A 53238-nucleotide genomic window follows, 5' to 3' on the forward strand; every position below is an offset into this window, starting at 1 on the left:
GACGCCCACCTCGCCGGCACACCCCGAGCCCGCACCCGCACCAGCCACTTCGCAGCGCTGTGCCCCGCCGAGCTAACGCTCGACGGGGCACAAGCAGGGGCCGAATAAACCAACAGCATCCAACAGGGCCGGCCCCCGCGGTGCGTTGTCAGGCGCCTGCCTCGGCCTCGGCCGCCGTCTCCTCCTCGTACGCCAACTCTTCCGGCAGGAAGCCCGGCAGCCACTCCTCAAGCTCCTCGCGGAGCCGCACCGTGGCGTTCAGCTGGCACAGCACCCCGATCGTGCTCAGCGTGACGCGATGTATCAGCAGATACGCGGGCGGCAGATTCAACTGCTTCCCCAACTGGTGTGCCGGAGACCGCGGATCGGCTATGCGGGCCGCCTGGGTACGCATCCAGCCCCGGCTGAAGGTGAACTCCTCCGCCTCCGCCGGCTCGATGATCGGCAGCAGATACTCCAGCACCGCCACCGGGTCGAGATCGATCGACTCCTTGACGAACCCCTCCGTGCACAGGAGTTCGTACACCGTCTCGGCGTCCCCCTCCAGCGTCAGCCGCAGCGACTCACCGATCGTCTCGGGCAGCCCGCCCGGCAGCCGGTCCACGGTGCCGAAGTCCAGTACACCGAGCCGCAGTTCACCCTCGGCCTCCATGCCGTCCTCGCCGGCGCCGACGGGTGGCAGCAGCCGGAAGTTGCCCGGATGCGGGTCCGCGTGCAGCAGCCCCGTACGGGCCGGGCCCGAGAAGAGGAATCGCGCCAGCAACTGGCCCGCACGGTCGCGCTGCTCCTCGGTGCCGTCGGCGATCACGTCGGCCATCGGTATGCCGTCGATCCACTCCGTGACCAGCACCTGGTCGCACTGGTGCACCACATCGGGCACGACCACGTCGGGATCGTCCGCGAACTCCGCCGCGTGTTCCCGCTGGGCCGCCGCCTCCAACTCGTAGTCCAGCTCCTCCGACACCCGGTCGCGCAACTCGTTGATCAGGGGCTTGACGTCCATGCCCGGAAGCAGCGGACCCAGCAGCCGGGCGAACCGGCTCAGCTGCGCCAGGTCCGAAAGCAGCGCCTCCCCGGCGCCCGGATACTGGACCTTGACGGCCACGTTCCGTCCGTCGTGCCACACCGCCCGGTGCACCTGGCCGATCGACGCGGCGGCGGACGGCTTCTCCTCGAACTCCAGGAACAGCTCACGCCACTCTTCGCCCAGCCGCTCCGTCAGCACCTTGTGCACCGTGCTGGTCGGCATCGGAGGAGCCGCCTCCTGGAGCTTGGTGAGCGCCGCCCGGTACGGCCCCGCCACCTCCTCGGGCAGCGCCGACTCGAAGACGGACAGCGCCTGCCCGAACTTCATGGCGCCGCCCTTGAGCTCACCCAGTACCTTGAACAGCTGATCCGCGGTGCGCTGCTGGAGCTCCCGGCCCACGATCTCGGCGGACTTCCCGCCGATCCGCTTGCCCAGACCCCACGTGGCACGACCGGCGAAGCCCAGCGGCAGCGCGGCCAACTTGGCAGTTCGGGTGACCGCCTTCCGGGGAAGATCAGACATGCGCCCCTCCAAATCCCAGACAGCCGCGCCGCGTACGGCGATTACCCCACCATTGTGTCGTGCGGTCCACCCGTCCCGGCCATGCCCTCTCCCTCCAGTTCTCCGGCGGCCCCGCAGGGGCAGACGGGATGCGGCGCGATCCGCTCCGAACGCCAGTCGAGCAGCGGCAGCGTGACCTCCCAGCGCGCACCGGTGCTCGCCGGCAACTCCCCGTCCAGGAACGACAGCGCGTGGGCGGCGGCGAGACCGGCCACGGTGGTGGCGAGACCCAGGTCACAGGCCGGTGTGACCGACGCCCTGCGTCCCGACCGCCACTGCGCCAGCATCAGCGGCCACCCGGCGTCCCGGCCGGTGCGCTCCTCGGCCAGGCAGCCCGCGCACCCCGTGCCGCCCGGCAGCACCAGCGGGCCCACCACACCCGTGGCCTCCACAACTCCCGCGTAGAGATGAGGAGTCCCGGTGGCGATCCAGCGCTCGGCGGACGCCGGATCCGGGGCATACGCCGCGAGCCCGTCCCGTGGGGCGACGATCACCAGCGACAGCCCCGCTCCGCCACCGCTCGCCAGGGCCGCCCGCGCGTCGGCCCGCTCGGCCCGCTCGGCCCGCTCGGCCCGCTCGGGCCTCTCGGCCGCTCTCCCGCCCGACATGTCGTCGGGGGCTCCCGCCTCCGCCCCAGCCGGATCAGCCGCCACCGCGTCGGCCGCCCGCACCCCCGGCGCCCCCGCTCTGACCGATCTGCCGGGAGCCGAGCGTCGCACCAGCAGCCGGGCCGCCACATCCCGGCGCTCACCCACCGACTCCGCCGGCAGCCCGCCCGGCCCCACGTCCCACGCCTCCGTGAGCCCGCCGTCCAGCACATCCACCCGGCCCACCCCGGAGGCCGAGAGCGTGGAGGCGATGGCCGCGCCCACACGCCCCGCCCCGCGCACCTGGACGCGCATGGTGCGCCGCGCCGCCAGCCGCTCCAGCGCCGCACCCGGTTTCCGGTGAGTGATGGACAGCGACGCCAGATCCGCCCGCAACCGGTCCAGCTCGACCTTTCGATTCCGTAACGCTTCGGCCCGTCCGCCCGCCTCGGTGTCGTCCAGCAGCCCGGCCGCCGCGAGCCGGTCCACGAGCGCGTCCGCCTTGCCGTCCGGCAGCCCCATGCTCCGCGCCTCGTCCCGCAGCAGCGGCAGCCCCCGCGTCCCGTCGAGCAGGTCGAGAAAGCTGCCCGTGGCCGTATCCACCGGGCCCACCACCACCGCGTGCGCGGGCGTGATTCCGAACTGCACGGTCTGCCGCTCCCGCCAGGCCCGGCGCAGCGCGGGTTTCACCATTGGATGCATATTCGTCTCCCCCCGTGATGCCTGTCGTGCGATCCGAATCCAGAATGCAGGGAACCGGTGAGAGCTGCGGAGAGTTATCCACAGGCGTGGGGAATTAGCGGTTCAAATGACGGGTGTATGGAGTGGATCAAGATCAAAAGGCCTTGGCGCCGGGACGTCCTTCACTGACAGCGGGTAACGTCGAAGCGTGTCCGCCGACCCTTCCCCTCGCGTTGCGGGGGAATCCCCACCGCACAGCGCCGGAAGCGAAGAGCGCAGCGTGACCGGCCGCCCGCAGCGCGGCCCGGCCACGAGCGCCGTCGAAGTCCGCAGGAGCGCTCGGCGCAACAGGACGGTCTCGGCCTACCGCGAGGGCGACCGCACCATCGTGCTCATCCCGGCCCGGATGACGGAGGCCGAGGAGCGCCGCTGGGTGACCGTGATGCTCGACAAGCTCGCGGCCCAGGAGAGCAAGCGCATACTCGGCGACGGTGATCTCACGCAGCGCGCCAAGCGGCTGTCCGAGCAGTATTTCGAAGGGCGGGCCCGTCCCGCGTCCGTCCGATGGGTCACGAACCAGAACACCCGCTGGGGCTCCTGCACCCCGGCCGAGGGCAGCATCCGCCTCTCGCACCGGCTGCAGGGCATGCCCGAGTACGTCGTCGACTACGTGCTCGTCCACGAACTCGCCCATCTGCTCGTGCCGGGACACGGGCCGCGCTTCTGGGAGTTGCTGGAGGCGTACCCCCGTACCGAACGGGCCCGCGGCTACCTCGAAGGCGTCGTCGCCGCCGAGCAGTTGCCGCATCTGCCCGCCGCCGCCGGAGAGTGACGCCCCCTGACGGCGCCCGTGTTGGGGCCCTTCGGTGATCGTGTACCGAATGTGTACCGGCTTGGCTCGTTGTCGGACTTAACCGTTAGCCTGACGCGACGTGTTCAGCTCGGGATGGGGGACGGTCGTTACGCATGGCCAGGGAATTCCAACGCGGCCACAAGGCCAAGATCAGTGACCTCACGCAGGGGACGGATCTGTACGTAGGTGTGCAGATCGCCGCACCCGGCTTGACGTTCGACATCAGCTGTTTCGGCCTCGATGCCAATGAACAGCTTTCGGACGACCGGTATTTCATCTTCTTCAATCAGCCGAAGTCTCCCGAGGAATCCGTTCAGTTGCTGGGCGCGCAGTCGGGGGACACCGAATCCTTCCGCGTGACGCTCGACCGTATTCCGGCGAACATCCAGCGGCTCTCCTTCACCGCCACCATCGACGGCGCCGGACAGATGTCCCAGGTGGGTCCCGGATACATCCGGATAGTCGCGGGCGGCGAAGAAGTCGTCCGATACGCCTTCAACGGCTCCGAGTTCAGCACCGAACGCGCGGTGATGCTCGGAGACTTCTACCTCAAGGACGTCTGGCGGTTCGCCGCCGTGGGCCAGGGCTTCGACGGCGGACTCGACGCACTGCTCAAGAACTTCGGCGGCGAAGTCGCCGAGGAGGAGCCGGCCGCGACCCAGCCGCCCGCCGGCGGAGCCGTCCCGTCCTTCGCCCCGCCGCCCGGCGGCGCCGCGCCCGCTCCGTCCTTCGGAGCCCCGCCCGCCCCGCAGCCCCCGCCGTTGTTCGGAGCCCCGTCAGCGCCGCAGGCACCGGCTCCCGCGCCGCACCCGATGCACGGCGCGCCCACCGTCACGGCGCCGATGGCACCGGCGCCCGCACCGTCGCCCTACGCGCAGCCGCCCGGTCAGCCGCAGGCGCCCCAGCCGCCGCAGCAGCCGCAGTTCGGCCAGGTCCCCGGCCAGCCGCCCGGCCAGTTCCCCGGTCAGGCACAGCCACCCGGCGCGCCCTCGCCGTACGGGCAGCCGGCACCGTCTCCGTACGGAGGCCAGCCTCAGGGCGAACCGCCTCCGGGCATGCCGCAGGCGGGCCAGCAGGCAGGCGCCGGTCTCCAGGCCGCGCTCCAGCCGTACCGCGAGGCGGCCACCGGCCAGCGCTGGACCCCGCAGAACCAGCAGCTCATGCGGGTCGACCTCGCCATGGGCGGCGCACCCGTCCTGGCCCGCCAGGGCAGCATGGTCATGTACCAGGGCAAGGTCGAATTCGGCTACAAGGGCGCCGGCTTCGCGGGCCGCATCGTCGGCAACGCCACCGGGCAGGAAATGCAGCTGATGCGCTGCACCGGCCGCGGCCAGGTGTTCCTCGCCGAGGAAGGCTCGCACCTGCACCCGATCGAGCTCCAGGGCGACGCCGTCTGCGTCTCCGCGGAGAACGTGCTCGCCTTCGACGAGTCCCTTCAGTACGAGGTCCGCCGCATCGAGGGCCACGGCATCCCCGGCGGAGCCCTGTTCACGATGCAGTTCCAGGGCACCGGCACCGTCGTCGTGAAGACCCACGGTGTCCCGGTCGTCCTGCCGGTCACGCCCACGACCTTCGCCGACTGCAACGCCGTCGTCGCCTGGTCGGCAGCCTCCCAGGTGATCCTCTCCAGCCAGGTCCGGCTGCGCCGCAACGCGTATCCGGGGCACAGCGGAGAGACCGTGAATCTGCAGTTCCGGGGAGCCCCCGGCAACTTCATCGTCGTCCAGCCGTACGAGGTCTGAGGGAGTCCGGCACATGAACCAGCAACTCGCGGGCTTCGCCCCGACCCCCGTCACGGCCCGGATGGAGAATCACGGCCGCACCATGCTCAAGGTCGCCATGGCGAGCGGGCAGGACCTCTACGCGCGCACCGGCTCGATGGTCGCGTACGAGGGCTTCGTGCAGTACGAGCCCAATCCGCCCGCCGTGCGTCAGATCGCCGGCCAGTGGGTGACCGGCGAAGGCACCCCGATCATGAAGTGCTCCGGTGACGGTCTGCTCTACCTGGCCGATTACGGCGCCGACGTCGTCGTCATCAACCTCAACAACGACTCGCTCTCGGTCAACGGCACCAATCTGCTGGCCTTCGACGCGCACCTCCAGTGGGGCGTCGAGAAGGTCAAGGGACTGGCGAAGTTCGCCGGACAGGGGCTGTGGAACGTCACGGTCGCCGGGACCGGCTGGGTCGCGCTGACCTCGCGCGGCACGCCGATCGTCGTCGACTGCGGCCGTGGCGAGGACGAGACCTACGTCGACCCCGATGCCCTCGTGGCGTGGTCACCCGCGCTCAAGGTGAAGGGCAAGCGGAGCTTCAAGGCCTCGTCGCTGATCGGACGGGGCAGCGGGGAGGCCTTCCAGATGGCCTTCTCGGGCCAGGGCCTCGTCGTCGTACAACCGAGCGAGGACAGCACCGACCGCCTGCGGATCCGGGGCTGAGGGGGAGGGGAACATCATGCAGAGCCCGCTTTTCGGACTCGCGGAAACGCAGTCCCAGGACCGCTACGTCGTGCAGAACCCGCAGTTGCTGCGGGTCGCGCTCACCGGCCACGACGACGTCCTCGCCCGAAAGGGCGCGATGGTCGCCTACCAGGGACTCATCGACTTCGACGGTGAGTACCAGTCCCAGGGCCAGCGCCGGGCCAGGGCGAACACCGGCGAAGGCCTCGACCTGATGCGCTGCTCCGGGCAGGGCACCGTCTACTTCGCCAACCTCGCGCAGTACGTGCACGTCGTGGATGTCGACCAGGAGGGCATGACCGTCGACAGCGCCTATGTCCTGGCGCTCGACTCCACGCTCCACACCGAGGTCATCGCGGTGGACAGCCAGTACGGCATCTCCGGCTCCGGCAAGTACCAGCTCAACATCTCGGGCCGGGGCAAGGTCGCCCTGATGACGTCCGGGCAGCCGCTGATGATGCACGTGACGCCCGACAAGTACGTCAACGTCGACGCGGACGCGATCGTGGCGTGGTCCTCCGCGCTCCGGGTGCAGATGCAGGCGCAGACGCACTCCTCGGGCGTACGGCGCCGGCGCGGCAACACGGGCGAGGGCTGGGAGCTCAGCTTCCTCGGCCAGGGCTTCGCGCTCGTCCAGCCCAGTGAGGTCATGCCGCCGCAGAACGCGGAGATCGGGCAGGGGATGCGCGCGCAGTTCGGCATGGGCCAGCAGGGCGCCCACGCGCAGAACCAGAACAACGTCTGGAACAACCAGCGCTGATCCGGAAGGCCGGAAGGGCTGAGCTTTCAGCCCTTCCGGCCCGCTCGCGACGCGTCAGCCCCGCACCGGCCCACCGAGCGCTGTGCGCGCACGGTCCAGGAGCCGTGCCACCGACCCGTCGGCCACCGCCACCGCCTCGTCGTAGGTGAACCAGCGCAGGTCCAGCGACTCCTCGCTGATCTCCTCGACCGCCCCGACCGGCGCCAGAGCCGCGTACTGGACGTCCAGATGCCAGTGGCAGGGTGCCGGAATCGAGTGCCGGTCGAGCTGTACGGGCCCGCCCGGCAGCAGCGTCAGCCCCGCGATCCCGGACTCCTCCGTGGCCTCGCGCAGCGCCGCCGCCGCGAGCGAGACGTCCGCCGTCTCGCAGTGGCCGCCCATCTGCAGCCACATGCCGAGCTTCTTGTGGAGGGTGAGCAGCACCCGGCCCCGCTCGGGGTCGATCACCAGGGCGCTCGCCGTGACATGCCCGGCCTCACAGGATTTCCACATCCCGTCGGGACGGGCCGCCAGGTGCTCCAGATAGATCCGTCGCAGCTCGTCCTGTCCGTCGTACGTCTCCAGTACGCGGACGGCGTCGTCGTGCAGGCTCACTTGGCGCTGTCGTCCTTGCCCTCGTCGCCGTCCTCGTCGCCGCCCCTGCCCTTGTCGTCGGGTCGGCCGTCGTCCTTCTCGGGGGCCGCGCCGGGCCCCTGATCGGGACCCTCCGGGTCCTTCGCGAGCTTCGGCCTGCCGCCCGCCGCCTCGCCGAGCAACTTGTCCAGCTCGGAGAAGTCCGCGTGCTCGTGGTGGACGAAGCCGTCCGGGTCGTCCAGGTCCGAGGCCGTGGGCAGCATGTCCGGGTGCTCCCAGAGCCCGTCGCGGCCGTCCACGCCCCGCGCGTCCGTGAGCGAGGCCCAGAGCCGGGAGGCGTCCCGCAGCCGCCTGGGACGCAGCTGAAGGCCGATGAGAGTGGCGAAGGTCTGCTCGGCCGGGCCACCCGACGCGCGGCGCCTGCGCAGCGTCTCGCGCAGTGCGTCGGCCGACGACAGCCGGGTCTTGGCCGCCTCGTGCACCACCGCGTCCACCCAGCCCTCGACCAGCGCGAGCGCCGTCTCCAGCCGGGCCAGGGCGGCCTTCTGCTCGACCGTGTCCTCCGGCTGGAACATGCCCTGCTGAAGCGCTTCCTGAAGCTGCTCGGGGTTCGAGGGGTCCAGCTGGCTGACCGCGTCCTCCAGCTTGGAGGCGTCGACCTTGATGCCCCGCGCATAACCCTCGACGGCGCCGAACAGATGCGACCGCAGCCACGGCACATGGGCGAAGAGCCGCTGGTGGGCGGCCTCGCGCAGGGCCAGATACAGCCGCACCTCGTCCTGGGGGATGCCGAGGTCCTTACCGAAGGCCGCGATGTTCAGCGGAAGCAGCGCCGCCTTGCCTGCCGGGCCCAGCGGCAGCCCGATGTCGGTCGAACCGACCACCTCGCCCGCCAGCACACCCACGGCCTGCCCGATCTGCTGGCCGAACATGGCGCCGCCCATGGAGCGCATCATGCCGATCAGCGGGCCGGCCATGGCCTGCATCTCCTCGGGCAGCACGTCGCCCATGGCGGCGCCCACCCGCTCGGCCACCGGGTCCACGAGCTGCTGCCACGCGGGGAGGGTCGCCTCGACCCACTCGGCGCGGCTCCACGCCACGGTCGATCCCGCGCCCGAGGGCAGCGACGTCACGGCGTCCAGCCAGACGTCGGCCAGCCGAACGGCCTCCTCGACGGCGATCCGCTCGCCGGGGCTCACGCTGGCGTCCTTCGTACCGTCGGGCGTGCCCTGCGAGACCGTCTGGCGGGCGATCTGCTTGGCCATGTCCCAGTTCACGGGACCGCCCTCGTAGCTGAGCATCTGACCGAGCTGCTGGAAGGCCGCGCCCAGATCGCTGGGGTTCATCGATCCGAACATCGCGGCGAACGGGTTGTCCCCGCCCGCGCCACCGCCCGGACCGCCCGGCAGGCCGAACCCCGAGAAGGGGTTGCCCCCGCCGCTTCCGCCGCCGGCACCCTGACCACCTCCGGCGGGGTCGTTCTTCTTGCCGTCGCCGTCCTCTGGCTCCTCCGGCGGAAGGCCGAATCCGAATGGGGTGTCACTCACGGGTTTCCTCGGCTCGTTGGGCCGCCGGCTTTCCCGCCGACGGCGACTGCCCGACACCACCCAGCGTAGACATCCGAGGCCGCATCCGGGCTCGGTGCTCCGCCAACGCGCGGCCTGCGGCAGGATGGACGCCACCTGGTACGTACGTTTCATACACGTCCGTACTGAAGACAACCGCTGGAGACGCCCGGTGAGTTCCCCAGATCCGCAGGTTCGCGCAGCGCGAAACCGCTCAACCCCGACCCCGCCGCGTGGCCCCGTCGTCGCGGTCACCGGTGCCGCCTCGGGCGTCGGCGACCTGCTCACCAGGCGCCTCGCGGCGTCCGAGGAGATCAAGCAGGTCGTCGCCATCGACGAGCGCCGGGGCGAGGTGACCGAGGCGCAGTGGCACATCCTCGACGTACGGGATCCGGCCATCGCCGAGAAGCTGCGCGGCGCGGACGTGGTGGTGCACCTGGCGCTCGATCTGGACCTGGAACGGGACGCCGCCGCCCGTACGGCGTACAACGTACGTGGCACTCAGACCGTCCTCACGGCCGCTGCCGCCGCAGGCGTGCACCGGGTCGTCCTGTGCACGTCGGCCATGGTCTACGGGGCGCTGCCCGACAACGACATCCCGCTGTCGGAGGACGCCGAGCTGCGCGCCACCGCGGAGGCCACGGGCGTCGGCGACCTGCTGGAGATCGAACGGCTCGGCCGCCGGGCGCCCCGCGCGCACCCCGGCCTGAACGTCACGGTCGTGCGGCCCGCCGTCCTCGTCGGCGGCACTGACACCGCCCTGACCCGCTACTTCGAGTCACCCCGGCTGCTGGTCGTCGCGGGCTCCCGGCCCACCTGGCAGTTCTGCCATGTGGACGACCTGGTCAGCGCCCTGGAGTACGCCGCGCTGGAGAAGGTCGACGGCGAGTTCGCGGTCGGCTGCGACGGCTGGCTCGAACAGGAGGAGATCGAGGAGCTGAGCGGCATCCGCCGCATGGAACTGCCCTCCGCCGTCGCCCTGGGCGCCGCCGCCCGGCTGCACCGGATCGGCCTCACACCGTCCCCGGCCGGCGACCTCGCGTACACGATGCATCCGTGGGTGGTCAGCGTCGGCCGTCTGCACGACGCCGGCTGGCGGCCCCGCTGGACCAACGAGGAAGTCCTCGGCGCGCTTCTCGAAGAGGTCGAGGGCCGCCACACCGTCGCGGGCCGCCGCCTCGGCCGTAAGGACGCCACGGCCGCCGGCGCCGCCGGTGCGACGGTCGCCCTGCTCGGTGCGGCAGCGGTGGTACGCCGCGCCCGCAAGGCGCGCCGACGCCTCTGAGCCTCAGGAGCGCGCCGTGCGTCTGTCGCCCTCCGTAGGAGGCGCGAACTCCGCAGGACGCTCCGGGCGAGCGGGCCGGCCGCCGGTGGAACGCGCCATTACGGGATGCCGGTGCCGTACGGCACGATGGGCCGCATGGCACGCATCGAGGCGCATCCGGGCGAGCAGGCGGCACAGGACCCCATCCGTCTGCTGGCGATTCGCGACAGCCCGCTGTCCGTCGACGAGATCTTCCAGGCCGTCGGCGACGACGCGGCGGGAGGCACCGCGCTCTTCGTCGGGACGGTCCGGAACCACGACGGGGGCGCCGATGTCGACACCCTCGGATACTCCTGTCACCCGTCAGCCGAGGCAGAACTACGCCGGGTGGCCGAGAAGGTCGCCGCCGATTACCCGGTCCGCGCACTGGCGGCCGTCCACCGTGTGGGGGACCTCGCCGTCGGAGATCTGGCCGTCGTCGTCGCCGTCTCCTGCCCGCACCGCGCGGAGGCCTTCGAGGCCTGCCGCAGGCTGATAGACGACCTCAAGCACGAAGTGCCGATATGGAAGCACCAGACATTCTCCGACGGCACGGAGGAATGGGTCGGGGCCTGCTGACGCCCTTCCCGCACCGCCGAGTTGCTTTCTGTCCCCATGTGGCCCGATTTGCGTAACTGCACCCCTGCCCGGAGCGTTGAAGCAGCAGATGACTAATCTGCTGATCAGCAGGTTGCACGGACACGCACACACATGGGTAGGGAGGTTGGGGATGGGTGCGCTTGCCTGGTTGCTGATTCCGCTTTTCGCCGTCGTCTGCGCGGCGATATGGGGAAGCTGGGCCTCAAGGACTCGACACACCGGAGACGTGGCCGAACTCGCCGGCTACGCGCGCTTCCGGGACGCGATGGCGAAGTCCGAACCCGCGACGACGGACGTCACCTGAGGCCCGTGCGGACGGCCCCCGGGGTGTGCTGACAGACCCTTCCCGTACTGTCGTTCCATGCCACGCCGCACCGCGACGATGCTCGCATCCACGCTCGTCCTCATCGCGCTGCTCTGTGCCGGAGTGTTCATCCCCGTTCCGTACGCGGAGATGAGCCCCGGTCCGACGGTGAACACTCTGGGCGACGCGAACGGCGAGCCGGTGCTTCACATCTCCGGGCGCAAGACTTATCAGACCTCGGGTCATCTCAATATGACGACCGTCAGGGTCACCGGCGCGGATTACAAGATGAATGTGGTCGAGGCGGTCTACGGCTGGCTGTCGCACGACAACATCGTGGTGCCGCACAACACTCTCTATCCGGACGGCAAGACGGAAGAGCAGTCCACGCAGGAGAATGCCGAGGAGTTCAGCCAGTCCCAGGAGAGCGCGAAGGTCGCGGCCCTGAAGGAGGAGAACATCCCCGTCACCTCACGGGTGATCGTCTCCGCGGTTGTCAAGGACAGCCCCTCCGACGGCACACTGCATGCCGGTGACGTCATCAGGGCGGTGGACGGCAAGACGGTCGAGGCGCCGCCGGACGTCGCGGAGATCGTCACCAAGCACAAGCCGGGCGAGGACGTCGAGTTCACGATCATCCCGGCCAAGGTCGCGCAGGCGGCCGAGAAGGCCGGCAAGGAGCCCGAGGGCACCGAGAAGGTCACGGTCAGGACGGTGAAGTCCGACGAGGACGACGACCGCGCCATCGTCGGTATCCAGGCAGGGACGGACCACACGTTCCCGTTCGAGATCGACATCAAGCTGGCCGACGTGGGCGGACCGAGCGCCGGTCTGATGTTCGCGCTCGGGATAGTCGACAAGATCACGCCCGGCGATCTGACGGGCGGCGAGTTCGTCGCCGGTACCGGCACGATCGACGACAACGGCAAGGTCGGCCCGATCGGCGGTATCGGGATGAAGCTGGTCGGTGCGCGGGACGCGGGCGCCAAGTACTTCCTGACGCCGGACGAGAACTGCGCCGCGGCGGCCTCCGACATCCCGAAGGGCCTCAACCTGGTGCGGGTGAAGAACATCAAGGACGCGACGGCGTCCCTGGAGAAGATCAAGAGCGGGGACACCGCGGGTCTGCCGAGCTGTTCGACGAACTGACGAAGGCCCGCCCCGACTTTCGGAACTTCCGAACGCCGGACGGGCCGCGGACGCGGCCCGTCCGGCGTTCACTGCACGGCCTACGGCCTACGACTCGAACGTGGCGGCCAGGGCCTCGGCCAGGCCAGGCACCAGCCCCGCGCCGGTCAGCACCTGGGTCGGCGAGTCCTTCTCGCGCAGCCGCAGCGCCGAGTCCCGCGTCCCGTCCCGCAGTACGGCGACCGTCATCCGTACCTCCTGACGGTCCGGGTGGGCGGCGACCCAGTCCACGAGCGCGGACTCGTCCAGGCCCTCGGGCACGGACGCCTCGGCGGACGGCGGCAGCATCAGGCGCTCCACCGTGATCGCACAGCCGGCCACCGCGCCGGGCCAGGCGATCGTGGCGAGGAACTCGTCGAGCGGCGTGCCCGCCGGGATCTCGTCCTGCTCGACGGGCGTGAGCGGGGCGTGTGTCGAGCCGTCGTCGAGCCCGAGCTGGGTGGCCAGCTCCGGTTCGTCGGAGCGCAGCCGGGCCGTGTCGACGAGGGCGAAGAGCCTGGCCGGCTGGTCCCAGCCCAGGCCGGAGGCGTATTCGTCGATCTCCAGCACCGCACGGGTGATGGGGGTCGAGGCGACCGGGCCCGACGCCGAGTGCGGCTCGTCGGACGAGGAGGCGGAGGAAGAGGAGGAGGAAACGTTGGACATGGCCAACATCCTGCCTCCTTCCGACCCCCCTGCGGGAACTAGGTAAAGCCTCAGTAAGTTGCATGAGTGGGCCCTACGATCGCTTGGGCCCACTTACAGACGTTGATTTCAGCTGCTTCACACGACCGCGAACTTCGAGGTGCGCACGTTGGCTTTCCAGATGCCGGACCGCGGCGGAGGCCCGACCGGGCCACGGATCAGAGTGGGCCGGCCGTCCAGACGTGCCCGGACCCTGCTCATGACACTGGGCATTCTGGCCGTCCTGGCCATGATGTTCGTCATGTTCGCGGGGTTCTGGACCGACTGGCTCTGGTATCGCTCGGTGAAATACTCGTCCGTTTTCACCACCACCCTTTGGACCAAGGTCGGCCTGTTCGCGGTCTTCGGTCTGCTGATGGCGGCTGCCGTCGGCGTGAACATCTGGCTGGCGCACCGGCTGCGTCCGCCGCTGAGCGCGATGTCGCTGGAGCAACAGAGCCTCGACCGGTACCGGATGGGCATCGCCCCGTACAAGAAGTGGGTGCTGTTCGGGCTCACCGCGCTGGTCGGGCTGATCGCGGGCGCCTCCGCGGCCGGTCAGTGGCGCACCTGGCTGATGTGGGTCAACGGTGTGGCCTTCGGCCAGAAGGACCCGCAGTTCAACATGGACGTGAAGTTCTACGCGTTCGACCTGCCCTGGTACCGCTTCATGCTCGGCTTCGGATTCGCCGCCGTCGTGCTGGCGTTGATCGCCGCCGCGCTGACGCACTATCTGTACGGAGGGCTGCGCGTCACCAGCCCCGGCGCGCGCGCGACGGGCGCGGCCACCGGCCATCTCTCGGTGCTGCTCGGTGTGTTCGTCTCGCTGAAGGCCGTGGCGTACTGGCTCGACCGGTACGGACTCGCGGTCAAGGCGAGTGACTTCAAGGCCACCGGCAACTGGACGGGCCTGCGGTACGTCGACGCCAACGCCTATCTGCCGGCGAAGACGATCCTGTTCTGCATCGCCGCCATCTGCGCCGTGCTGTTCTTCGCGACGCTCTGGCGCCGCACCTGGCAGCTGCCGGTGATCGGCTTCGGCCTGATGGTCCTGTCCGCCATCCTCATCGGCGGTCTTTACCCGGCGATCGTGCAGAAGTTCCAGGTCCAGCCGAACGAGCAGGCCAAGGAAGCCCCGTACATCGAGAAGAACATCGATGCCACTCGCGCCGCGTACGGCATCGACGACGCCGATGTGACGGACTACTCGGGCAAGGGCGACCCCGACAAGAAGGCGCAGCAGCGCGAGGCGGCCGACTCGGCCGCCAGCTACCGGCTGGTCGACCCCAACGTCGTCTCGCCCGCGTTCCAGCAGCTCCAGCAGGAGCGCAAGTACTACCAGTTCCCGGACACGCTGGACGTCGACCGCTACAAGGGCCAGGACACGGTCATCGGTCTGCGCGAGCTGAACATCACCGGTATCCCCAAGCGCAACTGGATCAACGATCACTTCACCTACACCCATGGGTACGGAGCGATCGCGTCCAAGGGCACCGGGACGGTCACCGACGAGAACGACGGCACGATCGGCGCGCCCGACTTCACCGAGTCCGGCCTGCCGACCACCGGCAACCTCGGCACGTACGAGCAGCGGATCTACTACGGCGAGAAGACCCAGCAGTACTCGATCGTGGGCGGCCCGCAGAAGGAGCTCGACTACGAGAAGAACGGTGAGCAGACCACCAGCTACAAGGGCAACAGCGGCGTCGACCTCTCCAACCCGGTGAACCGCGCGGCGTACGCCGTGGCGTTCAGCGAGCCGCAGATGCTCTACTCCGGCGCCATCGGCGAAGGTTCGCGGATTCTCTACAACCGCACGCCGAAGGAGCGCGTCGAGGCGGTCGCACCCTGGCTGACCATCGACGGCGACGCCTACCCCGCCGTGGTCGAGGGGAAGATCAAGTGGATCGTCGACGCCTACACCACGACGAACGGCTACCCGTACGCCTCGCGTACGACGCTGGGTGACACCACGGCCGACTCGCTGACCAACAACCAGCGCGCGGTCGTCGCGCAGCAGAACCAGGTCAACTACATCCGCAACTCGGTGAAGGCCACCGTCGACGCGTACGACGGCTCGGTCGACCTGTACCAGTGGGACACCGAGGACCCGGTTCTCAAGACCTGGATGAAGGCCTTCCCGGACACGGTCAAGCCGAAGACGGAGATCAAGCCAGATCTGCTGGCCCATCTGCGCTACCCGCAGGACATGTTCAAGGTCCAGCGCGAACTGCTCACCCGCTACCACGTCACGGACGCCGCCCAGTTCTACAGCGGATCCGACGCCTGGCAGGTGCCCGACGACCCGACGAACAAGGACAGCAGTGCGGTCCCGCCGTACTACCTGAGTCTGAAGATGCCGGGGCAGTCGGAGCAGAAATTCTCGCTGACGACGACCTTCACGCCCAACGGGCGTCCCAATCTGGGGGCGTTCATGGCCGTCGACGCGGATGCCAACAGCAAGGACTACGGCACGATCAGAGTCCTGAGAGTCACGTCGACGGTCCAAGGACCCCAACAGGTGCAGAGCGAGTTGAACGGCGTGCCCGAAGTCGCCGAGTTCGTACGGAACCTGAGAGGCACCGACTCGGACATCGAGTACGGAAACCTGCTGACGGTGCCGCTCGGCGGAGGGTTCCTGTACATCGAGCCGGTGTACGCCCGTGGTGGCAGCGCGAACTATCCACTGCTGAAGAAGATCGCCGTCTCCTACGGAGGTAAACCGGTCTTCAAGGACAGCCTGTCCGAGGCGCTGAACGCGGTGTTCGGTGTCGACGGCGCCGAGCCGCCACCGGAGACGACACCACCGGACGGCGACACGACGACGCCGCCCGCCACCGGTGACGCCGCGCTCAAGAAGGCCATCGCCGACGCCCAGAAGGCGTACACGGACGGTGAGGCCGCGCTGGCGAAGCAGGACTGGGAGGCGTACGGGAAGTCCCAGGAGGCCCTCCAGGACGCCCTGGAGCGCGCGGCCGAGGCGGAGAAGTCCGCGGAGGCGCCGGCCAAGCCCCCGGCGGGCGGGAGCGACGACAAGAGTTGATCAGCAACCACCCCGCGTCGTGGTAAGGTTGGGACACAACGACGCGGGGTGGAGCAGCTCGGTAGCTCGCTGGGCTCATAACCCAGAGGTCGCAGGTTCAAATCCTGTCCCCGCTACTAGCAGAAGACGAAGGCCCGGATCCGATCAGGATCCGGGCCTTCGCCGCGCGTTGCGGTGTCTTCGTACCTGTTCGTGGCCGGTCCATGACCGTCCGCCGTGAAGTGGGCGGCGGACGCGGGGAGTTGGCCGGAGAGGCGTTTGAGTTGTCTCTCTGTGGGCATGTCGACAAAACGCTGAAGTGACCTTGGTGGCCGCGATATACCAGGTGTACGCGGGTAACAGGTGGTGCAACGATGGATTTTATGGGGGACAGGGCAACTCTGTTGGAGACAGGGCGGTTTGTGCGGCGACAGGCGGATAGTTCCGCTTGCGCCGAGCACTTCAAGGACGCGACCGGTGCCACGGAGAGCGCCGACGCCGAGACGGAGGCGCGTCACCGGAGTGCCGCCGACGCCGGCGACGTCGCGTCGATGAGCGTGCTCGGCGCGCTGCTGCTGCGCCGCGGCGATCTGGACGCCGCCGAGAAGTACCTGCGCGCGGCGACCGCCGAGGGCGACCGCGCCGCGGCCAACAACCTGGGTGTCCTCCTCCACCAGCGCGGTTACATCGAAGAGGCGTCGGGCTGGTGGCGCGTCGCGGCCGTCGCCGGTTCGGCCGCCGCCGCGCACGCGCTCGGCCGGCACTACCGCGAGCAGGGCGACGAGCCCGCCGCCGAGTACTGGCTGCGCCAGTCCGCCGAGCAGGGCCACGCGCTGGGCGCCTACGCGCTCGCGGACCTGCTGGAGCACCGCAGCGACGTCGGCTCGGAGCGCTGGCTGCGGGCCGCCGCCGAGCAGGGCCACCGGGAGGCCTCGTACCGTCTCGCACGCACGCTGGAGCGGCGGGCGCGCCAGTCCGCGCGTACCGGCGGCACCCTCCGGGCGGTCATCACGGGCCAGGGGAACGGCGCGGGCGACGGCACGGGCTCCGGCGTACGAGAGACCCCCGCCGGTCCCGCCGGGCCCACCGGCACGGACGGCGCCGTAGCCGACGCGGGGCAGTCGCTCCTCGCCGAGGCCGCGCAGTGGTACCGGCAGGCAGCCACACGCGGGCACCGGCGCGCCGCGCTGCACCTCGGCGTGATCCTGGAGAGCCGTGGCGAGCTGAAGGAGGCCGGGCGCTGGTATCTGACGTCCGCCAAGGACGGCGAGGCACGCGCCGCCTGCGCCCTCGGCTTCCTGCTGCGCGACGCCGGTGACGAGGAGAGCGCCGCCGTCTGGTGGCTGCGCGCGGCGCAGGAAGGCGACGGGAACGCCGCCAACGCGCTCGGCGCGCTGCACGCCGCGCGCGGCGAGCAGCAGACCGCCGAGCGCTGGTACCGGGCCGCGATGGACGCGGGCGACGTCAACGGCGCGTACAACCTCGGGCTGCTCTGCGCGGCCCAGGACCGTACGGCACAGGCCGAGCAGTGGTACCGCCATGCCGCGTACGCGGGCCACCGTGAGGCGGCCAACGCCCTTGCCGTGCTGCTCCTCCAGGCCGACGACCCGACCGGGGCGGAGCCGTGGTTCTCCAAGGCGGCCGAGGCGGGCAGCGTGGACGCCGCGTTCAACCTCGGCATCCTGTACGCGGGCCGTGACGACGACCGTACGGCCCTGGTCTGGTACGAGCGGGCGGCAGCGGCCGGGCACACGGAAGCGGCCCTCCAGGTGGGCATCGCGTGCCTCAGGGACGGCGACGAGCGGGCGGCGGAGCGGCATCTGCGGTGCGCGGCCGGTGGCGGCAGCACGGAGGCGGCCTTCCGGCTGGCGAGCGTGCTGGACGCGCGGCAGCCGCCGCCGGGCGCTCCGGCGCTCGGTGAGGCGCAGCCGGAGAAGACCGAGTGCGAGCAGTGGTACGAGCGCGCGGCCGAGCACGGTCACCGGCGCGCCCAGGTGCGCGTCGGGATGCTCGCGGCGGGCCGGGGCGACATGGCGGACGCGGCGCGCTGGTACCGGGCGGCGGCGGAGGCGGGCAGCCGCAACGGCGCCTTCAATCTGGGGCTGCTGCTGGCCCGCGAGGGCAGCGAGCGCGAGGCGGCGCTGTGGTGGTCCCGCGCGGCGAAGGCGGGCCACGGGCGCGCGGCGCTGCGGCTCGCGCTGCTCGCGGCCCGGCGCGGGGAGCTGGCCGAGGGGCAGCGCTGGTGCGCCCGCGCGGTGGAGCTGGGGCCGTCCGAGGTCACGGAGCGGGCGGCGCGGCTTCGGGAGGCGCTGCACCAGGAGCTGACCGCGTGAGCGGCGGTCACCGGACGGTGACCGCCGCTTCGGGGCGCACGGGGTGCTCGACACCATCGATAGACGCCCGGCCGGAAGCTCGATGGCACGCTCGATCGGGCGCCGCAAAAGGGATTTGCGCTGGTCGACGGGGTGACGTAATGTCGAGTTCACCGACGCGGGGTGGAGCAGCTCGGTAGCTCGCTGGGCTCATAACCCAGAGGTCGCAGGTTCAAATCCTGTCCCCGCTACTGGCAGAGGGCGAAGGCCCGGATCCGATCAGGATCCGGGCCTTCGTCGTGCTCAGGACCGGGCGCAGTTGGGGCAGGTGCCCCGGTAGGTCACTTCGACGTCCGAGATCGCGAACCCGAAACGCTCCGTCGCCGGCAGGTCCGCCAGCAGGTCGCCCAGCGGGTGCACGTCGCGGATCGTGCCGCACTGCGCGCACACCAGGTGATGGTGCGGCCGGTGGGCGTTCGGGTCGTACCGCTTGGCACGCCGGTCCGTCGAGACCTCGATGACCTCGCCCAACGTCACCATCTCGCCCAGGGTGTTGTAGACCGTCGCCCTGGAGATCTCGGGCAGCCGGGCCACGGCACGCGCGTGCACCTCGTCCGCCGTGAGGTGTACGTGGTCCCCGTCGAGGACCTCGGCCACCACACGGCGCTGGGCGGTCATCCGCCAGCCGCGTTCGCGAAGTCGTTCCAACAGGTCACTCATGAGGGTCAGCTTAACAGTGAAGGGACCCAGATCCTGAATGAGTGTCGAGTTGGACTCTTACTTGACTTAGACAAAGTCCATCGTAGGATCGTGACAAGCAATCGCCCAGCGACAGGTACGGCACGTATGACGCAGGAGGAGCACGTGACTCAGGGACCGCTCACCACGGAGGCCGGCGCGCCGGTGGCCGACAACCAGAACAGCGAGACGGCGGGCGTCGGCGGTCCGGTTCTGGTCCAGGACCAGGCGCTTCTTGAGAAGCTCGCCCACTTCAACCGCGAGCGCATCCCGGAGCGCATCGTGCACGCCCGCGGTGCCGGCGCGTACGGCACCTTCACGCTGACCCGCGACGTCTCGCGGTGGACGCGTGCGAAGTTCCTCTCGGAGGTCGGCAAGCAGACCGAGACCTTCCTGCGCTTCTCCACCGTCGCCGGCAGCCTGGGCTCGGCCGACGCGGTGCGTGACCCGCGCGGCTTCGCGCTGAAGTTCTATACCGAGGAGGGCAATTACGACCTCGTCGGCAACAACACCCCGGTGTTCTTCATCAAGGACGCCATCAAGTTCCCCGACTTCATCCACACCCAGAAGCGCGACCCGTACACCGGCAGTCAGGAGGCCGACAACGTATGGGACTTCTGGGGTCTGAGCCCCGAATCGACCCACCAGGTCACCTGGTTGTTCGGCGACCGCGGCATCCCCGCCACGCTGCGCCACATGAACGGGTACGGCTCGCACACGTATCAGTGGAACAACGAGGCCGGCGAGGTCTTCTGGGTCAAGTACCACTTCAAGACCGACCAGGGCATCAAGAATCTCACCTCCGAGGAAGCCGCCGTGCTCGCCGGCAGTGACCCCGACAGCCACCAGCGCGATCTGCGCGAGTCCATCGAGCGCGGTGACTTCCCGTCCTGGACGGTGCAGATCCAGGTCATGCCGGCGTCGGAGGCGGCGGGCTACCGATTCAACCCGTTCGACCTGACCAAGGTCTGGCCGCACGAGGACTACCCGCCCATCGAGATCGGCACGTTGGAGCTCAACCGCAACCCGGAGAACATCTTCGCCGAGGTCGAGCAGTCGATCTTCAGCCCGGCGCACTTCGTGCCCGGCATCGGCCCGTCGCCCGACAAGATGCTCCAGGGCCGGCTCTTCGCGTACGGCGACGCCCACCGCTACCGCGTCGGCATCAACGCCGACCACCTGCCGGTGAACCGTCCGCACGCCACCGAGGCGCGTACGAACAGCCGGGACGGCTTCCTGTACGACGGCCGCCACAAGGGCGCCAAGAACTACGAGCCGAACAGCTTCGGCGGCCCGTTCCAGACCGACAGGCCGCTCTGGCAGTCCGTCCCGGTCACGGGCTCCACCGGCAACACCGAGGCTCCCGGCCATGCCGAGGACAGCGACTTCGTGCAGGCGGGCAACCTCTACCGGCTGATGTCGGAGGACGAGAAGGCGCGGCTGGTCGGCAACCTGGCCGGGTTCATCTCCCAGGTCTCGCGCGACGACATCGCCCAGCGGGCGATCGACAACTTCCGGCAGGCCGACGGAGACTTCGGCAAGCGGCTCGACAGCGCGGTCCAGGCATTGCGCGGCTGACGGCCCTCGCCGATGAGGCGGTGGAGGCCGGGTTCCGGGACGGACCCGCCTCCACCGCCGCCCCGGCCTCTCTCAGGTCCCGCGGCGCTCTCGGCCGGTCGGCCGGTCAGCCGGTCAGCGCCGGTGGGCGGCGCCTGACCGGGGCCCAGCACCGGATGATGTCGCGTACGGACACGATGCCGACCGGCTCCCGGTCGTCGCAGACGATCAGATGACGGAAGCCGCCGTGAGTCATCGCCTCGGCCGCCTCCTCCAGGGTCCAGATCGGTGAGGCGTACACGACGTCGGTCGTGGTGTGCGTGCCGGCGAGCTCCACCTCGGGATTCTGCCCGGCGCCGATCGAGATCAGGATGTCACGCTCGGTGATGATCCCGAGCCCGCTGGTATCGGTGTCCAGCACGACGGCGGCGCCGACGCGGCGTGCCGCCATCAGCTCTGCGGACTGGCGGAGTGTGTGGGCAGGTCCGATGGTGAGGACCACCGTGCTCATGGCGTCACGGACGAGCATGGATGGAGCCACCTCCTCGGTGAACCGGTCTCTCTGCTGGAGAACGAATTCACAAGTTCACAAGTGGGGGGACTTTCAGAGTGACACCGACACGGTGAGTCAACAAGGGGGCGGACGGAGCGAGACACCCGGCGCGCGAAGATCAGAAACACACGCCCCGGTCGCCCCAAGGGCTCCTCGTTCCCCCGATTGGCCGATCGCCCGGAGTAAATTTTTTTGCCGGACGGAGTTACTGACAGGTCAGTAGCGCTGGTTCAGATAGCCGAGCAGTTCCTCGTGCAGGATCCCGTTCGACGCCGCCGCATTGCCGCTGTGCGGCCCCGAACGCCCGTCCAGACCCGTGAACCGCCCGCCCGCCTCCTGGACGATGATCGCCGGCGCCGCCATGTCCCACAGCGACAGCTCCGGCTCCGCGCACATGTCCACCGAACCCTCGGCGACCATCATGTACGGCCAGAAATCGCCGTATCCGCGCGTACGCCAGCACGCACGGGTCAGATCCAGGAACCCGTCGAGACGGCCCTGCTCCTCCCAGCCCTTCAGCGACGCGTGCGCGAACGAGGCGTCCCCGATGCGCGAGACCTTCGAGACCCGCAGCCGGGTCGCCGACGCGAGGCTGCGGCCCGAGTACGCGCCGCCGCCCTTGGCCGCCCACCAGCGGCGCGCCAGCGCGGGCGCCGACACCACGCCGACCACCGGCTCGTAGCCACCCTCGCCCGCCACCATCAGGGAGATCAGCGTCGCCCAGACGGGCACACCGCGAACGTAGTTCTTGGTGCCGTCGATCGGGTCGATCACCCAGCGGCGCGGGCCGGTGCCTTCGATGCCGTACTCCTCGCCCAGCACCGCGTCCCGGGGCCGCGCGCGCTGTAGATTGCCGCGGATCAGCTCCTCGGCCGACTTGTCGGCCTCACTCACCGGGGTCATGTCCGGTTTGGTCTCGACCTTCAGGTCGAGAGCCTTGAACCGGTCCATCGTCGCGGCGTCGGCGGCGTCCGCGAGGACATGGGCGAGTCGCAGATCATCGTGGTAATCGGGCATGGTCGTCACAGTATCGACAGCGTCCGAGGTCGGGCTACGGGCCTGTGGGGGAGCCGGCTGCCCGGCTCGGCGAGCCGGACCGGCCTGAGGTCCTCTTGACAGCGTGCGAGGCTGAGTCAACTCTGAGTCTGGAGCCGAACGGCCCGGGAGGCACCGATGCCTACAGCGCGTGAAGCCCTACTCAACGCCGCTCTTTCGGCGCTCACGGACCAGTCCTGGTCCGCCGTCAGGATGGTCGACGTCGCGTCGGCCGCGGGGGTCTCGCGGCAGACCCTCTACAACGAGTTCGGCAGCAAGGACGGTCTCGCCCGCGCGCTCGTACGGCGCGAGGCGGACCTGTATCTGTACGGCGTCGAGCGGCTGCTGGCCGAGCCCGCGGAGCCGGTGGACCGGCTGGTGTCGGTGGCCGAGTGGACCGTGTCCGAGGCGCGCTCCAGACCCCTGCTGCGGGCCCTGCTCACCGACGGCTGGACCGAACGCCACCCGGCGCCCCGCCCGCTGCGCCCCGCGACCCCTCCGGGGGGCGCGCCCGCGCAGCGTCGCGCGGACGCGGGGCCGCCCGCCCCGGCGGATCTGGTGGCGGCGGTACGGAACCGGGCCGTGGCCGCGCTGGATCCGGGGCGGCCGGACCGGCGGGGCCGTACGGAGGGCGGTGCGCCGCCCCGCACGGAGCCGCTGCGCACGGAGCCGCTGCGCGTGCAGGCGGGGCGGGTGCAGCGGGCGCGCGTGGAGCAGGGGCGTACACCGTCGCAGCACCGCAGACCGGAGCGTGCCCGATCCGATCAGCTGAGGCCCGACGCCGGCCGACCGGCCACCCCGCCGCGGACCGCCGAGCCCGGCCTCCGTACGAAGGACGAGTCCGCCGAGCTGGCCTTCCGCTGCGAGCTGGCCGTACGCCTCGCGCTCGCGCACGTCGTCGCGCCCGACGGCGAGCCCGTCGGGCGCCTGGTGCGCGCGGCGGTCAGTGCTGGGACGAGCCCGAGAGCTGGAGGCCGATGACGCCGATGATGACCAGCGAGATCGAGACAATCTTCAGTGTGGAGACCAGGTCGTCCAGGAAGACCATCCCGTAGATCGCCGTACCGGCCGCGCCGATACCCGTCCACACCGCGTACGCCGGTCCGACGTCGAGCTTTTTGAGCGAGAGGGTCAGCAGGCCGAAGCTGGCGAGCGCGAAGGCCCCGAACGCGATCGTCGGCCAGAGCCGGGTGAATCCGTGGGAGAGCTTGAGACAGACGGCGAAGCCCGTCTCCAGCAGCCCTGCGACTACCACCAGCAGCCACGCCATCGTCTGTTCCTCCCGCATCGGTGACTGCGCGTTTTCGAGGTGCCTTGGCCTGCCTTGACAGACCTTGCCAAGACTTGGTGAGTTTATGCACCTACCGGCGCTTGCGGGCGGCAAATTGCGAGGGATCAGTCGCCCTCACGCCGCTCGCGGGTGGCCAGCAGCCGGCGCAGCGAGTCGAGCCTCGACGGATCGGCGTGCCCGTCCGCAACCCATGCGTCCAGCGCGCAGTCCGGCTCGTCGTGGCTGCATCCGCGCGGGCAGTTCTCCGTTCCCGGCACGAGATCCGGGAAGGCCAGGATGACGCGGGACGGGTCGACATGGTGCAGGCCGAAGGAGCGGATGCCGGGGGTGTCGATCACCCAGCCGTCCGCCTTCTCCAGCGGCAGCGCGAGCGCGGAGGTGGTGGTGTGCCTGCCGCGTCCGGTGACCGCGTTTACCTGGCCCGTCGTACGGCGGCGGTCGTCCGGTACGAGCGCGTTGACCAGAGTCGTCTTGCCGACGCCGGAGTGCCCGACGAACGCGGTCATATGGCCTTCCAGATACTCCCGGACCCGGTCGGCCGCCTCGCCGGTGGCCAGTTCGTCCCGCCGTGTGACGACATAGCGGATGCCCAACGGCCGGTAGGTCTCCAGCAGTTCGTCCGCCGACGCGAGGTCGGACTTCGTGAGGATCAGCAGCGGTTCGAGGCCCGCGTCGAACGCCGCGACCAGGCAGCGGTCGATCAGCCGGGGCCGCGGCTCCGGGTCGGCGAGCGCGGTGACGACGGCGAGTTGGTCGGCGTTGGCGACGACCACACGCTCGAACGGGTCGTCGTCGTCCGCCGTGCGCCTCAGTACGGAGCGGCGCTTCTCGATCCGTACGATGCGCGCCAGCGTGTCCTTCTTGCCGCTGAGGTCCCCGACGAGCATCACCTGGTCGCCCACCACGGCCGCCTTGCGCCCCAGTTCGCGCGCCTTCATCGCCAGGACGACGGTGTCGCCGACCAGACAGGTGAGCCGCCCGCGGTCGACGGTCAGCACCATGCCCTCGGCCGCGTCCTCGTGCTTGGGGCGGATGTTGGTGCGCGGCCGGTTGCCCTTGGGGTTGGGGCGGGTGCGGATGTCGTCCTCGTCCGGGTTCTTGCCGTAGCGGCGCATCGCGTCAGGCTCCCGCTCCCGCGAGCATCTCGGTCCACATCTGCGGGAAATCGGGCAGGGTCTTGGACGTTGTCGCGACGTTCTCGATCTCCACGCCGGGCACGACGAGGCCGATGATCGATCCCGCCGTGGCCATGCGGTGGTCGTCGTAGGTGTGGAAGACACCGCCGTGCAGCGTGCGCGGCCGGATGTGGAGGCCGTCGGCGGTCTCGGTGACATCGCCGCCGAGTTCGTTGATCTCCTTGGTGAGGGCGGCCAGCCGGTCCGTCTCGTGGAGCCGCAGATGGGCGACGCCGCGCAGCGTGGAGGGGGCGTCGGCGAGGGCCGCGACGGCCGCGATGCCGGGGGTCAGTTCGCCGACCTCGCTCAGGTCGACGTCGATGCCCCGGACCCGGCCGCCGCCGGTGAACGTCAGTCCCTGCTCGGTCAGTTCACAGGAACCGCCCATTTCGGTGAAGATCCGGCGCAGCGCGTCACCGGGCTGTGTGGTGCGGAAGGGCCAGTCCCGTACGGTCACCCGGCCACCGGTCACCAGTGCGGCGGCGAGGAACGGCTGGGCGTTGGAGAGGTCCGGCTCGACGGTCAGGTCACGGCCGAGCACGGCGCTGGGGGAGACCCGCCAGACGTTCGGCTCGCCGCCGGTCTCCGGCTCGTCGACCTGGGCGCCGACGCCGCGCAGCATGTCGACGGTCATCCGGATGTGCGGCAGGGACGGCAGGGTGGCACCCACGTGCCGTACCTCGACGCCCTGGTTGAAGCGCGGGCCGGAGAGCAGCAGCGCGGAGACGAACTGGGACGAGGAGGAGGCGTCGATCTCGACGGTGCCGCCGTCCAGCGCGCCGCCGCCGTGCACGGTCAGCGGGAGCGAGCCGCGCGCCTCGTCGTCGATGCGGGCGCCGAGGGCGCGCAGGGCGTCGATGACGCCGTGCAGCGGGCGTACGTAGGAGCGGGGGTCGCCGTCGAAGTGGACGGGGCCGTCGGCGAGGGTCGCCACGGGCGGCAGGAAGCGCATGACCGTACCGGCGTTGCCGACGTCGACCGTGGCCGGGCCGTGCAGGCCGTTGGGGAAGATCCGCCAGGCCTCGCCGGTGAACGACGGGCTGCCGGCGCCGCGTGCGGGTGTCATGGAGCCCGCCGCTGCCGAACTGGAGGAGACCGTCTCCTCGATGCCGACGCCCATCGCGCGCAGCGCGTCCGCCATCAGGAGAGTGTCGCGGGAGCGCAGGGGCCGGCGCAGCCAGCCGGGTTCGGCGGCGAGCGCGGCGAGGACGAGGCCGCGGTTCGTGACCGATTTCGAACCGGGCACGGTGACCGTCGCTTCGACGGCCCCGCTCGCGTGGGGGGCGGGCCAGAGGGCAGGGTGCACGGCGCTTTCGGTCATGGTCTTTACTTTAATGGCTGCACAACGGCCCCGATCTCGATCAAATACGTTGAAATCGGTGCGTAATACGAAGGTGGTATGGGGGTGCGCGACCGGCTCGTACGGGCTCGGCGCGCTTACTTCAGCCCCAGCAGCCAGGTGCCTCCGCCGATCAGCGAGCACAGTGAGACGGCGTGGAAGAGGAACAGCCACATCGTCGGCGGCACATGTGTCAGGCGCGCGAGCTGGTCCGCGTCGGAGTCGGGGGCGCCGCCGTGCCGGCGCTTGGACTGGAGCTCGAAGGGCGGTCGTACGCCGCCGAGCAGCAGGAACCATACGGCGGCGTACGCGAACGCGGCCTGCACGGTCGGACCGGTCAGCCAGGAGATCAGCAGGAAGGCCGCACCCGTGACGATGACGGTGAGCGCCCCGTACGCGTTGCGGATCATGACCAGCATCACCAGCAGCAGGGCCGTCGCCAGCCACAGCAGCAGGGTGATGTGGTGCGCGGCGAGCAGCCAGGCGCCGCCGAGGCCGAGCAGGGACGGGGCCGTGTAGCCGGCCGCCGCGGTGAGGATCATGCCGATGCCGGTGGGCTTGCCGCGGCTGACGGTGAGGCCCGAGGTGTCGGAGTGCAGCCGGATGCCGTCGAGCTTGCGGCCGGTGAGGAGGGCGACGAGGCCGTGCCCGCCCTCGTGGGCGATGGTGACGGCGTTGCGGGACAGCCGCCACAGGGGGTGCGGTGCGACTGCGGCGAGCGCGACGGCGGCGGTGACGATCACCAGCCAGTCCTCGGGGACGGGCTGGGTGCCGAAGACGCGATCCCACAGATCGCCTATGGAGGCGGCCGCTATGCCGCTGGACTCGGTGCCGGTCGTCGTGCTGATCATCGCTCGGGCGGCTCCTCGGGAGGGTGTGCGTCGTCGAAGTGTGGCACCTGTGTGCGGGCGGCTGTCCGGGCGGCGGGGTCAGCACGGTGGCTGGGGGCTTTCAAGCCACGTGCGGTCAAGGGCAGTTCGAGTCTTGACGGCACCCAAAGTCGGCTGTCATGGTCTAGACCTAGTAGAACATCGGATGAGTAAGTCCCGCGACAGCGCTCCACCGGACCGCCACCGGACCCCCTCCGCTGTCGATGCAACTGTTCGTGCACCTTCGCGAGTTCCCCACACGCAGTGAGTCCGTGACGGATCGGAGCCGGCGTCTTCGGTGCCGGTCCTCGCCGGGCGTCATCCCGAAGGAGTTGTCATGCACAAGAAAACTCGTCTCGCACTCATCCTGAGTGCGGCGGTCGCACCGATCATCGCCGTCACCCTCCCCGCCCCGGCCGCCTCGGCCCACGGCTGGATCAACTCGCCCGCCAGCCGGCAGGACCAGTGCAAGACCGGCGTCGTCTCCTGCGGCGACATCAAGTGGGAGCCGCAGAGCGTCGAAGGCCCGAAGGGCCAGAACAACTGCCACGGCGGCGTCGCGCGATTCGCCGAGCTGAACGACGACAACAAGGGCTGGCGGCGCTCCGACATCAGCTCCAACCAGACGTTCACCTGGACGCTGACGGCGCGGCACCGCACCAGCACCTGGCAGTACTTCGTCGGCAACACCAAGGTCGCCGAGTTCAACGACGGCGGTGCCCAGCCCGGCGCGACGGTGAGCCACAACGTCAACTTCGGCAGCATCCGCGGCAACCAGAAGGTCCTGGCCGTCTGGAACGTCTACGACACCGCGAACGCGTTCTACGCGTGCGTCGACGTCAACATCCGTTGATCCGAGCGGACTCCAGGAGCTGACATCCGTCTCTGTCGGGGCCGGGGGCGCACCCCCGGCCCCGACAGGGGGTTCGACCGAAGCGACCGAAGCGGCCGACGGGCACGCCGGACAATCTGCGAGGGTTGGAGGCGTGTCGGTAGCGTGACCCGGCGAGGGTGCGTCGGTTGGTCGGAGGGTGGTTGAGCATGTGCGGTCGGTACGCGGCGAGCCGGAGGCCGGAGGATCTCGTCGGGCTGTTCGAGGTCGAGAAGTGGGAGCCTGAAGAGACCCTTGCGCCCGACTGGAACGTGGCACCTACCAAAGAGGTGTACGTGGTCCTGGAGCGCCCCGTGAAGGGCGCCGACGATCCCGCCCCCGTACGGCAGCTGCGCACCCTCAGGTGGGGGCTCGTGCCCTCCTGGTCCAAGACGCCCGAGGGCAGCGCCCGCATGATCAACGCGCGCGCGGAGACCGTGCACGAGAAGCCGTCCTTCCGGCGCCCCTTCGCCTCCCGGCGCTGTCTGATACCGGCCGACGGCTACTACGAGTGGGTCACCGCTCCCGAGGAGCGGCAGCTGGAGGAGCAGGGCAAGAAGAAGCGGCCCCGCAAGCAGCCGTACTTCGTCACCCCGGCCGACGGGTCGGTCATGGCCATGGCCGGTCTGTACGAGTTCTGGCGCGACAAGACCCTGCCGGACGACCACCCGAACGCCTGGTGGGTCACCTGCTCGGTCATCACGACCGAGGCGGAGACCGGCCCGCTCGGTGTCGCCCCGGCCGAGGGACCCGGCTCGCTCGCCGACATCCACCCCCGCATGCCGCTGATGCTGACGCCCGACCGGTGGGACGCGTGGCTGGATCCGGCGCGTACGGACGTGGACCAGTTGCGCGAACTGCTGGCGCCGCCGCCGGAGGGGCTGATGCGGGCGTATCCCGTGGCGACGGCCGTGAGCAACGTACGGAACAACGGTCCGGAGCTGCTGGAGGAGCTGCCCGCGCCCGAGGAGAGCACCCTCTTCTGAGGCGCTTGTGGGGCGGGGGATCCGGGAGTTCCGCCGCCCCGATGTGATCCTGGTGGCATGCGAAGCGAGATCGTCGAGACTCCCGCGGGCGACGCCCGCATCACCTGGCACCCTCCCAAGAAGGCGGCGTCCAAAGAGACGGCGCCGAAGGGGAAGACGGCGGGCCTCGTCCTCGCCGTCAGCCACGGCGCGGGCGGCGGCATCGAGGCCCGCGACCTCCAGGCGCTCGCCGCGGCGCTGCCCGCCCTCGGGGTGACCGTGGCGCTCGTCGAGCAGCCCTGGCGGGTGGCCGGCAAGAAGCTGGCGCCCGCGCCGAAGACCCTCGACACCGGCTGGCGGGCGCTCTGGCCCGCACTGGCGAAGCCCGGACTGCCCGTGGTCGCGGGCGGACGCAGCGCCGGGGCGCGGGTGGCCTGCCGTACGGCCCGCGAGCTGGGCGCCCACGCCGTACTGGCGTTGAGCTTCCCACTGCATCCGCCCGGCCGGCCGGAGAAGTCCCGCGCCGGCGAACTGCTCGGGGCCGGGGTGCCGGCGCTCGTCGTCCAGGGCGGGAACGACCCCTTCGGGAAGCCCGCCGAGTTCCCCGACAGCGGGCTCCCCGACGCGGGTTACGAGCTGCTTGAGGTGCCGTACGGAGACCACTCCTTCGCCGTCCCCAAGCGGGCCACGCTCACCCAGGACGAGGCCCTGACCGTCCTTACGGACGGTGTCGGGAAGTGGATCCGGTCACAGTCGGCCCGCTGACGGAGCGTGGCCGCGCGCCGGGGAATGTGTCGCAGGCGGCGACTGTTGTGCGAGGTGTCGGTACACAGACCTTGGTACACAGATCCTGGAAAGGGAGTACGCCGTATGGGTTCGACCATCTGCCCCGCCCGGTCGCACGCCACCGATGTGGAGTGGACGGTGCTCTCCGCACCCAGGACCGCGCCCGCGCCGTCGCCGGGCGAGGCGGCGGCGAAGCACGCCCCGGCACAAGGTCGACTATTCTCCGGTTCGAGTGGGTCCGCCTTCGGGCCCGCCACAGCGTTGGAGGAGGTGGGTCCGGTCACTGGGACCGACACAGGGACCGACGACGGCCACAGGGAAGAGTCAGCCGCCGAGCGCAACGCCCGTTTCGAGCGGGACGCTCTCGGCTATCTCGACCAGATGTATTCGGCCGCACTGCGCATGACGCGCAACCCCGCCGATGCCGAGGACCTCGTGCAGGAGACCTACGCCAAGGCGTACGGCTCCTTCCATCAATTCCGTGAGGGCACCAACCTCAAGGCGTGGATGTACCGAATCCTCACCAACACCTTCATCAACTCGTACCGCAAGAAGCAGCGTGAGCCCCAGCGCAGCGCCGCCGAGGAGATCGAGGACTGGCAGCTGGCGCGCGCCGAGTCGCACATGTCGACCGGTCTGCGCTCCGCGGAGTCCCAGGCGCTCGACCACCTTCCCGACTCCGATGTGAAGGAAGCGCTCCAGGCGATTCCCGAGGAGTTCCGCATCGCCGTGTATCTCGCCGATGTCGAGGGCTTTGCGTACAAGGAGATCGCGGACATCATGGGGACACCCATCGGCACGGTGATGTCGCGACTGCACCGCGGCCGGCGTCAACTGCGCGGCATGCTTGAGGACTACGCCCGCGAGCGCGGGCTTGCCCCGGCCGGCGCCGGAGAGTCGTCGGATGATCGGAAAGGCTCGGGCTCATGAGTTGCGGAGAGCCGCACGAGACGGATTGCACCGAAGTTCTCGACCATCTTTACGAGTACCTCGACCGGGAGATGCCGGACAAGGACTGCACCAAGTTCGAGGAGCACTTCGACGAGTGCTCGCCGTGCCTGGAGAAGTACGGACTCGAACAGGCCGTGAAGAAGCTGGTCAAGCGGTGCTGCGGACAGGACGACGTACCCACCGACCTGCGGGCCAAGGTCATGGGACGGATCGACCTCATCCGGGCCGGCCACACCGTGCCCGAGGCTGACGTGACGGCTGTCGACACGGACCGGACAGCCACCGCCAACGAGTAGTGGCCGGGACACTTCCCGCAGTATTTCCACGCCCACGGGGCGCGCCGCGCACATCGCGGAGCGCCCCGTAAGCGTTTTCGCACGTGTCACCCGATGGTGCTAATCGCCGCTGTCGACCGGTGGCCCGGTACCCAACTCGCTAGCCTGACCCTCTGTTTCGGGCCGGTGCCAAGGGGATGTGTGCGGGGTGAGGGCGGGGTGAACGCCATTCCGGGAGCGGCACGCGCGTACATCTGCTGCGCCGTGCTGGGTGCGCTCGCCTGCGTGCTCCCCGCGTTCGCCCTGCCCGGCCTCCGCCCCGGCTCCGGGGCCGGGGCGGAGGCGGACAGCCTGTGGCCCGCCGTGCTGCTGCTCGGCGCGCTGTACGCGCTCTGCGAGGCACCCGCCCGCTGCCCCTTCCTCGGGAGATCGGTGCGCGGCTCGTTGCCGGTCACCGCCGGATCGTTCTTTCCCGTGCTGCTCGCCGCCGCGTTCCTGCTGCCACCCTCCGCCGCGGCGCTCGTGGCCGTCCCCGGCGGACTCTGCGGCCATGTCGCGCAGCGACCGGCCGGGGTCCGCCGCGTCTGGCGCGCGGCCCAGCTCGCCATCGCCACCTGGGCCGCCTCCCTCGCCCACCGGCTCCTCGACGGACCGGCCGCGCTGGGCGGGACCGCGCACCCCGGCCACGCCGCGCCCGGTGTCCCCGACTTTCCGTACGCCCTGCTGCCCGCCGGGGCCGGCGCCCTCGCCTTCTGCCTGGTCCTGAGCGCGCTCGACGGCGGCATCCTCGCGACCGCCGAACGGCGGCCCCTCCGCACGGCCTGGCGCGGCCTGCTGCCGCGCTCGCTCGCGCCGTACGGTGCCCACGCACTGGCCGGGCTGATGATGGCCGTGCTCTGGCGCAGCCCGTACGGCCCGCTCTCCGCGCTCTTCGTCCTGCTGCCCATGTACATCTCCTGCTGGGTCTTCGCGCAGTACCACCGGGAGCGAGCCGCCCACCAGGCGACCATCAGGGCCCTCGTACAGGCCGTCGACCTCAAGGACCGGTACACGCGCGGCCACAGCGAACGCGTCGGGCGGGCGTCGGCGATGATCGCCGGCGAATTGGGGATGGCCGGCGAGCGTCTGGAGGTCCTGAGGTTCGCCGGGATCCTGCACGACGTCGGCAAGCTCGGCGTCCCCACGCGCGTACTGCGCAAGGACGGGCCGCTGACCCCGGAGGAGCGGAGCGTCATCGAGCTGCACCCCGAGTACGGCCATGAGATCGTGCGCGGCATCGGTTTCCTCGGAGAGGCCCGGCTGGCGATCCTGCACCATCACGAACGGCTCGACGGCAGCGGCTATCCGTACGGACTGGCGGGGGCCGAGATCCCCGAGTTCGCACGGGTCGTCGCCGTCGCGGACGCCTTCGACGCGATGACCTCCACCCGGTCCTACCGCCGGGCACGCCCCGTGGCGGCGGCTGTGGCGGAGCTGCGGCGGTGCGCGGGCACCCAGTTCGACCCGCGGATGGTGCGGGCGCTCGAACGGGCGCTGGAGCGGTACGGCTGGCAGACGGCGGTCACGTCGGACGAGACGGTCCCCCCGGAGGGGGCGCACGGTGCGCGTCATGCGGCGGGGCTGCCGGACGACCCGTCGTGCAAAGCCCTCGCCGTACCGGCGGGGGCGCTGCGCCAGGCGCTTCCGGGCAGCCCCGCCACCGCCCGGAAAAACGTCCCGCCGTCGCGCCGGCCTGACGGCCCCCGCCCGCCCGGCGGCTCCGGATGAGCGCCCCGCCGGCCCGTCCGCGCCGCCCCGGTCCCACCGTCGTCGCCGTCCACGGCGCCGCTCTCGCGCTCACCGGGCTCGGTCTCGGACGGACTCTCTGGTACGGCATCACCGAGCCCCGCACCGCCCTCGCCTTCGGCGCCCTCATCACCCTCGGCGAACTCGTCCGCCGAAGCTCCCTCCCCGGCGAGCGCGAGCCCGCGCCCCTCGGGGCCGCCGGAGCCCTCGCGTACGCCCTGCTCGGGCAGAGCGCGGGCCGCCCCGCCGAGCACGGTGTCGCGCAGACCGTCGCCGTCGTCGTCGCGGCGGTCCTGGTCGGAGCCGTACCGCAGCTCGCCCGGGGCCGCGGCCCCGCGCTCGACCACGTCGCGCGCCGGGTGCTCACCGTCGGCTTCGCCGCGGTCTGCTGCCAACCGCTCGTCGCCTCGGCCGAGTTGGGGAAGTGGGTCGGCGAAGGCCCGTACTACGCACTCCTGCTCCTCCTCCTACTGATCCTGACCGCCCTGTGCGACGCCGTCCTGGCCGCGCTGCTGGTGCGCGCCCGTACCCGCCACCCGTACGGCCCGCTGCTCCGCGACGAACTGCGCGCCCTGACGGGCATCGGTTCGGCCGTCTGTGCGACCGGCGCGGTGATGGCCCTCGGCGTCGCCGTCGCGGGGCTGTGGGCTCTGCCCGTCTTCTGTGTACCGCTGCTGCTGACGCAGCTGTCGTTCCGGCGGTACGCGGCCGTCCGCGCCACCTACGGCCAGACCATCGCCTCGCTCGCCCGCGCCACCGAGATCGCCGGATACACCCGCCACGGCCATGCCCGCAGGGTCGCCGAGCTGAGCCGCGCGGTCGGCCGCGAACTGGGGCTCTCCGGGGCCGAGCTGACCGTCCTCGAACACGCGGCGCTGATGCACGACATCGGCCAGCTGTCGCTCGTCGATCCCGTCCCCGACGGCGCGACCGCCCTGCTGCCGGTCACCGAGCAGCGGCGGATCGCGCTGCTCGGCGGGGCCGTCGTACGCCGGACCGGGGTCCCGTCGGCCGTGGCCGTCGTCGTGGAGCGGCAGGCCGATCCGTACCGCGAACAGCCCCTCCCGGCCCGGATCGTCCGCGCAGTCAACGCCTACGACGATCTCGCCGGGGCGGGCGCGGGCCGCCCCGGAGGGGCGACCGGACCGCTCAGCGCCCTGGAGCGCCTGCGGCTCGGCACCGGCCACGACTACCAGCCCGAGGTGGTGGAATCCCTGGCGCGCGTCCTCTCACGCGGTGGTCTGACCCCTGGTCGGGCTGGGTAACCCATGGGTAAGGAGCGAGCGTCCGACCGGGCATGGTTGGATGCGAAGAGGAGTCCAAGAGGGTGTCCGGGGGCACTGACCCGAGCGACCGGCAGGCGGGAATCGTGAAGATCTTCGGGAAGGTACGGCATCGGCCCTCCGCCTCATGGCGGCAGGCCACCGACCGCGCGTTCACGCTGATCGGCGACGGACGGTACGAGGACGCGGGTGCGCTGCTCACCCGTGCGGCCGATCTGGAGCCCTGGCTCTCCGAGTCCTGGTTCAACCTGGCACTGCTGCACAAGTTCCGGCACGACTGGGAGCAGGCACGGGCCGCCGGGCTGCGGGCCGTCGCGCTGCTCGACAAGGAGGCCGGGGCACCCGACTGGTGGAACGTCGGAATCGCCGCCACCGCGCTCCAGGACTGGCCGCTGGCCCGGCGGGCCTGGCAGGCGTACGGGCTGAAGGTGCCCGGCAATCAGTACACGGCCGCGGCCACCGGTGAGCCGGTCGGTATGGAGCTGGGGAGCGCGGCCGTCCGGCTCTCGCCCGAGGGCGAGGCCGAGGTCGTGTGGGGCCGCAGGCTCGACCCGGCCCGGATCGAGATCCTGTCCATCCCGCTGCCGTCCTCGGGCCGTCGCTGGGGCGAGGTCGTCCTGCACGACGGCGTGCCGAACGGCGAGCGTACGACCGCCGCGGGGGCGAGCGGCTCCGCGCGGGCCTTCCCGGTCTTCGACGAGATCGAGCTGTGGGCCCCGTCGCCCGTGCCGACCTGGGTGGTGCTGCTGGAAGCGGCGACCGAGTCCGACCGGGACGCGCTGGAGCGGCTCGCCGCCGACGCGGGCTTCGCCGCCGAGGACTGGTCGTCCTCCGTACGGCTGCTCTGCCGGGCCTGCTCGGAGAGCCGGATGCCGAGCGCCGAGGGCGACGGCGAGCACCTGGACCCGCACGACCACAGCGAGCCGGGGCATCCGGGGCCGCTCGGCCACCGTACGGAGGGCGAGCTGTGGGTGCCCGAGCGCGAGTGCGGGATAGCCGCGCCGCCCGGACTGGTCCGCGGTCTGCTCGACGGCTGGGTCGCCGACAGCCCGGACACGCGTGAGTGGCGGGATCTCGAAGAGGTCTGCTGACGGTCCGCCGACACCTCCCCCCGTAGGGGGGTTCTCGGGCATCGCGGCGGACCGCGCCCCTGCGGGCCGTAGGCTGTACGGGCACATCGCGCAGGCAGCGGTGTACAGGCAGCAGCGGGTACCGAGGAAGGCGTACTGCGGACATGGCGCAGCAGGAGACGGACCAGAAGACCGAGGGCGGGGCCTCCCTGGCGGAGCGGGGGGACGGGTTCGTCGCGGGCGGCGAGGGGGGCGTCGACGACGAGGGGTTCGTCGTCGACTGGGAGGACGCGGAGGCGCGTGAGCTGGCGTACCGCGAGCGGGGCACGTCGCGCCCGATCACCGTGGTCGGCAATCCGGTCCTGCACAAGGAGTGCCAGGACGTCACCGAGTTCGACGACAAGCTCGCCTCGCTCGTCGACGACATGTTCGCGAGCCAGCGGACGGCGGAGGGCGTGGGCCTGGCCGCCAACCAGATCGGCGTGGACCTGAAGGTCTTCGTCTACGACTGCCCCGACGACGACGGTGTGCGGCACGTCGGTGTCGTGTGCAACCCGGTGCTGGACGAACTCCCGCCGGAGGCGCGCAATCTGGAGGACGGCAACGAGGGCTGCCTGTCCGTCCCGACGGCGTACGCGGAGCTTGCCCGGCCCGACTACGCGGTGGTCCGGGGCCAGGACGTGCAGGGCAAGCCCATCAAGGTGCGCGGCACCGGCTACTTCGCGCGCTGCCTTCAGCACGAGACGGATCATCTGTACGGGTATCTGTACATCGACCGGCTTTCGAAGCGCGACCGCAAGGACGCGCTGCGGCAGATGGAAGAGGGCACGCCGCGTTACGAGGTCGTGTCGAACGCCTGAGTCTTCGTGATGCTTCGCGACCGTCCGCGGCCCCGTTCCGGATCTCCTGGAGCGGGGCCGCCGAGATGGTGGGGCACGCGCGCGTGAAGCGTTCATTCCGTCGCCATTGGTTCGACAAATATCCCTGGTCGACGCCTGGTTGACGCGCGTCGACCCTTGCGCCACTCTCTGCCGTACATCTCGCGCCTCGAATCTGGAGACCCGATGCTCAGACGAACCGCACGAATTCTGCTCAGCCTTGTCATGACCCTGTCGTTCGCCTGGGCGGGCGCCGTGGCCACCGCCGGCACCGCACAGGCCGACGGCTGCTACACCTGGTCCGGCACCCTCTCCCAGGGCTCCAGCGGCGCCGCTGTGACCCAGCTCCAGATCCGCGTGGCCGGCCACGCGGGCAACGGCGCCGTGCTCGCCATCGACGGCGCCTACGGACCGGCGACCGCCGCCGCGGTCAAGCGCTTCCAGTCCGCCTACGGGCTGGCCGCCGACGGCGTCGCGGGCCCTGCCACCTTCAACAAGATCTACGAGCTCCAGGACGACGACTGCACGCCGATCCACTTCACCTACGCCGAGCTGAACAACTGCAACTCCGACTGGTCGGGCGGCGCGGTGAGCGCGGCCACCGCCAAGTCCAACGCCCTGCGCACCATGTGGAAGCTGGAGGCGATGCGGCACGCGATGGGCGACCAGCCGCTCCGTGTCACCAGCGGATTCCGCTCGTACGCGTGCAACTCGGCGGTCGGCGGAGCCAGCAGCAGCCGTCACCTGTACGGTGACGCCGCCGACATCGGGTCCGGCCCGCACACCCTGTGCGCCCTGGCCCAGAACGCGCGGAACCACGGCTTCAACGGCATCCTCGGTCCGGGGTACCCCGGTCACGACGACCACGCGCATGTCGACCACCGCTCCAGCCGCTTCTGGTCGGCACCGAGCTGCGGCATCTGATCCACCGACCTGCTGTCCCGGGGCCTCACGCGACGCGCGTGGGGCCCCGGAACGTGCGCCGGTACCCGTTCGGGGTCGTCCCGAGCGTCCGCAGGAAGTGGTGCCGCAGCCCCGCCGCGTTCCCGAAGCCGGACCGGCCGGCGATCGCGTCCACCGTCTCGTCCGTCCCCTCCAGCAACTCCTGTGCCAGCAGTACGCGTTGGCGCAGGAGCCAGCGGTACGGGGTGGTGCCCGTCTCCTGCTGGAAGCGGCGCGCGAAGGTGCGCGACGACATATGGGCGCGTTCCGCGAGCTGTTCGACGGTCATCTCGCGGTCCAGATGCCGCTCCATCCAGGCGAGGACCCCGCCGACCGTGTCGCAGGGGGTGGGCAGCGGGCGCTCGATGAACTGCGCCTGCCCGCCGTCGCGGTGCGGCGGCACCACCATGCGGCGGGCGATCGCGTTGGCGACCTCGGGGCCGTGCTCCTGGCGTACGACATGGAGGCAGGCGTCGATGCCCGCGGCCGTACCGGCGGAGGTGACCACGGGGCCGTCGTCGACGTACAGCACGTCGGGCTGCACGTCGGCCAGCGGGTAGGACTCCGCGAGCTCGGCGGAGTGCATCCAGTGGGTGGCGCACCGGCGCCCGTCGAGCAGTCCGGCGGCGCCGAGGGTGAACACGCCCGCGCAGACGCTGAGTACGCGAGCGCCCCGGTCCACGGCCCGGCGCAGCGCGTCCAGCAGCTCGTCCGGGTAGTCCCGGACGACATACGTGTCCCCGGCCGGTACACAGATCAGATCGGCCTCCTCCAGCCGGTCGAGACCCTGGAGCGCGGAGATGGTGAACCCCGCGTGCGTACGCAGGACGGGGCCCTCGGCGGAGACGACGGCGAAGTCGTAGACGGGCAGGCCCTGGGCGCTGCGGTCGAGGCCGAAGACCTCGCAGAGCACGCCGAGTTCGAAGGGGTGCACTCCGTCGAGCAGGACGACCGCCACGTTTTTCAGCATGGAAAGCAGTGTGGCAGTAATTCGATGGTTCATGACAGTCCTGCCACTGCCCTTTGTTCTGCGGAACGACGACAGTAGAGCCATGAACGCAATCGGTGGTTACTTCGTCGTACTGGCTCTTTTCGTCCTTCTCGCCCTTCCCGGACTCATCGGCCACCTCAAGGACCGCGCCATCGACCGCCAACTCCGGCGCGCGGAGCACCCGGACGGGCACCCGGACGAGCAGCGGAATGGACGCCGTTTTGAAGGTTACGCCCTCCAGGAACGCGATTTTGGCGGCCAAGTTTCAACCGTCGGTTCAGCGATAGCGTCGAAGGCATGGCCACTGACATCCAGAACACCGCCCACGCCGTCGACGCCTCCTCCGTCATAAAACTGCTTCCGGGCCGCCCCCGGGTGCTCGGGCTGGGAGAGCCCACCCATGGTGTGGAGGCTCCGCTCGAACTCCGCAACGATCTCTTCCGGCAGCTCGTCGAGCAGCACGGCTACCGGACCGTCACCATCGAGAGCGACTGCCTCATGGGCCTCGTCGTGGACGACTACGTCACCTCCGGCACCGGCAGCCTCGACGAGGTCATGGAGCGCGGGTTCAGCCACGAGTTCGGCGGCGCCGCGGCCAACCGGGAACTCGTGCGCTGGATGCGCGCGTACAACGACGGCCGCCCCGCGCCCGAGCAGGTCCGCTTCGCCGGTTTCGACGGCCCGCTGGAGATCACCGGCGCCGCCAGTCCCCGGCAGGCCCTCACCGCGCTCCACCACTACCTCGCGGCCCGGACGGAACCGGATCTGCTCCCCTGCACCGCGGACACGCTCGACCGCCTGCTCGGCACCGACGACCGGTGGAGCGATCCCGCCGTGATGAGGGACCCGTCCCGGTCAGTGGGGCAGTCGGCCGAGGCCAAGGAACTGCGGCTGCTCGCCGACGACATGGTCGCGCTGCTCGACACGCTCACACCGCAGCTGATCACGGCCCCCTCGCGGGACGACCTCGACCGGGCACGCCTGTACGGGCGTACCGCCGTCGGCCTGCTGCGCTACCACTTCTGGATGGCCGACACCTCCGCGGGCCGTATGACGCGGCTGATCGGTCTGCGGGGCCAGATGATGGCCGACAACCTCCTCGCGCTCGCCGGGCGGAGCCCGGTCCTGGCCCACGCCCACAACGCCCACCTCCAGCGGGAGAAGAGCACGATACGGATGGGCGACCTGCCGCTCGCGTGGTGGAGCGCCGGCGCGCTCGTGAGCGCCCGGCTGGCGGAGGAGTACGCCTTCCTGGCGATGGCCCTCGGCACGATGCGGCACCAGGGAGTGGACGCCCCGCCGCCGGACACCCTCGAAGGGCTCCTGTACGCGCTCCCCGAGGACCGCTACGTCGTCGACGCCCCTCGGCTGGCCGCCGCGCTCGGCGACGCGCTGCCCGCCTCCCGTGTGTCGCCCTGGTTCGGCTACGCCCCGCTCGACCCGGCGCACCTGGCGCAGAGCGACGGGCTCGTGTTCGTCAGGGACGCCCCGCGGTCCTAGTCAGAAGTCGTCGTCGAAGGCGACCGTGCCCTCCACCGCCACCTGGTACGCCGACGGGCGGCGCTCGAAGAAGTTCGTCAGCTCCTGGACGCCTTGCAGCTCCATGAACGCGAACGGGTTCTCGGAGCCGTACACCGGAGCGAAGCCCAGGCGCTGGAGGCGCTGGTCCGCGACGCACTGGAGGTATTCGCGCATCGACTCGGTGTTCATGCCCGGCAGGCCGTCGCCGCACAGGTCGCGGCCGAACTGCAGCTCCGCCTCGACCGCCTCCTTCAGCATGTCCGTGACCTGCTGTTGGAGCGCGTCGTCGAAGAGTTCCGGCTCCTCCTTACGGACGGTGTCCACGACCTCGAAGGCGAAGTTCATATGCATCGTCTCGTCGCGGAACACCCAGTTGGTGCCGGTGGCCAGCCCGTGCAGCAGGCCGCGCGAGCGGAACCAGTAGACGTAGGCGAACGCTCCGTAGAAGAACAGGCCCTCGATACAGGCCGCGAAGCAGATCAGGTTCAGCAGGAAGCGGCGGCGGTCGGCCTGCGACTCCAGACGGTCGATCTTCTCCACCGAGTCCATCCACTTGAAGCAGAACTGTGCCTTCTCGCGGATCGACGGGATCTCCTCGACCGCGTCGAACGCCGCAGCGCGGTCCGCCGGGTCGGGAAGGTAGGTGTCGAGCAGCGTCAAGTAGAACTGGACGTGCACGGCCTCCTCGAACAGCTGGCGGGAGAGATAGAGACGCGCCTCGGGGGAGTTGATGTGCTTGTAGAGCGTCAGCACCAGGTTGTTCGAGACGATCGAGTCGCCCGTCGCGAAGAACGCGACCAGCCGGCCGATCATGTGCTGCTCACCGGGGGTGAGTTTGCCGAGGTCGGAGACGTCGGAGTGCAGGTCGACCTCCTCCACCGTCCAGGTGTTCTTGATCGCGTCGCGGTAGCGCTCGTAGAAGTCCGGATAGCGCATGGGGCGCAGCGTCAGCTCGAAGCCCGGATCGAGCAGGTTCTTCTCCACGGCGGGGGTGGTCATCACTGGCAGGCCTCGCAGGACTCGGGGTTTTCCAGGGAACAGGCGATGGCGTCGGCGTCCGGCGTCATCTGCGCGGGCACGGGCACGGCGGCGGTGACCGGCTGCGACTTCGCGGCGCGGGCGATCCGCGTCGCCGGGCGCGACCGCAGGTAGTACGTGGTCTTGAGGCCCTTCTTCCAGGCGTACGCGTACATCGAGCTGAGCTTCCCGATGGTCGGCGTCTCAAGGAACAGGTTCAGCGACTGGCTCTGGTCGAGGAACGGCGTACGCGCCGCCGCCATGTCGATCAGGCCGCGCTGCGGGATCTCCCATGCCGTCCGGTACAGCTCACGTACGTCGGCCGGGATCCAACTGAAGCCCGCCACCGAGCCGTTGGACTCTCGCAGCGCGTCGCGGGACTGCGCGTCCCACACGCCGAGCCGCTTCAACTCCGCCACCAGATACGCGTTGACCTGGAGGAACTCGCCCGACAGCGTCTCGCGCTTGAAGAGGTTGGAGACCTGCGGCTCGATGCACTCGTAGACGCCCGCGATGGAGGCGATCGTCGCGGTGGGCGCGATGGCCAGCAGCAGCGAGTTGCGCATGCCGCTCTTCGCGACGCGCGCCCTGAGCGCGTCCCACCGCTCGGGCCAGTTGAGCGCCACGTCGTAGTGGTCCGGGTGCAGTACGCCGCGCGCGGCGCGGGTCCGCGACCAGGCGGGCAGCGGGCCCTCGCGTTCGGCGAGGTCGCAGGACGCCTCGTACGCCGCGAGCATGATGCGCTCGGCGATACGCGTGGAGAGCGCGGCGGCCCCGGCGGAGTCGAACGGCAGCCGCTTCTTGAAGAAGACGTCCTGGAGACCCATCACGCCCAGGCCCACGGGGCGCCACTTGGCGTTGGAGCGGCCGGCCTGCTCGGTCGGGTAGAAGTTGATGTCCACGACCCGGTCGAGGAAGGTCACTGCGGTGCGGACGCTCGCGTCCAGCCGCTCCCAGTCCAGCTCGCCGCTCTCCGTCACGAACGCGCCGATGTTGACCGAGCCGAGGTTGCAGACGGCCGTCTCGCCGTCGTCGGTGACCTCCAGGATCTCGGTGCAGAGGTTCGAGGAGTGCACGACGGTGCCGGGCTCGGCGGTCTGGTTCGCCGTACGGTTCGACGCGTCCTTGAAGGTCATCCAGCCGTTACCGGTCTGGGCGAGGGTGCGCATCATGCGGCCGTACAGCTCGCGCGCCGGGATGGTCCGGCGGGCCTTGCCGGCCGCCTCGGCCGCGCGGTACGCGGCGTCGAAGTCGTCGCCCCACAGGTCGACCAGTCCGGGCACGTCGGAGGGGGAGAACAGCGACCAGTCGCCGTCGGCGTCGACCCGGCGCATGAACTCGTCGGGGATCCAGTGCGCGAGGTTCAGATTGTGCGTACGGCGGGCCTCCTCGCCGGTGTTGTCGCGCAGCTCCAGGAACTCCTCGATGTCCGCGTGCCACGTCTCCAGATAGACGCAGGCCGCGCCCTTGCGCCGGCCGCCCTGATTGACGGCGGCGACCGAGGAGTCCAGCGTCCGCAGGAACGGCACGATGCCGTTGGAGTGCCCGTTCGTGCCGCGGATCAGCGAACCGCGGGCGCGGATACGGGAGTACGAGAGGCCGATGCCGCCCGCGTGCTTCGACAGGCGGGCCACCTGGTGGTAGCGGTCGTAGATCGAGTCCAGCTCGTCCAGCGGGGAGTCCAGCAGATAGCAGGACGACATCTGGGGGTGCCGGGTGCCGGAGTTGAAGAGGGTGGGGGAGGAGGGGAGATAGTCGAGGCGGCTCATCAGGCCGTACAGCGCGGCGACTTCGTCCACGGCGGCCGGGGAGTCGTCCTTGGCCAGCCCGGACGCGACGCGCAGCATGAAGTACTGCGGCGTCTCGATGACGTCGCGGGTGATCGGGTGCCGGAGCAGATAGCGGCTGAAGAGCGTGCGCAGGCCGAAGTAGCCGAAGCGGTCGTCGGCGGCGGGGTCGATCAGCGCGTCGAGGCGGGCGGCGTGGCGGCCGGCGAACGCGGCCGTACGGTCGGCGATCAGGCCCTCCGCGTGGCCCACGGCGACCGAGGAGGAGAACGAGAGGGCGCCCTGGCCCGCGGCCTCGTCCGCGATGGTGCGGGTGAGGAGGCGGGCGGCGAGGCGGGAGTACGCGGGGTCCTCGGAGATGAGCCCGGCGGCGGCCTCGGTGGCGAGTACGCGCAACTCGGCGTCGTCGGAGGCGGCGTTGCGGCCACGGAGCGCGGCGGCGGCGACCCGGCCGGGGTCGGTGTCGGTGAGGTCCGCGGTGAGGTCCGTGAGGACCCGCAGAAGGGCCGTTCCGGGCTCGTCGGCAGGAACGGCCGCGACGGCCGTGTCCCGTGGTCCCCGCTCGGAGATCGCTGAAGCCGGATCGGCTGGCGCGATGGTCACGTGGTGCTCTCCCTCGCTCGGCTCTGGGCCACGGGGAGGGGCACGGCGGCGCGCGCCCGCGTACGCCGCCCCGGAAACGGGCAGCGCGCGGCGCGGCGTCCACCGGCCCAACCGCGAGGCCCGGACGTCTCGGCACCCGGATCGGTCGAGCCGGATGCGCCGTCGGCAGGTGCTCGGACTCGCGGGCACGACAAAGCGCACCACAGCTCACCGTTGCGGGACAGTTCCGGATTTCCACCGGATTCTCCTGCGGCGACAGCAGACTTGAGCATACATGTGGTGCTCCTCGGGAGCGGCACCCCCCAGATGTTGTGTCGGGGAATGGCTCGTCTCAGATTTCCAGGCCGTACGTGAGCAGGGGCGAGAGCTCGGCGTACGGCGCCCAGTCCCGCTCCGGCGTCCGTACGAAGCCCAGGCGCTCGTAGATCCGGTGGGCGCCCAGCATCGACTTGCGGGTCGACAGACACACCCGTACGCACCCCTCGGTGGCCCGCGCCCGCTCCACACACGCCCGCACCAGCGCCTCGCCGACACCCCGCCCCCGGGCGGCGGACGCGACGGCCAGCATCCGGAACTCGGCCTCCCCGTCCCCGGCGATGTCGGCCCACGCGGACGCGCCGGCGGCGTAGGCCACCCCACCGAGGACCACCCCGCCCGCGTCGACTGCCACGAGCACGTCGGCCCCGGCGGCCCGCGCCGCGACGTTCCGCAGGGTCTCCAGATACGGGTCGTCCTCCCCGAAGTCGAGCAGCCCGTCATCCAGATAGGCCCGCGCGGTTATCTCCCCGAGGGCCGCGTACTCGTCGGGCCGGGCGGCTCTGATCGTGAAGGTGGTCTCGGGCCCTGTCGTCTGATCCATCCTTGAAGTGTGCGACAAGGTACGGCAGCGTCTTGTCACAGGTCGCAGCTATCGTTGCGTTCAGAGCGAGGAGGGTCCATGACCGTGACCACTGACCGGAACCACCTGGAGACCAGCGTCTTCGACGAGCTCACCCTGATAGTGGCCCGCACGGATGAGCGCGTGCGCATGGAACTGATCGACGGGAAGCTCAGGAGCAAGGTAGTGCCGGACGGGGATCACGGGCGCATCATCGAGTGGTTGCTTCGCATCTGCATGCAGTCGCGGCCAGAGCTGTTTCTCTACCCGGATCAAGGGCTGAAGGTGCAGGCCTATCGCAGTGGCCGTGCCCGGCCGGACGGTTCTCTGGCGCCCAGCGGCGCCTTTGTCGGTCAAGGCGAGTGGGCTGCCCCCGAACCGGTTCTGATGGCCGTCGAGGTTACGTCGTACGACTCCGACACAGACGGCCGCGACCGCGTCGAGAAACCCCGCGCCTACGCCGAAACCGGCATCCCCGTCTATCTCCTGATCGACCGGGACTCCTGCGAGGTGACCGTCTACAGCGAGCCGGACGGCGTGCGGTACGAGAGCGCCCGCACAGTCCCCTTCGGCAAGACGGTCGTCCTGCCCGACCCCGTGGGCATCACGCTGGAGACCGAGCAGCTCAAGGACTGGGTGCGCTGACCACACGACGAAGGGCCGTCGCTCTCCGCAGAGGAGAGCGACGGCCCTTCCTTCGCTCAGCAGCAGCGGAACCCTTCCCTCGGGTCCGCCTCCCGTGCGTCCATCCGGTCGCGTTCGAAGGCGCGGCGGGTCATCGGTTCCCTCGGAGGGTCGCAGGCGCGCGTGTGGGCCACGTAGTGGTCGTACGCGGACTCGCCCGTCAACTCCCGTACGTACCAGCGGATCCGGCCCACCGCGTGGCGCACCTTCGACGCGGAGATCATGAGGGGGGTCATGACGAACCCGCCCCGCCGGACGCCTTGGCCGCCGCCAGTTCCGCCTTCTCCTCCTTCGTGGGGATCAGGCCCGCCGGCGCGACCAGTTCCGACTTCACGTACGGCGTCTCCGACAGCTTCACGCTCTCCGGGTCGCGGATCGCCTTGTAGCAGACCCGCATCGCGTCGGCGATGACCACGATGATCAGGATCGCGAAGACCGCCGAAAGGACGCCGTCCACCGTGGAGTTGGTGACGACCGTGTGCATGTCGTCCATCGTCTTCGCCGGCGGGATCACCTCGCCCTTGTCGATGCCCGCCTGGTAGACGTCGCGCTGGGTGAAGAAGCCGACCCTCGGGTCGTCGGAGAAGATCTTCTGCCAGCTCGCGGTGAGCGTGACCGCCGCGTCCCACGCGAGCGGAACGCCAGTCACCCAGGCCCACTTCAGCCGCCCGGACTTCACCAGCAGCGTCGTGCAGACGGCGAGCGCCACCGCCGCCAGGAGCTGGTTCGCGATGCCGAACAGCGGGAAGAGCTGGTTGATGCCGCCCAGCGGGTCGTGCACGCCGACCCAGAGGAAGTAGCCCCACGCGCCGACGACCACGGCGCTGGCGAACCAGACGCCCGGCTTCCAACTGACCTCGCGCATCGGCTTGTACACGTTGCCGAGCATGTCCTGGAGCATGAAGCGCCCGACGCGCGTTCCCGCGTCCACCGTCGTCAGGATGAACAGCGCCTCGAACATGATCGCGAAGTGGTACCAGAACGCCTTCATCGCCGTACCGCCGATGACCGACGAGAAGATGTCCGACATGCCGAGTGCGAAGGTCGGCGCACCGCCCGTACGGGACAGCAGGCTCGACTCCTCGACGTCCTTGGCCGCCTGGGCGAGTTGGTCCGGCGAGATCGTGAAGCCGAGGTTGGCGACCGCCTGCGAGGCGGACTCGACCGTGCCGCCGATGACACCGGCGGGCGAGTTGATCGCGAAGTACAGTCCCGGATCGATGATGCACGCCGTGATCATCGCCATGATCGCGACGAACGACTCGGTGAGCATCGCGCCGTACCCGATCATCCGGATCTGGGTCTCCTTCTGCACCATCTTCGGCGTGGTGCCCGAGGAGACCAGTGAGTGGAAACCGGACAGCGCGCCGCACGCGATGGTGATGAAGACGAACGGGAACATCGAACCGGCGAAGACCGGACCGTCACCACGGCTGGCGAACTCGGTGACCGCGTCCATCTTCATCGTCGGCATCGCGACGACCACGCCGATCGCCAGCAGCGCGATCGTGCCGACCTTCATGAAGGTCGACAGGTAGTCGCGCGGCGCCAGCAGCATCCAGACCGGCAGTACGGAGGCGAGGAAGCCGTACACGATCATCCAGATGACCAGCGTGCCGGCCTCCAGCGTGAACGTGTCGGCGAGCGAGGACTCGGCGACCCAGCCGCCGGCCACGATCGCGAGCAGCAGCAGCGCCACGCCGATGAGCGAGACCTCGCTGACCTTGCCCGGCCGCAGCACCCGTAGATACACGCCCATGAACAGCGCGATCGGGATGGTCATCGCGATGGAGAAGACACCCCAGGGCGAGTCGGCCAGCGCGTTGACGATGACCAGCGCCAGCACCGCCAGCAGGATGATCATGATCAGGAAGACCGCGATCAGCGCGGCGGCGCCGCCGAACGGGCCTATCTCGTCACGCGCGATCTGGCCGAGCGAGCGGCCGTCGCGGCGCGTGGAGAAGAACAGCGTGACCATGTCCTGGACCGCGCCCGCGAAGATGACGCCCGCGACGATCCAGATGGTGCCCGGCAGATAGCCCATCTGAGCGGCCAGCACCGGCCCGACGAGCGGTCCCGCGCCCGCGACGGCCGCGAAGTGGTGCCCGAAGAGCACACGCCGGTCGGTGGGGTGGAAGTCGACACCGTTGTCGAGCCGTTCGGCGGGCGTGGCCCGCGTCTTGTCGACCTTCAGCACCCGCCGGGCGATGAATCTGGCGTAGAAGCGGTAGGCGATCGCGTACGAACCGAGTGCCGCCGCGAGCATCCAGGCGGCGGAGATCTCCTCACCGCGTGACAGTGCGAGGACACCCCAGCCGACCGCGCCCACCAGAGCGACGAGCGCCCATATCGCGATCGACTTCGGCGTCATTCGCCCGGACGAGTCCTGCGTGGAATTTGCTGGTGCCGGCTCTGGCATCGCGAGTCGTCCCCTCACTAATCACCTGCTGAAACTCGCAGGAAATCTATGGGAACGTCTCGGCATGCGTCACCCCCCGTCCGCATATCGGTACGGCAACGGATTGCCTGCCGTACGCTTGCGTCGGTTCCTGAACATGCCTTCTGGCGTGGGGTTTTGTCAGCCTCGCCGGGTATCCGGACGGTCTCAGTCCGTCGGCCTGCGCAGCCGCGCCACGAACTTGTACCGGTCGCCCCGGTACACGGACCGCACCCACTCCACCGGCTCCCCGGCGGTGTCGATCGAGTGCCGCGAGAGCATCAGCATGGGCAGGCCCACATCTGTACCGAGCAGCCCCGCCTCGCGCGGTGTCGCCAGCGACGTCTCGATCGTCTCCTCGGCCTCCGCCAGGTGCACGTCGTACACCTCGGCCAACGCCGTGTAGAGGGAGGTGTACTTGACGAGCGAGCGGCGCAGCGCGGGGAAGCGTTTGGCCGAAAGGTGGGTGGTTTCGATGGCCATCGGCTCGCCGCTCGCCAGCCGCAGCCGCTCGATACGCAGCACGCGCCCGCCTGTCGTTATGTCGAGGAGCCCGGCGAGCGTGTCGTCGGCGGTGACGTAGCCGATGTCGAGGAGTTGCGAGGTCGGCTCAAGGCCCTGTGCGCGCATGTCCTCGGTGTACGAGGTGAGCTGGAGCGCCTGGGAGACCTTGGGTTTGGCCACGAACGTGCCCTTGCCCTGGATCCGCTCCAGCCGGCCCTCGACGACCAGTTCCTGGAGCGCCTGGCGCACCGTGGTGCGCGAGGTGTCGAACTCGGCGGCCAGGGTGCGCTCCGGTGGTACCGGCGTGCCCGGCGGCAGGGTTTCGGTCATGTCCAGCAAGTGGCGCTTGAGCCGGTAGTACTTGGGTACGCGCGCGGTACGGGTGGCCGCCCCGTTCTCGGTCTCGGTGCCGCCCCCGTCCGTGGCCATGGTCTGCCTTCCCGACTCCTGTGCTGCTGCCGTCACCGGCTCCTCCGTCTGTTGCGGCTCACATGGTGGCACGGTCCGGTCGCGGGTCGTCTCCCCGATCCAGGTGTCGGTCCGATAACGGACACGACAGCCCTCTTATACACCCTTGACACCCCTAAAGGTCTAGGCCAAGCTCCCCGTACTGGTCTAAACCATTAAAGACCAGGTCCCAGCCCCGGTGGTACTCGTCGTAAGTCTTCGCGGTGGGGAGGGGGTTGCAGGAATCCCTGAGGAGGGTGGCGTGAAGCGCAAGCTCATCGCGGCGATCGGCGTCGCGGGCATGATGTTCTCGGTCGCGGCGTGTGGATCCGACGACAGCGATTCGGCGAAGGACCCGAAGGACCGTAAGGACACAGTCACCGTCTGGCTGATGGTGGACGCGCAGAGCACCTGGCCGGAACTGGTCAAGGACGTCAACGCGCAGTTCAAGGAGAAATACCCGAACGTCAAGGTGGATGTCCAGTACCAGCAGTGGGCCGACAAGGCCAAGAAGCTCGACACCGCCCTCGGCGGCGACAAGTTCCCGGACGTCGTCGAGCTGGGTAACACCGAGACGATGCAGTACATCCTCAACGGCGCGGTCGCCGAGGTCGATCCCAAGAAGTATGACAACTCGGACACCTGGATCCAGGGCCTGAAGGACACCTGCACCTTCGAGGGCAAGCAGTACTGCGTGCCGTACTACGCCGGTGCGCGCGTGGCGATCTACAACACGGACATGCTCAAGAAGGGCGCCGGCCTCGACACGCTGCCGGAGACCGAGGACGAGATGCTCGCGGCCATGGACAAGGTCGCCACCGAGCTGGGCAAGAAGGACAAGCGCTCCTCCAGCATCTACCTGCCGGGCCGTTACTGGTACGCCGCCATGTCCTACGTCGCCGCGTACGACGGCGCGATCGCCACGTACGACGAGGGCGCCAAGGAGTGGAAGGGCTCGCTCTCCTCGCCCGAGGCGCAGAAGGGCATCCAGCACTTCATCGACCTGGTCAAGAAGTACAACAAGGCCGACCAGACGAAGGACGAGCAGGACCACGCCAATGTGATGGCCAACGAGAAGGCGGCCCTCATCTACGGCAACGGCTGGGAGTCGGGCTCCGTCATCGACGGAAAGAACAACGGCAACCCGAAGCTTGAGGGCAAGATCCTCACCGCCGGAATGCCCGGCCCGAACGGCAAGGCGCTGCCCTCCTTCATCGGCGGCTCCGACCTGGCCATCACCAGCAAGTCCAAGGTGCAGGACCTGGCCGAGGACTGGGTCTCGATGTTCACCAGCGAGAAGTCCATGGAGGTCCTCGCCGGCAAGAACATCCTCCCGAACAACGAGAAGCAGCTGGAGCCGCTGAAGGCGAAGCCGGAGACCGCTCCGATAGCCAACGCCGTACCCGACGCGTGGTTCACCCCCATCGCGCCCGGCTGGACCTCCATCGAGAAGGAGGAGGTCCTGGAGAACATGCTCCTGTCGATCCTCAAGGGTGACTCCGTGGCCGACGCCACGAAGGCGGCGGACGCGAAGATCAACGAACTGATCAACGAAGAGTCCTGACCCCAGGGCCTGATGCCAGGACCTCCGGCGCCCCCGCCCCCGGAGGTCCGTCGGCTGAGCGGCGGGCGGGCGGGGGTCCGGTCACCACCGGGCCCCCGCTCCCCGCCCCTTCGGGCGTGGATTCGGTGCAGAGAATGAAACGGAAGGTCAGTCACGTGACTGCTGCCGACACGCAGGAGGCCGCCGGACCGCCGGCGCCCCCGGTACCGCGTGACCCGAAAGGGACAGACGGCCGGCCCGCTCCGGAGGACGGAACGGCCAGGGCCGACGGGAAGAGACGCCGCAAGAAGGGCGAACTCCTCCCGTTCCTGCTGATCCTCCCGGCGATCGTCGCCATCGCCGCCGTCTACGCCTTCCCGCTCACCAAGACCGTGATCATGTCCTTCCAGGACATGGGCCGGCGCGAGCTGTGGACGGGGGAGTCGCCGCCCTGGGTCGGCTTCGAGCAGTTCACCAACATCCTCGGTGACAGCGAATTCTGGTCCGTCACCGGCCGCACCGTCCTGTTCATGGTCGTCTGTGTCGGCCTCACCATGGCCATCGGCCTGCTGGTCGCCATCATGATGACCCGGCTGTCCACCTGGGTGCGCCTGACGCTGACCGCGGCACTGATCGCCGCCTGGTCGATGCCCCTGATGGTCGCCGCCTCGATCTTCCGCTGGCTGTCGGACTCCGACTACGGCCTGCTGAACACCCTGATAGCCAAGGTGGCCGGGGACGACTTCCTCGGCCACAACTGGTTCCTCGACCCCTGGCAGGGCTTCGCGATCATCACGCTGCTGGTGGTCTGGGGCGCCGTCCCGTTCGTCGTGATCACGCTGTACGCGGCTCTCACCCAGGTCCCGCGCGAACTGGAGGAGGCGGCGGCCCTCGACGGCGCCAACGTCCGCGGCATCTTCCGCTTCGTGACCTGGCCCGTCATCCGCCCGGTCTTCGTCATGGTCACCACGCTCTCGGTGATCTGGGACTTCAACGTGTTCGGCCAGATCTGGCTGCTGCGCGGCAACAAGCCCGAACCGGAGTACGAGACCCTCGGCCTCTACTCGTTCTCCAAGGCCTTCGAGTCCACCTCCTTCAGCCAGGGCACCGCGATCGCCCTGATCACCGTCCTTCTGCTCTCCGGCGTGGCCGTGTTCTACCTGCGTCAGCTGATGAAGACAGGAGAGGTCGAATGAGCACCTCAACCTCCACCGTGCCCGCGCCCGTTCCGGCCCCGTCCGCCTCTCCGGCGGTCACCGAGCAGAAGCTGCGCCCCGACCGCAAGAAGACCCGTGGCGTCTTCGACGTGCTCGGCCTTCTCTTCGCCGTCGTCATGGCGTTCCCGGTGTACTGGCTGATCATCAGCTCGCTGCGGCCCAACCACGAGATCCGCTCCTACGACCAGACGCTGTGGCCGTCGTCGCTCACCTTCGACAACTTCGCCCGCGCGGTCGACCAGCCGAACTTCGCCACCGCCGTCCAGTCCAGCCTGATCGTCTCGGTCACCGCGGTCGTCGGCGGCATGATCATCGCGACCCTGGCCGCCCTCGCCATCGGCCGGTTCAGATTCTTCGGCCGGCGCGCGCTGCTGATGGTGCTGATCCTGGTACAGATGCTGCCGCCGACGGCGATGCTCATCCCGATCTACGCCCAGCTCAACGCGATGGGGGGCCTGGACGAGTACTGGGGCCTGATCATCGTCTACCTTGTGTCGACCCTGCCGTTCGCGATCATCATGATCCGCGGCTTCGTCGTGAACATCCCGGTGGAGCTGGAGGAGTCGGCCATGGTCGACGGCTGCACGCGAATGGGCGCCTTCCGGCGCGTGATCTTCCCGCTGCTGGCTCCGGGCCTCGCGGCGGCGTCGATCTTCGCGCTGGTCAACGCGTGGAACGAGTATCTCTTCGCGTACATCCTGATCAACGACAACTCCAAGTACACGCTCAACGTGTGGCTGATGACGTTCCCCACCGAGCGCGGCACCGACTACGGGGCGCTGATGGCGTCCTCGACCATGATCGCGCTGCCCGTGGTGGTGTTCTTCATGATCATTCAGAAGAAGATGGCGACCGGTCTGACATCCGGCGCAGTAAAGGGATAGCGCCGTATGACCACTCTCACCCACAGCTCCGACACCCTGACCCGCGACGCGCTCGCCGTCCTCCAGCCCGGCTTCCACGGCACCACCGCGCCGGACTGGCTGCTGCGGCGCATCGGCGAAGGCCTCACGTCCGTCGGCCTCTTCGGCCGCAACATCACTTCGCCCGTCCAACTGGCCGCGCTCACCGCGCAGCTGAGGGCCGAGCGGGACGACATCCTCGTCGCCATCGACGAGGAGGGCGGCGACGTCACCCGCCTCGAAGTGCACGAGGGGTCGTCCTTCCCCGGCAACTCCGCGCTGGGCTCCGTCGACGAGGTGGAGCTGACGCGCGCCGTCGCGCGCGAACTGGGCAGCCGGCTCGCCGCGTGCGGCGTGAACCTCAACTGGGCGCCGTGCGCCGACGTCAACTCCGACGCCGGCAATCCCGTCATCGGTGTGCGCTCCTTCGGCGCCGATCCGGCGCTCGTGGCCCGGCACACTGCCGCCTATGTAGAAGGTCTGCAGTCCGCCGGGGTGGCCGCCTGCACCAAGCACTTCCCCGGACACGGCGACACGGCCGTCGACTCGCACCACGCGCTGCCGCGCATCGGCGTGGACTCCGCCACACTCCACGCCCGTGAGCTGGCCCCGTTCCGGTCGGCGATCGCCGCGGGTTCCAAATCGGTAATGAGCGCGCATATCCTGCTTCCCGCACTCGACCCGGACCGCCCCGCCACTCTCAGCCCGCGGATCCTCACCGGTCTGCTCCGTGAGGAGCTGGGCTTCGACGGTCTGATCGTCACCGACGGCATCGAGATGCAGGCCATCGCGTCGACGTACGGCATCGAGCGCGGCTCCGTCCTCGCGATCGCCGCGGGCGTCGACGCGATCTGTGTCGGCGGCGGCCTGGCCGACGAGGAGACGGTCCTGCGGCTGCGCGACGCGTTGGTCGACGCGGTACGGGAGGGCGAACTGTCCGAGGAGCGACTGGCCGACGCTGCGGCGCGGGTACGCGCCCTCGCCGACTGGACGCTCCGGGTGAGGGGGGCTGCTTCGGGGCCGGGCGCGGCAGGACAGGAGGGGACCGCGTCCGGCATCGTCAGCCCCGGCGACGGCAGCGATATCGGGCTGGTCGCGGCGCGGCGCGCCCTGCGGGTGACGGGCGCGATCGAACCTCTTAAGGAGGCGCCGTACGTCGCCTCCTTCGCGCCCGTCGCGAACATCGCCGTCGGCGACGAGACCCCCTGGGGCGTCGCAGCCGAACTGGCGGCGCTGCTGCCGGGCACCGCGACCGACACCTACGGCGGCGCGAACGGCGCGGCCGAGGTGCTGGCCGCCGCCGGGGAGCGCAGGATCGTCGCCGTCGTACGCGACGTGCACCGCCACCCCTGGATGGCGACCGTCCTGGAGGGCATCCTCGCGGCCCGCCCGGACACGGCCGTCGTGGAGATGGGGATCAACCACGCCGAGCCCACGGGGAGCCCGCACATCGCCACGTACGGCGCCGCGCGCGTCTGCGGCCGGGCGGCGGCGGAAGCCCTGACGGGGCGCGGCGCCTGAGCACGGCGCACCCGCACACGGCGGAGGCCGGGAACCCGACGGGTCCCCGGCCTCCGCCGTGTGCGGGTGCTGAGAGGTGCTTCTATAGGGCGTGTTGCGAAAGTAGCGCCGTCCGCCCGGAGGGCGGGGCCGACGGCGTCTGGTGCGTGCGATCGCAAGGCGGAGGATCTGCGTTGTCGATGGCCCGGACATACTCGGCAGCCTTCGAGAACGCTGCCAACGCGGCGAGCGTGCGTGCCAGGCGTCGTCGGCCAGGCGGGACTTTCGCAACACGCCCTAGTGTCCTGCGCCTGAAATCCTGGCGATATATTTCGCTAACGAGTTGAGGATTTCGTCGGCGCTCTTGGTCCATGTGAACGGCTTGGGGT

General features: G+C 70.0%; 46 protein-coding genes, 2 tRNA genes, 1 pseudogene and 1 riboswitch. Of the genes and pseudogenes, 30 read left to right on the forward strand and 19 right to left on the reverse strand.

Going from position 1 to position 53238, the window contains the following annotated elements; genetic code table 11:
- Positions 1–148 precede the first annotated feature (148 nt).
- Both ACIBLA_RS34650 and ACIBLA_RS34655 read right to left on the reverse strand, forming a co-directional pair.
- The gene (locus ACIBLA_RS34650; RefSeq protein ID WP_363245592.1) at positions 149–1549 is read right to left on the reverse strand and encodes an AarF/ABC1/UbiB kinase family protein; all 1401 of its coding nucleotides are present in this window, start codon (positions 1547–1549) and stop codon (positions 149–151) included.
- Positions 1550–1590: 41 nt separating this feature from the next.
- Positions 1591–2877, reverse strand: a complete 1287-nt coding sequence (locus ACIBLA_RS34655; RefSeq protein WP_399200897.1) for a TOMM precursor leader peptide-binding protein — start codon at positions 2875–2877, stop codon at positions 1591–1593.
- A 187-nt stretch (positions 2878–3064) separates the two neighbouring features.
- Here ACIBLA_RS34655 and ACIBLA_RS34660 point away from each other — a divergent pair, with 187 nt between their 5' ends.
- The 4 genes from ACIBLA_RS34660 to ACIBLA_RS34675 all read left to right on the forward strand — a co-directional run bounded on the left by ACIBLA_RS34660 (position 3065) and on the right by ACIBLA_RS34675 (position 6926).
- The gene (locus tag ACIBLA_RS34660) at positions 3065–3688 is read left to right on the forward strand and encodes a M48 family metallopeptidase (protein ID WP_363245594.1); all 624 of its coding nucleotides are present in this window, start codon (positions 3065–3067) and stop codon (positions 3686–3688) included.
- A 134-nt stretch (positions 3689–3822) separates the two neighbouring features.
- Complete coding sequence (locus ACIBLA_RS34665; RefSeq protein WP_399200898.1) at positions 3823–5451, forward strand: TerD family protein; 1629 nt, start codon at positions 3823–3825, stop codon at positions 5449–5451.
- Between the two features lie 13 nt (positions 5452–5464).
- Positions 5465–6145 (forward strand): AIM24 family protein, encoded by a 681-nt coding sequence (locus ACIBLA_RS34670; RefSeq protein WP_363245596.1) that lies wholly within the window; start codon positions 5465–5467, stop codon positions 6143–6145.
- 16 nt (positions 6146–6161) lie between these two features.
- Complete coding sequence (locus ACIBLA_RS34675) at positions 6162–6926, forward strand: AIM24 family protein (protein ID WP_363245598.1); 765 nt, start codon at positions 6162–6164, stop codon at positions 6924–6926.
- 54 nt (positions 6927–6980) lie between these two features.
- Here ACIBLA_RS34675 and ACIBLA_RS34680 read toward each other — a convergent pair whose 3' ends face one another.
- A complete protein-coding gene (locus tag ACIBLA_RS34680; protein WP_363245599.1) occupies positions 6981–7520 on the reverse strand; it encodes an NUDIX hydrolase in 540 nt (179 codons plus the stop codon).
- Entirely contained in the window at positions 7517–9046 is a 1530-nt protein-coding gene (locus ACIBLA_RS34685) for a zinc-dependent metalloprotease (RefSeq protein ID WP_363245600.1), read from the reverse strand. The genes ACIBLA_RS34680 and ACIBLA_RS34685 overlap by 4 nt, the downstream gene beginning before the upstream one ends.
- Before the next feature lie 190 nt (positions 9047–9236).
- Between ACIBLA_RS34685 and ACIBLA_RS34690 the strand changes: the two genes are divergently transcribed.
- The 4 genes from ACIBLA_RS34690 (at position 9237) to ACIBLA_RS34705 (ending at position 12420) form a co-directional block, all read left to right on the forward strand.
- Positions 9237–10349 (forward strand): SDR family oxidoreductase, encoded by a 1113-nt coding sequence (locus ACIBLA_RS34690; RefSeq protein ID WP_363245601.1) that lies wholly within the window; start codon positions 9237–9239, stop codon positions 10347–10349.
- 135 nt (positions 10350–10484) lie between these two features.
- Entirely contained in the window at positions 10485–10946 is a 462-nt protein-coding gene (locus ACIBLA_RS34695) for a molybdenum cofactor biosynthesis protein MoaE (protein ID WP_399200899.1), read from the forward strand.
- Between the two features lie 151 nt (positions 10947–11097).
- The gene (locus tag ACIBLA_RS34700; protein ID WP_363245603.1) at positions 11098–11271 is read left to right on the forward strand and encodes a hypothetical protein; all 174 of its coding nucleotides are present in this window, start codon (positions 11098–11100) and stop codon (positions 11269–11271) included.
- 57 nt (positions 11272–11328) lie between these two features.
- Positions 11329–12420: a PDZ domain-containing protein gene (locus ACIBLA_RS34705; protein ID WP_399200900.1), complete on the forward strand. Its 1092-nt coding sequence runs from the start codon at positions 11329–11331 to the stop codon at positions 12418–12420.
- An 87-nt stretch (positions 12421–12507) separates the two neighbouring features.
- On the opposite strand, the gene ACIBLA_RS34710 is transcribed toward ACIBLA_RS34705, so the two are convergent.
- The gene (locus tag ACIBLA_RS34710; RefSeq protein ID WP_399200901.1) at positions 12508–13113 is read right to left on the reverse strand and encodes a PPA1309 family protein; all 606 of its coding nucleotides are present in this window, start codon (positions 13111–13113) and stop codon (positions 12508–12510) included.
- Positions 13114–13264: 151 nt separating this feature from the next.
- Here ACIBLA_RS34710 and ACIBLA_RS34715 point away from each other — a divergent pair, with 151 nt between their 5' ends.
- From ACIBLA_RS34715 to ACIBLA_RS34730, 4 genes are all read left to right on the forward strand, one after another.
- Positions 13265–16165 (forward strand): UPF0182 family protein, encoded by a 2901-nt coding sequence (locus ACIBLA_RS34715; protein WP_363245632.1) that lies wholly within the window; start codon positions 13265–13267, stop codon positions 16163–16165.
- A gap of 42 nt (positions 16166–16207) precedes the next feature.
- Positions 16208–16281 (forward strand) — tRNA-Met (locus ACIBLA_RS34720).
- Positions 16282–16518: 237 nt separating this feature from the next.
- Positions 16519–18477 carry a tetratricopeptide repeat protein gene (locus ACIBLA_RS34725; RefSeq protein WP_399200902.1) on the forward strand — a complete coding sequence of 653 codons (1959 nt, stop codon included), beginning with the start codon at positions 16519–16521 and terminating at the stop codon, positions 18475–18477.
- Positions 18478–18633: 156 nt separating this feature from the next.
- A tRNA-Met gene (locus ACIBLA_RS34730) sits at positions 18634–18707 on the forward strand.
- Between the two features lie 52 nt (positions 18708–18759).
- Here ACIBLA_RS34730 and ACIBLA_RS34735 read toward each other — a convergent pair.
- Positions 18760–19176, reverse strand: a complete 417-nt coding sequence (locus ACIBLA_RS34735) for a Fur family transcriptional regulator (protein WP_363245607.1) — start codon at positions 19174–19176, stop codon at positions 18760–18762.
- Between the two features lie 126 nt (positions 19177–19302).
- Here ACIBLA_RS34735 and ACIBLA_RS34740 point away from each other — a divergent pair, with 126 nt between their 5' ends.
- Complete coding sequence (locus tag ACIBLA_RS34740; protein WP_399200903.1) at positions 19303–20772, forward strand: catalase; 1470 nt, start codon at positions 19303–19305, stop codon at positions 20770–20772.
- Positions 20773–20878: 106 nt separating this feature from the next.
- Here the strand turns inward: ACIBLA_RS34740 and ACIBLA_RS34745 are convergent, their stop codons facing one another.
- Together ACIBLA_RS34745 and hisN are read right to left on the reverse strand one after the other, a co-directional pair.
- A complete protein-coding gene (locus ACIBLA_RS34745) occupies positions 20879–21280 on the reverse strand; it encodes a CBS domain-containing protein (RefSeq protein WP_363245609.1) in 402 nt (133 codons plus the stop codon).
- A 240-nt stretch (positions 21281–21520) separates the two neighbouring features.
- The gene (gene hisN / locus ACIBLA_RS34750; protein ID WP_363245610.1) at positions 21521–22321 is read right to left on the reverse strand and encodes a histidinol-phosphatase; all 801 of its coding nucleotides are present in this window, start codon (positions 22319–22321) and stop codon (positions 21521–21523) included.
- A 156-nt stretch (positions 22322–22477) separates the two neighbouring features.
- On the opposite strand from hisN, the pseudogene ACIBLA_RS34755 reads away from it, so the two are divergent.
- Positions 22478–22942: pseudogene (locus ACIBLA_RS34755) on the forward strand (TetR/AcrR family transcriptional regulator); the annotation flags it as partial.
- A gap of 340 nt (positions 22943–23282) precedes the next feature.
- Here the strand turns inward: ACIBLA_RS34755 and ACIBLA_RS34760 are convergent.
- The 4 genes from ACIBLA_RS34760 to ACIBLA_RS34775 all read right to left on the reverse strand — a co-directional run bounded on the left by ACIBLA_RS34760 (position 23283) and on the right by ACIBLA_RS34775 (position 26995).
- A complete protein-coding gene (locus tag ACIBLA_RS34760) occupies positions 23283–23609 on the reverse strand; it encodes a multidrug efflux SMR transporter (protein WP_363245611.1) in 327 nt (108 codons plus the stop codon).
- 125 nt (positions 23610–23734) lie between these two features.
- Entirely contained in the window at positions 23735–24745 is a 1011-nt protein-coding gene (gene rsgA / locus ACIBLA_RS34765) for a ribosome small subunit-dependent GTPase A (protein WP_363245612.1), read from the reverse strand.
- A 4-nt stretch (positions 24746–24749) separates the two neighbouring features.
- Positions 24750–26126, reverse strand: coding sequence for a 3-phosphoshikimate 1-carboxyvinyltransferase (aroA, locus tag ACIBLA_RS34770; protein ID WP_363245613.1), 1377 nt, complete (start codon positions 26124–26126; stop codon positions 24750–24752).
- Positions 26127–26242: 116 nt separating this feature from the next.
- Positions 26243–26995 carry a M50 family metallopeptidase gene (locus ACIBLA_RS34775; protein ID WP_399200904.1) on the reverse strand — a complete coding sequence of 251 codons (753 nt, stop codon included), beginning with the start codon at positions 26993–26995 and terminating at the stop codon, positions 26243–26245.
- A 355-nt stretch (positions 26996–27350) separates the two neighbouring features.
- Here ACIBLA_RS34775 and ACIBLA_RS34780 point away from each other — a divergent pair, with 355 nt between their 5' ends.
- The 10 genes from ACIBLA_RS34780 (at position 27351) to ACIBLA_RS34825 (ending at position 36801) form a co-directional block, all read left to right on the forward strand.
- Positions 27351–27866, forward strand: a complete 516-nt coding sequence (locus ACIBLA_RS34780; RefSeq protein WP_363245614.1) for a lytic polysaccharide monooxygenase auxiliary activity family 9 protein — start codon at positions 27351–27353, stop codon at positions 27864–27866.
- Positions 27867–28054: 188 nt separating this feature from the next.
- On the forward strand, positions 28055–28870 hold the full coding sequence (locus tag ACIBLA_RS34785) for an SOS response-associated peptidase (protein ID WP_399200905.1): 816 nt from the start codon (positions 28055–28057) through the stop codon (positions 28868–28870).
- Positions 28871–28927: 57 nt separating this feature from the next.
- The gene (locus tag ACIBLA_RS34790; protein WP_363245616.1) at positions 28928–29614 is read left to right on the forward strand and encodes an alpha/beta family hydrolase; all 687 of its coding nucleotides are present in this window, start codon (positions 28928–28930) and stop codon (positions 29612–29614) included.
- A 291-nt stretch (positions 29615–29905) separates the two neighbouring features.
- Positions 29906–30565, forward strand: coding sequence for a sigma-70 family RNA polymerase sigma factor (locus ACIBLA_RS34795; protein ID WP_069627276.1), 660 nt, complete (start codon positions 29906–29908; stop codon positions 30563–30565).
- On the forward strand, positions 30562–30882 hold the full coding sequence (gene rsrA / locus ACIBLA_RS34800) for a mycothiol system anti-sigma-R factor (RefSeq protein WP_363245617.1): 321 nt from the start codon (positions 30562–30564) through the stop codon (positions 30880–30882). The genes ACIBLA_RS34795 and rsrA overlap by 4 nt, the downstream gene beginning before the upstream one ends.
- Before the next feature lie 198 nt (positions 30883–31080).
- Entirely contained in the window at positions 31081–32628 is a 1548-nt protein-coding gene (locus ACIBLA_RS34805; protein ID WP_363245618.1) for an HD-GYP domain-containing protein, read from the forward strand.
- Entirely contained in the window at positions 32625–33911 is a 1287-nt protein-coding gene (locus ACIBLA_RS34810) for an HD domain-containing protein (protein ID WP_363245619.1), read from the forward strand. Before ACIBLA_RS34805 ends, ACIBLA_RS34810 begins: the two co-directional genes overlap by 4 nt.
- A 104-nt stretch (positions 33912–34015) precedes the next feature.
- On the forward strand, positions 34016–35020 hold the full coding sequence (locus tag ACIBLA_RS34815; protein ID WP_363245634.1) for a hypothetical protein: 1005 nt from the start codon (positions 34016–34018) through the stop codon (positions 35018–35020).
- Positions 35021–35163: 143 nt separating this feature from the next.
- Complete coding sequence (gene def, locus ACIBLA_RS34820) at positions 35164–35859, forward strand: peptide deformylase (protein ID WP_363245620.1); 696 nt, start codon at positions 35164–35166, stop codon at positions 35857–35859.
- A 204-nt stretch (positions 35860–36063) separates the two neighbouring features.
- Complete coding sequence (locus ACIBLA_RS34825; RefSeq protein WP_399200906.1) at positions 36064–36801, forward strand: D-Ala-D-Ala carboxypeptidase family metallohydrolase; 738 nt, start codon at positions 36064–36066, stop codon at positions 36799–36801.
- Positions 36802–36826: 25 nt separating this feature from the next.
- On the opposite strand, the gene ACIBLA_RS34830 is transcribed toward ACIBLA_RS34825, so the two are convergent.
- Positions 36827–37789, reverse strand: coding sequence for a helix-turn-helix domain-containing protein (locus tag ACIBLA_RS34830; RefSeq protein ID WP_363245622.1), 963 nt, complete (start codon positions 37787–37789; stop codon positions 36827–36829).
- 318 nt (positions 37790–38107) lie between these two features.
- On the opposite strand from ACIBLA_RS34830, the gene ACIBLA_RS34835 reads away from it, so the two are divergent.
- Complete coding sequence (locus ACIBLA_RS34835; RefSeq protein WP_399200907.1) at positions 38108–39310, forward strand: erythromycin esterase family protein; 1203 nt, start codon at positions 38108–38110, stop codon at positions 39308–39310.
- Here ACIBLA_RS34835 and ACIBLA_RS34840 read toward each other — a convergent pair whose 3' ends face one another.
- The 3 genes from ACIBLA_RS34840 to ACIBLA_RS34850 all read right to left on the reverse strand — a co-directional run bounded on the left by ACIBLA_RS34840 (position 39311) and on the right by ACIBLA_RS34850 (position 43597).
- Entirely contained in the window at positions 39311–40330 is a 1020-nt protein-coding gene (locus ACIBLA_RS34840; protein WP_363245624.1) for a ribonucleotide-diphosphate reductase subunit beta, read from the reverse strand.
- Positions 40330–42738: a ribonucleoside-diphosphate reductase subunit alpha gene (locus ACIBLA_RS34845; protein WP_399200908.1), complete on the reverse strand. Its 2409-nt coding sequence runs from the start codon at positions 42736–42738 to the stop codon at positions 40330–40332. The genes ACIBLA_RS34840 and ACIBLA_RS34845 overlap by 1 nt, the downstream gene beginning before the upstream one ends.
- A 146-nt stretch (positions 42739–42884) precedes the next feature.
- Positions 42885–43017, reverse strand: a riboswitch (cobalamin riboswitch).
- A 52-nt stretch (positions 43018–43069) separates the two neighbouring features.
- Positions 43070–43597, reverse strand: coding sequence for an N-acetyltransferase (locus tag ACIBLA_RS34850; protein ID WP_363245625.1), 528 nt, complete (start codon positions 43595–43597; stop codon positions 43070–43072).
- Positions 43598–43675: 78 nt separating this feature from the next.
- Between ACIBLA_RS34850 and ACIBLA_RS34855 the strand changes: the two genes are divergently transcribed.
- Positions 43676–44260, forward strand: a complete 585-nt coding sequence (locus ACIBLA_RS34855) for a Uma2 family endonuclease (protein WP_363245626.1) — start codon at positions 43676–43678, stop codon at positions 44258–44260.
- A 56-nt stretch (positions 44261–44316) separates the two neighbouring features.
- Here the strand turns inward: ACIBLA_RS34855 and ACIBLA_RS34860 are convergent, their stop codons facing one another.
- The 3 genes from ACIBLA_RS34860 to ACIBLA_RS34870 form a co-directional block, all read right to left on the reverse strand.
- Positions 44317–44535, reverse strand: a complete 219-nt coding sequence (locus ACIBLA_RS34860; RefSeq protein WP_399200909.1) for a YbdD/YjiX family protein — start codon at positions 44533–44535, stop codon at positions 44317–44319.
- Positions 44532–46718, reverse strand: coding sequence for a carbon starvation CstA family protein (locus tag ACIBLA_RS34865; RefSeq protein ID WP_399200910.1), 2187 nt, complete (start codon positions 46716–46718; stop codon positions 44532–44534). The genes ACIBLA_RS34860 and ACIBLA_RS34865 overlap by 4 nt, the downstream gene beginning before the upstream one ends.
- Before the next feature lie 186 nt (positions 46719–46904).
- Positions 46905–47669 carry a GntR family transcriptional regulator gene (locus tag ACIBLA_RS34870; RefSeq protein ID WP_363245637.1) on the reverse strand — a complete coding sequence of 255 codons (765 nt, stop codon included), beginning with the start codon at positions 47667–47669 and terminating at the stop codon, positions 46905–46907.
- A 280-nt stretch (positions 47670–47949) separates the two neighbouring features.
- Here ACIBLA_RS34870 and ACIBLA_RS34875 point away from each other — a divergent pair, with 280 nt between their 5' ends.
- The 4 genes from ACIBLA_RS34875 (at position 47950) to ACIBLA_RS34890 (ending at position 52870) form a co-directional block, all read left to right on the forward strand.
- Positions 47950–49251 (forward strand): sugar ABC transporter substrate-binding protein, encoded by a 1302-nt coding sequence (locus ACIBLA_RS34875; protein ID WP_363245628.1) that lies wholly within the window; start codon positions 47950–47952, stop codon positions 49249–49251.
- A gap of 155 nt (positions 49252–49406) precedes the next feature.
- Positions 49407–50426 carry a sugar ABC transporter permease gene (locus tag ACIBLA_RS34880; RefSeq protein WP_363245629.1) on the forward strand — a complete coding sequence of 340 codons (1020 nt, stop codon included), beginning with the start codon at positions 49407–49409 and terminating at the stop codon, positions 50424–50426.
- Entirely contained in the window at positions 50423–51331 is a 909-nt protein-coding gene (locus tag ACIBLA_RS34885; RefSeq protein ID WP_399200911.1) for a carbohydrate ABC transporter permease, read from the forward strand. Before ACIBLA_RS34880 ends, ACIBLA_RS34885 begins: the two co-directional genes overlap by 4 nt.
- A 6-nt stretch (positions 51332–51337) precedes the next feature.
- On the forward strand, positions 51338–52870 hold the full coding sequence (locus ACIBLA_RS34890) for a glycoside hydrolase family 3 protein (protein ID WP_399200912.1): 1533 nt from the start codon (positions 51338–51340) through the stop codon (positions 52868–52870).
- Positions 52871–53238 lie beyond the last annotated feature (368 nt).

It is taken from the genome of Streptomyces sp. NPDC050433 (assembly GCF_044458565.1).
GTDB lineage: Bacteria > Actinomycetota > Actinomycetes > Streptomycetales > Streptomycetaceae > Streptomyces.

Bases quoted from the DNA above. Each gene is read 5' to 3' on its own strand.
- ACIBLA_RS34790 (WP_363245616.1), top strand. From the start codon at position 28,928: ATGCGAAGCGAGATCGTCGAGACTCCCGCGGGCGACGCCCGCATCACC.
- ACIBLA_RS34810 (WP_363245619.1), top strand. From the start codon at position 32,625: ATGAGCGCCCCGCCGGCCCGTCCGCGCCGCCCCGGTCCCACCGTCGTC.
- ACIBLA_RS34655 (WP_399200897.1), bottom strand. From the start codon at position 2,877: ATGCATCCAATGGTGAAACCCGCGCTGCGCCGGGCCTGGCGGGAGCGG.
- ACIBLA_RS34725 (WP_399200902.1), top strand. From the start codon at position 16,519: ATGGATTTTATGGGGGACAGGGCAACTCTGTTGGAGACAGGGCGGTTT.
- ACIBLA_RS34695 (WP_399200899.1), top strand. From the start codon at position 10,485: ATGGCACGCATCGAGGCGCATCCGGGCGAGCAGGCGGCACAGGACCCC.
- aroA (WP_363245613.1), bottom strand. From the start codon at position 26,126: ATGACCGAAAGCGCCGTGCACCCTGCCCTCTGGCCCGCCCCCCACGCG.
- ACIBLA_RS34780 (WP_363245614.1), top strand. From the start codon at position 27,351: ATGCACAAGAAAACTCGTCTCGCACTCATCCTGAGTGCGGCGGTCGCA.
- ACIBLA_RS34775 (WP_399200904.1), bottom strand. From the start codon at position 26,995: ATGATCAGCACGACGACCGGCACCGAGTCCAGCGGCATAGCGGCCGCC.
- ACIBLA_RS34715 (WP_363245632.1), top strand. From the start codon at position 13,265: ATGCCGGACCGCGGCGGAGGCCCGACCGGGCCACGGATCAGAGTGGGC.
- ACIBLA_RS34670 (WP_363245596.1), top strand. From the start codon at position 5,465: ATGAACCAGCAACTCGCGGGCTTCGCCCCGACCCCCGTCACGGCCCGG.
- ACIBLA_RS34835 (WP_399200907.1), top strand. From the start codon at position 38,108: ATGGCCACTGACATCCAGAACACCGCCCACGCCGTCGACGCCTCCTCC.
- ACIBLA_RS34700 (WP_363245603.1), top strand. From the start codon at position 11,098: ATGGGTGCGCTTGCCTGGTTGCTGATTCCGCTTTTCGCCGTCGTCTGC.
- ACIBLA_RS34735 (WP_363245607.1), bottom strand. From the start codon at position 19,176: ATGAGTGACCTGTTGGAACGACTTCGCGAACGCGGCTGGCGGATGACC.
- ACIBLA_RS34855 (WP_363245626.1), top strand. From the start codon at position 43,676: ATGACCGTGACCACTGACCGGAACCACCTGGAGACCAGCGTCTTCGAC.
- ACIBLA_RS34885 (WP_399200911.1), top strand. From the start codon at position 50,423: ATGAGCACCTCAACCTCCACCGTGCCCGCGCCCGTTCCGGCCCCGTCC.
- ACIBLA_RS34710 (WP_399200901.1), bottom strand. From the start codon at position 13,113: ATGTTGGCCATGTCCAACGTTTCCTCCTCCTCTTCCTCCGCCTCCTCG.
- ACIBLA_RS34870 (WP_363245637.1), bottom strand. From the start codon at position 47,669: ATGGCCACGGACGGGGGCGGCACCGAGACCGAGAACGGGGCGGCCACC.
- ACIBLA_RS34865 (WP_399200910.1), bottom strand. From the start codon at position 46,718: ATGCCAGAGCCGGCACCAGCAAATTCCACGCAGGACTCGTCCGGGCGA.
- ACIBLA_RS34850 (WP_363245625.1), bottom strand. From the start codon at position 43,597: ATGGATCAGACGACAGGGCCCGAGACCACCTTCACGATCAGAGCCGCC.
- rsgA (WP_363245612.1), bottom strand. From the start codon at position 24,745: ATGCGCCGCTACGGCAAGAACCCGGACGAGGACGACATCCGCACCCGC.
- hisN (WP_363245610.1), bottom strand. From the start codon at position 22,321: ATGCCCGATTACCACGATGATCTGCGACTCGCCCATGTCCTCGCGGAC.
- def (WP_363245620.1), top strand. From the start codon at position 35,164: ATGGCGCAGCAGGAGACGGACCAGAAGACCGAGGGCGGGGCCTCCCTG.
- ACIBLA_RS34745 (WP_363245609.1), bottom strand. From the start codon at position 21,280: ATGCTCGTCCGTGACGCCATGAGCACGGTGGTCCTCACCATCGGACCT.
- ACIBLA_RS34740 (WP_399200903.1), top strand. From the start codon at position 19,303: ATGACGCAGGAGGAGCACGTGACTCAGGGACCGCTCACCACGGAGGCC.
- ACIBLA_RS34860 (WP_399200909.1), bottom strand. From the start codon at position 44,535: ATGACCCCCCTCATGATCTCCGCGTCGAAGGTGCGCCACGCGGTGGGC.
- ACIBLA_RS34675 (WP_363245598.1), top strand. From the start codon at position 6,162: ATGCAGAGCCCGCTTTTCGGACTCGCGGAAACGCAGTCCCAGGACCGC.
- rsrA (WP_363245617.1), top strand. From the start codon at position 30,562: ATGAGTTGCGGAGAGCCGCACGAGACGGATTGCACCGAAGTTCTCGAC.
- ACIBLA_RS34650 (WP_363245592.1), bottom strand. From the start codon at position 1,549: ATGTCTGATCTTCCCCGGAAGGCGGTCACCCGAACTGCCAAGTTGGCC.
- ACIBLA_RS34785 (WP_399200905.1), top strand. From the start codon at position 28,055: ATGTGCGGTCGGTACGCGGCGAGCCGGAGGCCGGAGGATCTCGTCGGG.
- ACIBLA_RS34830 (WP_363245622.1), bottom strand. From the start codon at position 37,789: ATGCTGAAAAACGTGGCGGTCGTCCTGCTCGACGGAGTGCACCCCTTC.
- ACIBLA_RS34705 (WP_399200900.1), top strand. From the start codon at position 11,329: ATGCCACGCCGCACCGCGACGATGCTCGCATCCACGCTCGTCCTCATC.
- ACIBLA_RS34665 (WP_399200898.1), top strand. From the start codon at position 3,823: ATGGCCAGGGAATTCCAACGCGGCCACAAGGCCAAGATCAGTGACCTC.
- ACIBLA_RS34840 (WP_363245624.1), bottom strand. From the start codon at position 40,330: ATGACCACCCCCGCCGTGGAGAAGAACCTGCTCGATCCGGGCTTCGAG.
- ACIBLA_RS34760 (WP_363245611.1), bottom strand. From the start codon at position 23,609: ATGGCGTGGCTGCTGGTGGTAGTCGCAGGGCTGCTGGAGACGGGCTTC.
- ACIBLA_RS34890 (WP_399200912.1), top strand. From the start codon at position 51,338: ATGACCACTCTCACCCACAGCTCCGACACCCTGACCCGCGACGCGCTC.
- ACIBLA_RS34825 (WP_399200906.1), top strand. From the start codon at position 36,064: ATGCTCAGACGAACCGCACGAATTCTGCTCAGCCTTGTCATGACCCTG.